This window comes from Mycolicibacterium komossense (assembly GCF_025822605.1).
In the GTDB taxonomy this organism is placed as follows: Bacteria; Actinomycetota; Actinomycetes; order Mycobacteriales; family Mycobacteriaceae; genus Mycobacterium; species Mycobacterium komossense.
In genome coordinates, this window is record NZ_JACKTY010000040.1 from 115344 (window position 1) to 162079 (window position 46736).

At 66.1% G+C, this 46736-nt stretch carries 46 protein-coding genes and 1 pseudogene (1 of these 47 only partly in view); 28 read left to right on the forward strand and 19 right to left on the reverse strand.

All coding sequences use genetic code 11. The features are described 5' to 3' along the window. Positions 1-1616, forward strand: partial view of a GAF domain-containing sensor histidine kinase gene (locus H7J73_RS25090; protein WP_435405578.1) — the 3' portion only. The gene continues 232 nt to the left of window position 1, outside the view; only the last 1616 of its 1848 coding nucleotides appear in the window; the start codon falls outside the window, past its left edge; it ends in the stop codon at positions 1614-1616. A 16-nt stretch (positions 1617-1632) separates the two neighbouring features. Here H7J73_RS25090 and H7J73_RS25095 read toward each other — a convergent pair whose 3' ends face one another. The 3 genes from H7J73_RS25095 to H7J73_RS25105 form a co-directional block, all read right to left on the reverse strand. Then, the gene (locus H7J73_RS25095; RefSeq protein WP_264070450.1) at positions 1633-2076 is read right to left on the reverse strand and encodes an STAS domain-containing protein; all 444 of its coding nucleotides are present in this window, start codon (positions 2074-2076) and stop codon (positions 1633-1635) included. A 252-nt stretch (positions 2077-2328) separates the two neighbouring features. Further along, entirely contained in the window at positions 2329-3027 is a 699-nt protein-coding gene (locus tag H7J73_RS25100; RefSeq protein ID WP_264070451.1) for a cysteine hydrolase family protein, read from the reverse strand. 62 nt (positions 3028-3089) lie between these two features. Continuing rightward, positions 3090-3746: an SGNH/GDSL hydrolase family protein gene (locus H7J73_RS25105; protein WP_264070453.1), complete on the reverse strand. Its 657-nt coding sequence runs from the start codon at positions 3744-3746 to the stop codon at positions 3090-3092. A gap of 60 nt (positions 3747-3806) precedes the next feature. Here H7J73_RS25105 and H7J73_RS25110 point away from each other — a divergent pair, with 60 nt between their 5' ends. After that, complete coding sequence (locus H7J73_RS25110; RefSeq protein WP_264070454.1) at positions 3807-4046, forward strand: hypothetical protein; 240 nt, start codon at positions 3807-3809, stop codon at positions 4044-4046. A 6-nt stretch (positions 4047-4052) separates the two neighbouring features. Here the strand turns inward: H7J73_RS25110 and H7J73_RS25115 are convergent, their stop codons facing one another. After that, positions 4053-4964, reverse strand: coding sequence for a carbohydrate kinase family protein (locus tag H7J73_RS25115; protein WP_264070455.1), 912 nt, complete (start codon positions 4962-4964; stop codon positions 4053-4055). Between the two features lie 48 nt (positions 4965-5012). On the opposite strand from H7J73_RS25115, the gene melA reads away from it, so the two are divergent. The 6 genes from melA (at position 5013) to H7J73_RS25145 (ending at position 11583) form a co-directional block, all read left to right on the forward strand. Beyond that, complete coding sequence (gene melA / locus H7J73_RS25120) at positions 5013-6323, forward strand: alpha-galactosidase (RefSeq protein WP_264070456.1); 1311 nt, start codon at positions 5013-5015, stop codon at positions 6321-6323. A gap of 70 nt (positions 6324-6393) precedes the next feature. After that, a complete protein-coding gene (locus tag H7J73_RS25125; protein ID WP_264070457.1) occupies positions 6394-7266 on the forward strand; it encodes an SIS domain-containing protein in 873 nt (290 codons plus the stop codon). 101 nt (positions 7267-7367) lie between these two features. Then, positions 7368-8654 carry an ABC transporter substrate-binding protein gene (locus H7J73_RS25130; RefSeq protein ID WP_264070458.1) on the forward strand — a complete coding sequence of 429 codons (1287 nt, stop codon included), beginning with the start codon at positions 7368-7370 and terminating at the stop codon, positions 8652-8654. 8 nt (positions 8655-8662) lie between these two features. Next, positions 8663-9565 carry a carbohydrate ABC transporter permease gene (locus H7J73_RS25135; RefSeq protein ID WP_264070459.1) on the forward strand — a complete coding sequence of 301 codons (903 nt, stop codon included), beginning with the start codon at positions 8663-8665 and terminating at the stop codon, positions 9563-9565. Next, positions 9562-10482, forward strand: a complete 921-nt coding sequence (locus H7J73_RS25140) for a carbohydrate ABC transporter permease (RefSeq protein WP_264070460.1) — start codon at positions 9562-9564, stop codon at positions 10480-10482. Before H7J73_RS25135 ends, H7J73_RS25140 begins: the two co-directional genes overlap by 4 nt. 3 nt (positions 10483-10485) lie before the next feature. Beyond that, complete coding sequence (locus H7J73_RS25145) at positions 10486-11583, forward strand: ABC transporter ATP-binding protein (protein ID WP_264070461.1); 1098 nt, start codon at positions 10486-10488, stop codon at positions 11581-11583. A 2-nt stretch (positions 11584-11585) separates the two neighbouring features. Here H7J73_RS25145 and H7J73_RS25150 read toward each other — a convergent pair whose 3' ends face one another. Further along, positions 11586-12350, reverse strand: a complete 765-nt coding sequence (locus tag H7J73_RS25150; protein ID WP_264070462.1) for a DeoR/GlpR family DNA-binding transcription regulator — start codon at positions 12348-12350, stop codon at positions 11586-11588. A gap of 71 nt (positions 12351-12421) precedes the next feature. Between H7J73_RS25150 and H7J73_RS25155 the strand changes: the two genes are divergently transcribed. The 4 genes from H7J73_RS25155 to lipE all read left to right on the forward strand — a co-directional run bounded on the left by H7J73_RS25155 (position 12422) and on the right by lipE (position 16215). After that, positions 12422-13729, forward strand: a complete 1308-nt coding sequence (locus tag H7J73_RS25155; RefSeq protein ID WP_264070463.1) for a D-tagatose-bisphosphate aldolase, class II, non-catalytic subunit — start codon at positions 12422-12424, stop codon at positions 13727-13729. After that, on the forward strand, positions 13720-14595 hold the full coding sequence (locus H7J73_RS25160) for a class II fructose-bisphosphate aldolase (RefSeq protein ID WP_264070464.1): 876 nt from the start codon (positions 13720-13722) through the stop codon (positions 14593-14595). The genes H7J73_RS25155 and H7J73_RS25160 overlap by 10 nt, the downstream gene beginning before the upstream one ends. A gap of 131 nt (positions 14596-14726) precedes the next feature. Next, complete coding sequence (locus H7J73_RS25165) at positions 14727-14951, forward strand: hypothetical protein (RefSeq protein WP_264070466.1); 225 nt, start codon at positions 14727-14729, stop codon at positions 14949-14951. 22 nt (positions 14952-14973) lie between these two features. Beyond that, entirely contained in the window at positions 14974-16215 is a 1242-nt protein-coding gene (gene lipE, locus H7J73_RS25170) for a lipase LipE (protein WP_264070467.1), read from the forward strand. 14 nt (positions 16216-16229) lie between these two features. Here lipE and H7J73_RS25175 read toward each other — a convergent pair whose 3' ends face one another. Then, positions 16230-17921 carry an HNH endonuclease signature motif containing protein gene (locus H7J73_RS25175; protein ID WP_264070468.1) on the reverse strand — a complete coding sequence of 564 codons (1692 nt, stop codon included), beginning with the start codon at positions 17919-17921 and terminating at the stop codon, positions 16230-16232. Positions 17922-18215: 294 nt separating this feature from the next. On the opposite strand from H7J73_RS25175, the gene H7J73_RS25180 reads away from it, so the two are divergent. Genes H7J73_RS25180 through H7J73_RS25195 form a run of 4 tightly spaced genes read left to right on the forward strand, consistent with a single transcriptional unit; the run spans position 18216 to position 22522 of the window. Continuing rightward, positions 18216-18698 carry a MarR family winged helix-turn-helix transcriptional regulator gene (locus H7J73_RS25180; protein WP_264070469.1) on the forward strand — a complete coding sequence of 161 codons (483 nt, stop codon included), beginning with the start codon at positions 18216-18218 and terminating at the stop codon, positions 18696-18698. A 2-nt stretch (positions 18699-18700) separates the two neighbouring features. Then, positions 18701-19141: an MmpS family transport accessory protein gene (locus tag H7J73_RS25185; RefSeq protein ID WP_264070470.1), complete on the forward strand. Its 441-nt coding sequence runs from the start codon at positions 18701-18703 to the stop codon at positions 19139-19141. Beyond that, positions 19138-22062, forward strand: a complete 2925-nt coding sequence (locus tag H7J73_RS25190; protein ID WP_264070471.1) for an MMPL/RND family transporter — start codon at positions 19138-19140, stop codon at positions 22060-22062. The genes H7J73_RS25185 and H7J73_RS25190 overlap by 4 nt, the downstream gene beginning before the upstream one ends. Before the next feature lie 28 nt (positions 22063-22090). Then, entirely contained in the window at positions 22091-22522 is a 432-nt protein-coding gene (locus H7J73_RS25195) for a type II toxin-antitoxin system Rv0910 family toxin (RefSeq protein WP_264070473.1), read from the forward strand. Positions 22523-22568: 46 nt separating this feature from the next. Here H7J73_RS25195 and H7J73_RS25200 read toward each other — a convergent pair whose 3' ends face one another. Beyond that, the gene (locus tag H7J73_RS25200) at positions 22569-22895 is read right to left on the reverse strand and encodes a hypothetical protein (protein ID WP_264070474.1); all 327 of its coding nucleotides are present in this window, start codon (positions 22893-22895) and stop codon (positions 22569-22571) included. A gap of 57 nt (positions 22896-22952) precedes the next feature. Beyond that, positions 22953-23723, reverse strand: a complete 771-nt coding sequence (map, locus tag H7J73_RS25205) for a type I methionyl aminopeptidase (protein WP_264070475.1) — start codon at positions 23721-23723, stop codon at positions 22953-22955. Between the two features lie 98 nt (positions 23724-23821). Here map and H7J73_RS25210 point away from each other — a divergent pair, with 98 nt between their 5' ends. Together H7J73_RS25210 and H7J73_RS33625 are read left to right on the forward strand one after the other, a co-directional pair. Continuing rightward, positions 23822-24088: a helix-turn-helix transcriptional regulator gene (locus H7J73_RS25210; RefSeq protein ID WP_264070476.1), complete on the forward strand. Its 267-nt coding sequence runs from the start codon at positions 23822-23824 to the stop codon at positions 24086-24088. Between the two features lie 98 nt (positions 24089-24186). After that, a pseudogene (locus tag H7J73_RS33625) lies at positions 24187-24658 on the forward strand (ClbS/DfsB family four-helix bundle protein). A 34-nt stretch (positions 24659-24692) separates the two neighbouring features. Here the strand turns inward: H7J73_RS33625 and H7J73_RS25220 are convergent. After that, positions 24693-25889 carry an acyl-CoA dehydrogenase family protein gene (locus H7J73_RS25220; RefSeq protein ID WP_264070477.1) on the reverse strand — a complete coding sequence of 399 codons (1197 nt, stop codon included), beginning with the start codon at positions 25887-25889 and terminating at the stop codon, positions 24693-24695. Between the two features lie 234 nt (positions 25890-26123). On the opposite strand from H7J73_RS25220, the gene H7J73_RS25225 reads away from it, so the two are divergent. From H7J73_RS25225 to H7J73_RS25235, 3 genes are all read left to right on the forward strand, one after another. Beyond that, on the forward strand, positions 26124-26399 hold the full coding sequence (locus H7J73_RS25225) for a long chain fatty acid-CoA synthetase (protein ID WP_264070478.1): 276 nt from the start codon (positions 26124-26126) through the stop codon (positions 26397-26399). Positions 26400-26495: 96 nt separating this feature from the next. Further along, complete coding sequence (locus H7J73_RS25230) at positions 26496-27494, forward strand: amidohydrolase family protein (RefSeq protein WP_264070479.1); 999 nt, start codon at positions 26496-26498, stop codon at positions 27492-27494. Then, positions 27495-28499, forward strand: a complete 1005-nt coding sequence (locus H7J73_RS25235) for a ketopantoate reductase family protein (protein WP_264070480.1) — start codon at positions 27495-27497, stop codon at positions 28497-28499. Here the strand turns inward: H7J73_RS25235 and H7J73_RS25240 are convergent. Together H7J73_RS25240 and H7J73_RS25245 are read right to left on the reverse strand one after the other, a co-directional pair. After that, positions 28479-29624, reverse strand: a complete 1146-nt coding sequence (locus tag H7J73_RS25240; RefSeq protein ID WP_264070481.1) for an FAD-dependent oxidoreductase — start codon at positions 29622-29624, stop codon at positions 28479-28481. The genes H7J73_RS25235 and H7J73_RS25240 overlap by 21 nt on opposite strands. After that, complete coding sequence (locus tag H7J73_RS25245) at positions 29621-30502, reverse strand: DUF1295 domain-containing protein (RefSeq protein WP_264070482.1); 882 nt, start codon at positions 30500-30502, stop codon at positions 29621-29623. Before H7J73_RS25245 ends, H7J73_RS25240 begins: the two co-directional genes overlap by 4 nt. 96 nt (positions 30503-30598) lie before the next feature. Here H7J73_RS25245 and H7J73_RS25250 point away from each other — a divergent pair, with 96 nt between their 5' ends. The 4 genes from H7J73_RS25250 to H7J73_RS25265 all read left to right on the forward strand — a co-directional run bounded on the left by H7J73_RS25250 (position 30599) and on the right by H7J73_RS25265 (position 33861). Next, positions 30599-31810, forward strand: coding sequence for an acyl-CoA dehydrogenase family protein (locus tag H7J73_RS25250; protein ID WP_264070483.1), 1212 nt, complete (start codon positions 30599-30601; stop codon positions 31808-31810). Beyond that, positions 31803-32969, forward strand: coding sequence for an acyl-CoA dehydrogenase family protein (locus H7J73_RS25255; protein WP_264070484.1), 1167 nt, complete (start codon positions 31803-31805; stop codon positions 32967-32969). Before H7J73_RS25250 ends, H7J73_RS25255 begins: the two co-directional genes overlap by 8 nt. Before the next feature lie 85 nt (positions 32970-33054). Further along, on the forward strand, positions 33055-33615 hold the full coding sequence (locus H7J73_RS25260; protein WP_264070485.1) for a CGNR zinc finger domain-containing protein: 561 nt from the start codon (positions 33055-33057) through the stop codon (positions 33613-33615). A 63-nt stretch (positions 33616-33678) separates the two neighbouring features. Beyond that, a complete protein-coding gene (locus tag H7J73_RS25265) occupies positions 33679-33861 on the forward strand; it encodes a hypothetical protein (protein ID WP_264070486.1) in 183 nt (60 codons plus the stop codon). Positions 33862-33907: 46 nt separating this feature from the next. Here H7J73_RS25265 and H7J73_RS25270 read toward each other — a convergent pair whose 3' ends face one another. The 5 genes from H7J73_RS25270 to H7J73_RS25290 are packed head-to-tail and all read right to left on the reverse strand — an operon-like array spanning position 33908 to position 38709. Beyond that, the gene (locus H7J73_RS25270) at positions 33908-34783 is read right to left on the reverse strand and encodes a polysaccharide deacetylase family protein (RefSeq protein WP_264070487.1); all 876 of its coding nucleotides are present in this window, start codon (positions 34781-34783) and stop codon (positions 33908-33910) included. After that, positions 34783-35760 (reverse strand): agmatinase, encoded by a 978-nt coding sequence (speB, locus tag H7J73_RS25275; protein ID WP_435405579.1) that lies wholly within the window; start codon positions 35758-35760, stop codon positions 34783-34785. The genes H7J73_RS25270 and speB overlap by 1 nt, the downstream gene beginning before the upstream one ends. A gap of 14 nt (positions 35761-35774) precedes the next feature. Next, positions 35775-36539 carry an SDR family NAD(P)-dependent oxidoreductase gene (locus H7J73_RS25280; RefSeq protein ID WP_264070489.1) on the reverse strand — a complete coding sequence of 255 codons (765 nt, stop codon included), beginning with the start codon at positions 36537-36539 and terminating at the stop codon, positions 35775-35777. Beyond that, complete coding sequence (locus tag H7J73_RS25285) at positions 36536-37234, reverse strand: SDR family NAD(P)-dependent oxidoreductase (RefSeq protein ID WP_264070490.1); 699 nt, start codon at positions 37232-37234, stop codon at positions 36536-36538. The genes H7J73_RS25280 and H7J73_RS25285 overlap by 4 nt, the downstream gene beginning before the upstream one ends. Then, positions 37231-38709, reverse strand: coding sequence for an APC family permease (locus H7J73_RS25290; protein ID WP_264070491.1), 1479 nt, complete (start codon positions 38707-38709; stop codon positions 37231-37233). The genes H7J73_RS25285 and H7J73_RS25290 overlap by 4 nt, the downstream gene beginning before the upstream one ends. A gap of 169 nt (positions 38710-38878) precedes the next feature. Between H7J73_RS25290 and H7J73_RS25295 the strand changes: the two genes are divergently transcribed. Further along, entirely contained in the window at positions 38879-40249 is a 1371-nt protein-coding gene (locus H7J73_RS25295; RefSeq protein WP_264070492.1) for a PucR family transcriptional regulator, read from the forward strand. A gap of 13 nt (positions 40250-40262) precedes the next feature. Here H7J73_RS25295 and H7J73_RS25300 read toward each other — a convergent pair whose 3' ends face one another. Next, positions 40263-41276 (reverse strand): alcohol dehydrogenase catalytic domain-containing protein, encoded by a 1014-nt coding sequence (locus H7J73_RS25300; RefSeq protein WP_264070493.1) that lies wholly within the window; start codon positions 41274-41276, stop codon positions 40263-40265. A 112-nt stretch (positions 41277-41388) separates the two neighbouring features. Next, the gene (locus H7J73_RS25305) at positions 41389-42198 is read right to left on the reverse strand and encodes a PIG-L family deacetylase (RefSeq protein WP_264070494.1); all 810 of its coding nucleotides are present in this window, start codon (positions 42196-42198) and stop codon (positions 41389-41391) included. A 117-nt stretch (positions 42199-42315) separates the two neighbouring features. On the opposite strand from H7J73_RS25305, the gene H7J73_RS25310 reads away from it, so the two are divergent. Together H7J73_RS25310 and H7J73_RS25315 are read left to right on the forward strand one after the other, a co-directional pair. Continuing rightward, on the forward strand, positions 42316-43230 hold the full coding sequence (locus H7J73_RS25310; RefSeq protein WP_264070495.1) for a zinc-binding dehydrogenase: 915 nt from the start codon (positions 42316-42318) through the stop codon (positions 43228-43230). A gap of 59 nt (positions 43231-43289) precedes the next feature. Beyond that, positions 43290-44354: a YihY/virulence factor BrkB family protein gene (locus tag H7J73_RS25315; RefSeq protein WP_264070496.1), complete on the forward strand. Its 1065-nt coding sequence runs from the start codon at positions 43290-43292 to the stop codon at positions 44352-44354. 258 nt (positions 44355-44612) lie between these two features. On the opposite strand, the gene H7J73_RS25320 is transcribed toward H7J73_RS25315, so the two are convergent. Continuing rightward, complete coding sequence (locus tag H7J73_RS25320; protein ID WP_264070497.1) at positions 44613-45944, reverse strand: hypothetical protein; 1332 nt, start codon at positions 45942-45944, stop codon at positions 44613-44615. Between the last annotated feature and the right edge of the window lie 792 nt (positions 45945-46736).

A 46736-nucleotide genomic window follows, 5' to 3' on the forward strand; every position in this document is an offset into this window, starting at 1 on the left:
CCGCCGTGTACGTCTATATCCATCTTGAGGGCAGTGACAGCCTGGCCCCGGCACTGTTCGTCTTCCTACCCGTCGCACTGCTGGCCAATCTTCTGGCCGGCCAGGCGCGACTGCGCGCCGAGGAGGCCGAACAGCGCCGCCGCGAAGCGGATCTGGCGGCCACCCTGGCGCGGGTGATGCTGCGCGCCGGTGACCTGCCGCGTGCGCTCGAGGATGCCGGCCGACGGATGGCACACGTACTGAACCTGTCGGTCGCCGCCCTGCGGCTCGGTGAGGTTCCCGCGGAGCCGGGCACCTCGGCCATCGCGTTGCACGACGGCGACGCCCCGATCGGAACGCTGTTGATCCCCACCGATGTGGATAGATCAACCGCCCGGCGGCTGCACCGGATGATCCCCGCACTGGAGGCGCTGTTGGCCGCGGCGTGTGAGCGCGAACAGAAACTTCGCGCCGCCCAACGCGAAGTGGAGGTCAGCCACGCCCAGGTCAGTGCGCTGGCCAGACAGCAGACCGCGTTGCGCCGGGTGGCCACGCTGGTAGCCAGGGGCGCCGACACGAAAGTGGTGTACCCGGCCGCCGTCGCAGAACTGGCCGACGGCCTTGGCGCGGAGCACGTCACGCTGGTGAGCTACCAGCCCGACGACCACTGCACGGTGTTGGCTGCCCACGAGAGTCGCGAAGGGGTGCAGCATTTTCCTGTCGGCGAGCCGTTTCCGCTCGCGGGCGACAGCCTCTCGACGCGGATATACCGGACCGCCAAACCCGCCCGTATCGACGACTACGGCGACGTCGACGGTCAGATCGCCGGACGCCTGCAGCCGCTCGGGCTGCGGTCGGGGGTCGGCGCCCCCGTCATCGTCGACGGTCAGGTCAGGGGTGCGCTGCTGATCGGTTCAGCCCTCCCGAACGCGATGCCTCCCGACACCGAGACCCGGGTCGGCGATTTCGCGGATCTGGTGGCCACCGCCATTGCGAACGCCGAGACCCGCAGCGAGCTCACGGCGTCACGGGCCCGGATCGTCGCCGCCTCCGATCAGGCCCGTCGCCGGTTCGAACGCGACCTTCATGACGGCGCACAGCAGCGGATCGTCTCGCTCGGTCTCGAACTGCGCACGCTGCAGTCGTCGGTGCCACCTGAACTCGACACATTGAGCGAGGGACTGACGCACGCCGTCGACGGGCTCGGCGGCCTGTACACCGACCTGCAGACGCTCTCGCGGGGCCTGCACCCGGCAATTCTGTCCAAGGGTGGGCTGGCCCCGGCGATCAAGACGCTCGCCCGGCGGTCGTCCGTCCCGGTGCGGCTCGACCTCGACATCGACCGGCGGCTGGCGGAATCCATCGAGGTGGCCGCCTACTACGTGGTGGCGGAAGCGCTGACGAACGCGGCCAAATATGCCGAGGCCACCGAGGTGTCGGTGCGGGTCGCGATCCGCGAATGCGAGCTGCACCTGGCGGTCAGCGATGACGGGGTCGGTGGCGCCGTGTCCGGTGGCGGCTCCGGCCTGATCGGGTTGAAGGATCGGGTAGAAGCGCTCTCGGGTCGGTTACGGATCGCCAGCCCGACCGGTGGCGGCACCACGCTCACCGCGACCATCCCGACCGGCGACGACTGAGAACTCGCTGACCCGTTTAGGCCGTCTTGGCCAACAGCGGCAACAACCTACGCCGGGTGTGCAGTTCATCGGCGAAGTGCTCCATGGCGTCCGGCACCGACGGCGTGGTGACGAACTCGTCGTCACGTAAACGTCGGGTCAGCGCTGCGCTAGGGATCAGTGCCCATTCCACGCCGGCCACCCGGCACTGCTCGTCAACCGTGCGCAAGAATGGAATGGCCAGTGCGCCACAGGAATTCACGCCGCTCATATCGAGGACGAACGGCTTCTCCGCGAGAATGAACCGGCGGGCCTGCTGACTGACGGCGTCGATGTTCGCCGAGTCGACGCGGCCGGTGAGGGTGACCACCGTCGCCAGCTGACGGCACTGTGCCCGCAATTGGGCGCCGTTGCAATCGAATACGGGGTTGCCGTACCGGAATTTGGCGCCTGAAGCTGAGGTGGTAGCGATAACGCTCATAGGTACCCTCGTTTCGATTGTGCAGCTGAAGTGGCTGGCACGTCGCTGTCAGCTCAACCTGGCACTGACGCTAATCGGCTAACTTAAGGTACTTGCGAGTCACGACTAATAACCTGTTAAGAGAAGTTTTAGCAACAATCGACCATTTTTGAGCAACGCCCCTTGCGAGACGTCACCGCAAGGCACTCATCCACGAGACGGCTCCCAGGCCGGATGTGACAGCAGCCAGAACCTGCTTTGACCAGGCCTCGATCAGCTCTTGTCTCGGATACCCGGGTTCCCCGACGGTGTGAGCGTCACACTGCCACTGCCCTCGAACCCGTCTCGAACCTCGGACGTCGTGGCTAGGTGGATACCGATCAGCTGGAGATCGCTTAATCGTTGTGCTGTCACCTGTGAGGTGGCATCGGTGACGAGAACGGCTCGGTAGTCCCGCTCAGAGGCGTCGAACAGCGTGGCGCGTGGGCAGTTGGGGAGGTTGCACCCGGCAAGAATGATCGTGGTGACCCCCCTCTCCCGTAGGTGGTCGTCGAGTTTGGTGCGGTAGAACGCCGACCAGCGTGGCTTGAACATGACAACCTCGTCCGCCCCGAGGTGCTGGGGACTCCCGGCGAGCAGCAGTTCGAAGTCCAGATCACCCTCTGCGTTCGGAAGGAGGGGTTCGGGGATGTTGGCCCCGTGGGTGTTTGGGGCAGCAACCCGGCCCCCGGCCTCAATAGCTGCGCGTCGGGGCAGGTCGACATCACTTCCCCCTGGCAGGTAGAGCCGCACGATGTGGACGATCGGCCGGCCGGCTGCACGGAAGATGGCGGCTAGCTGGGCCATGGTGTCGATGCGCTCGGCTGTCCCCTCCACCGGGGATGCTCCGTCGACGAAATCATTCTGTACGTCGATGAGCACCAACGCCGAACGATCGAATTCAGGTGCGGTGTAGTCCCTCTTGGTCGGCACAGGCCGATCCTCCCAGAACAGCGACGACTTCCCTCGGACTGCCCCGTCGGATCCGACCGGGGTCAGGCCAGTAGCCGACGAACCTGACCGGCCAGTGCCGCCCCGAGGTCACGGTTGTTCTGCTCGGAGAAGTGGATGCCGTCGGCACCGTCGGTACTGATCACCGAGCCTGCGTCGAAGAACGGCACCTTGAAGAATGCCGTCATTGCCCGGTATGTGTCAGCCAGCGCCGCGGACTTCTCGTGGCCGCCCTCGAACAGCAGCTGAAACCAGGGGTCGGGCATCTCCCCCAGTGGCGGCGGCGCCACCACCAACAGCTTCGGCGCCGGATACGTGGTGCCGATCCCACCGGCGGCCGTGAGCACCTGAACGGCCAGGATCGACATCCCGGTGGCGATGTCGAAAGGAGTGCGTCCGAAGTACGCCTTGGTGTCGTTGGTGCCGAGCATCAGGATCGCCAGGTCAAGCGGCAGGTGACTCGCCAACGCCGCTGGTAGGTAGTCGGCACCGTTGAGGCGCGGATCCGTGGGATCGTCGACGTTGGTGGTGCGAGCACTGAGCCCCTCCTCGATGACCAGGTAGTCGTCGCCGAGGTCGTCGGCCAACACGCCGGTCCACCGGATACTGCGCGGATATCGCTGGGTGGGCGAACCCGCGTCGGTCGGAATCCAGCCCCACGTGAGGGAATCGCCAAAGCACAGGACGGTCTTGGTGGCCATCTCATGATGATGCCGCAGCACACCGTTTGAGTCGGGAATGGCCTGGGTATTAAGCGGTGCATGGTCACCACGGCTCCCGCAGCTGCCCCTGCCACCACCTCGTCCAGCGGCGAAGCCGCCAGCGGCTTCGGCCTCTTCCTCAGCGTCTTGGCCGTCATTGCCCTGGCGATCAGCCTGGCCGCACTGTCATTGGGGCAGGTGGCATTCGCCGCCTTCGGCGGGTTCATCGCGGTCATCAGTTTCGCTGGCAGCATGGCGTGTTTCGTGATGGACACCCGGCGTCACGAAGCTCGCGGCTAGCGCGACTCAACCCAGGTCTGCGCGTCTGGCCTGTGCTGCTATCCCGCCCACCGATCGGGTGGACAGGCTTCCGCACCGCACGGCCCGTTCGAGACATGTTGGGCCAGAAAGACCTTCGATCATGCCGCTGATGAAACCGGCATCGAAAGAGTCGCCGGCACCGGTGGTGTCGACGACGTCGATCGACGGAGCAGCCACCCGGCTCACCGTCTGTCCGTCCCACAGCACGCCGCCGCTGGCCCCGTCCTTGAGTGCGACGCGACAGCCAAGGGCGAGGATAGTCGCGGCGGCAGCGTCGAGGTCCGCAGCGTGAGTCATCTCGAGAAGCTCTGCGGCATTGGGGAATACGACGTCGGAGTGCTCGACCAACTCCAACGCGCCCAGCCACAATCCGGCTGGATCCCAATTGGTGTCCAGCGAGGTGGTGGCACCGCCGGAGCGCGCGGCGGTGAAGATCTCGGGTAGGTGCGGCGCCAGCAGCGGCAGCAGGAACATCGACGCGCTGTGCACGTGACGGACCCGACTCAACAGATCGGTATCGACGATGTCGGCTCCGGTGCCGGCCAACGCGCCGGGCAACGTCAGGATCGCCCGGTCCCCGGCCGAGAGCACGACACTCAGCGCGGTCGCCGCCCCCGGATCGGTTCTGAGCCAGCGGGTGTCGACGCCCGCCATCGTCAGTTCCGCGCGAACGAACTCCCCGAACAGGTCATCGCCCACTACTGCGGCCAGGGCGGTCGGCACGCCGAGACGGGCCAGGCCACAGGCGGCGATGGCCGCCGATCCGCCCAGCACCAGGTCGGCGGAGTCCACCAGCTTCTCGACCTGACCGAACCGCGGGACCACATCGCCGGTCAGCAACAGATCCGGGTTGGCATCCCCGATCACCAACACGTCCGGCGGCCCCATGCTGCTCATATTTGCACACTATTGAGCGATCTGCGCAAAATGCGCAATACTTCAACGATGAAACCCACAATCGTCATCATCGGAGCCGGCAGTGCCGTGTTCACCCGCGAACTCCTCGGGGACATTTTCTCCTTCCCCGAGTTGGCGTCGGTCCGGGTGGTTCTGCACGATATCGACGCCGAACGGCTGGAAACGGCCGAGGCGATCGCTCACGCCACTGCCAGGGCCGCGGGGGCCCGCCCCGAAATCATCACCGCGACCGATCGCCGGCGGGCGCTCGACGGTGCCGATTACGTGATCAACACGATCCAGGTCGGTATGCACGACGCCACCGTGCGGGACTTCGAGATCCCCGAGCGCTTCGGGCTGCACCAGACCATCGGGGACACGATCGGCATCGGCGGCATCTTCCGCGGTCTGCGAACCTTCCCGGTACTGGCCGGGATCGCCGCGGACATGAGCCAGGTGTGTCCTGACGCGTGGCTGCTCAACTACACCAACCCGATGGCGATGAACATCAGTTACCTGCACCACGTTGCCCCGCAGCTCAAGGTGCTGGGCCTGTGCCATTCCGTGCACTGGACGATGGTCGGGTTGTGCGAGTTGATCGGGGTCCCCTTCGAGGAGGTCGTCTACTGGTCAGCGGGGGTCAACCACCAGGCCTGGGTACTTCGGTGGGAACGCGCCGGTCAGAACCTGTATCCACTGCTGGACGAGCGCATCGCCGCCGATCCGGAGCTACGTCGGCGCGTCCGCGTGGATATGTACCGGCGCATCGGCTTCTACCCGACCGAGACCAGCGAGCACTCCAGCGAGTACGTGCCGTGGTACCTGCGCCACCCCGGGGAGGTCGAGCGACTGCGGCTCAACGTCGGGGAGTATGTCGGGATCAGCGAGGAGAACCTGGCGGAGTATGCGCGGGTTCGCGCCGAGCTCACACACTCCGACACCCTCGCCATCGACGCCAGCTCCACCGAGTACGCACCTCAGGTGATCCACTCGATGGAAACCGATACCGCCCGGGTGATCTCGGCCAACGTGGTCAACGACGGCCTGATCACCAATCTGCCCGACGGAGTGGCCGTGGAAGTGCCGACGCTCGTGGACACCCTCGGCGCCCATCCGATCAAGTTCGGCGATCTGCCGCCGCAGTGCGCCGCGCTCAACCGGTCATTCCTGGGACCGGTCGACCTCGCTGTGCGGGCCGCCGTCGACGGCGATCCCCGCCTGGTACCGGCTGCGGCAATGGTCGACCCCAATACGGCGGCGACCCTGACGCTCGACGAGATCTGGCAGCTCTGCGCCGACCTGACCATCGCGCACGGAAACCTCCTCCCGGAGGCGTTACGGGCCCCGGCCCAGCTCTAAGGCGACCAAGTACGCGTTTTTACTTGCGTACTCTTGCTCATTATGCGCACTTATGCGCATAATGAGTCGCATGTCGGCGACAACCATCGAGATCCAGTCCCAGCCAGCGCTTTGGCAGCAGGTAGCCAGCAACCCAGTCCCGGCGGAACTGTCCGCCCACGGCCGGCGGATGCTGGTGATCGGCTGCGGCACATCGGCGTTCGTCGCGATGGCCTATGCCGCCCTGCGTGAGCAGGCCGGCTACGGCGAGACCGACTGGGCCTACGGCTCCGAAGTGCCGCTCACCCGCCGCTACGACACCGTGATCGCGCTGACCCGATCCGGTACCACCACCGAGATCGTCGATGCCCTCCCCCAGATCGACGCAGAGACAAAGGTCGTCTTGACTGCGGTCGGCGGCGGTCCGTTGTCGGCATTGGTCGATCACGAGGTCCTCATCGATTTCGCCGACGAGGCCAGCGTCGTACAAACACGTTTCCCCACCACCTCTCTGGCACTGCTGCGACACGGCCTGGGCGAGGACCTGACCCGGGTGGTGGCCGAGGGTGAGCGCGCGGTTACCGACGAACTGCCGGTCGAACCCACTGCCTTCGAGCACTTCGTGTACCTCGGGACGAGCTGGTCGATCGGCCTCGCCTACGAGGCGGCGCTGAAGATGCGCGAGGCCGCGCAGGCGTGGAGCGAGTCCTATCCGGCAATGGATTACCGCCACGGCCCGATCGCGGTGGCGGGGCCGAACAGCCTGGTCTGGATGTTCGGCACGCCGCCTCCCGGGCTGGTCGCGCAGGTGCAGGCCACCGGCGCGACGGTCGTCACCAGCGATATCGATCCCCTTGCGCAACTCGTCCAGGCTCAGCGCTGCGCCGTCGCGGTGGCCGATGCCCGCGGACTCGACCCCGACCAGCCCCGCGGCCTGACGCGCTCGGTCGTACTCGCCCGCTGATTGCGCGAATGCGCACTATCTGTTGCTCGTTTATGTAAATACTGTGAACATATGCGTAACGCTCCATCCGGCTCGGACCGTTCAGTAGAGGAGTACCAACAGTGACTCACACACGTCTGTGGACCGCAGCGGTAGCAGTTCTCGCCTTCATCCTCGCCGCGTGCGGTGGAGGAGGTAGCTCCTCCGAGTCCAGCGGGCCCACCAAGATCGTGGTGTGGCACGGCTACCAGGACACCGAGGGTGACGCCTTCAAGGCCTTGATCGCGCAGTACAACAAGGAGCACACCGACGTCGAGGTCTCGGAGCTGTACTCCAGCAACGATCAGGTATTACAGAAGGTGCTGACCGCTGTCCGCGGGAACAGCGCACCGGACGTGGCCTACATGTTCGGCTCGTGGTCGCCGAACATCGCCAAGATCCCGCAGGTGGTCGACATGGCCAAGGAAGTATCCGACCCCGACTGGAAATGGGACGACTTCTATCAGTCCGAGCGGACCGCGGCCACCGTGGGCGACAAGATCGTCGGCGTGCCCGCCCTGGTCGACAACCTGGCGATCGTCTACAACAAGAAGCTGTTCGCCGACGCCGGCATCGAACCGCCGACGCCAACCTGGACCTGGGACGACTTCCGCTCCGCCGCTGCCAAGCTGACCGATGCATCAAAGGGCCAGTACGGCTGGCTGATTCCCGCCGACGGCAGCGAGGACACCGTCTGGCATTACCTGCCGATGCTGTGGGAGGCCGGCGGGAGCATCCTCAACTCCGACAACACCAAGGCGGCGTTCAATTCTGAAGCAGGCATCAAGGCGCTGACCGTGCTGCAGCAGATGGCGGTCAACGACAAGTCGCTGTACCTCGACACCACGAACGAGAACGGCCCCAAGCTGATGAACAGCGGCAAGATCGGCATGCTGGTCACCGGGCCGTGGGACCTGGCGTCGCTGTCGGATATCGAGTACGGCGTGCAGATCATGCCCACCTTCGCCGGCTCGAGCGGCGCGCACCAGACGATCTCCGGGCCCGACAACTGGGTGGTGTTCGACAACGGCGACAAGAAAAAGCAAGCGGCCATCGACTTCGTGAAATGGCTGACCGCGCCTGAGCAGGTCAAGTCCTTCTCGTTGGCCACCGGCGACCTGCCCACCCGCCTCTCGGTCGGCCAGGACAAGTCGGTGCTCGACCAGCTCAACCAGAAACTGCCCGGCAGCGCCACTTTCGTCGAGAATCTGTCCAACGTGAAAACCGTCAGGCCCACCGTCGAGCAGTACCCGGACATCTCCGAAGCCCTGGGTCAGGCGATCATGTCCGTCATGCTCGGTGAGGCGCAGCCAGCGGACGCCTTGGGCAAAGCAGCGCAGGCCACCGACGACGCGCTGGCCGGAAAGTAGAGCACACTATGCCAACCCAGCCATCGTTCCTCCGCCGCTTCGGCGACTCGGAGAGCGTGACGGGGTGGGTGCTGGCCAGTCCGGCGGTAATCCTCATCGGTGTCTTCGGGCTGCTTCCGGTGCTGATGTCGCTACAGCTGTCGTTCCAGCATTCCGATCTGCTCACCCCGGAGACGCCATGGGTCGGGCTGGACAACTACCGGAAGCTCGCCGACGATCCCGTGTTCACCCAGTCGATCAAGAACACCATCATTTATACGGCGCTCTTCGTGCCAGGCACCATGATCGTCGGGTTGTTGGTTGCCGCGGCGATGAACCGCTCAGTGCGCTTCATCTCGGTGTACCGGACCGCGGCGTACATCACGATGGCCGTGTCGACAATCTCTCAGGGCATCATCTTCCTCTGGCTGACCGATCGGGATTACGGCCTGGTGAACGCCGCACTCAACTCGGTGGGCATCCCGTCGCAGCCGTTCCTGGCCTCGCCGTCACAGGCCCTGTTCGTGATCGTGGCAATGACGATCTGGGGCTGGACGGGCTTCTCGGTGATCGTCTATCTGGCTGCGCTGCAAGGCGTTCCAGCCGAGCTCCATGAGGCAGCCGCGATCGACGGCGCCAGCGCGTTCACCCGGTTTCGCACCATCACGGTGCCGCTACTCGGGCCGGCGAATCTCTTCCTGCTGGTCTGGCTGACGATCAACGCACTGCAGCTGTTCGACGAGGTCTATGTCACCACCCGTGGCGGTCCACTGCGCGCCACGACGGTGATCGTCTACTACCTGTGGGATCGAGCCTTCATCCATTTCGACGCCGGCTATGCGGCGGCGATGGCCTATGCGCTGTTCGTCGTCATTCTGATCGTCACCGCGGTCCAGTTCCGGGTCGCCCGCCGATATGTGCACTACTCATGACCACCACCGAGCTCCCTGATGCCGAGATGACCGAGCCGCAAGCACAGTCGCCGCGCGGCCGTCGACAGTTCCGGCCGCCCTTCAGGCTTCCCTTCTCCGCCTGGCATCTCGTACTCGTCCCCATCGCGTTCCTTCTGATCGTTCCACTGCTGTGGATGCTCATCACGTCGCTGGAGACCCAGGGCGAGGCGAACCACTTTCCCCCGATTCTGTTCCCCGAACACCCGAAATTCGACAACTACTCCGAGGCATGGGCCGAGGCGCCGTTCGGGCACTTCTTCATCAACAGCGCGGTCGTCACACTGGTGGTGCTGATCAGCAATCTGATCATCTGCAGCCTGGCCGGTTACGCGTTCGCCCGGATCAGATTCCTCGGCCGCGGAGCGCTTTTCGTGACATTGATGGCCACTCTGATGGTGCCGTTCCAGGTAACCATGATTCCGGTGTTCCTGATCGTGAAATGGTTCGGCGAAAACGTCTGGGCAGGGCTCGGCATCGACCACATCGGCGCGCTGATGCTGCCCAACCTGGCGACGGCCTTCGGCATCTTCTTCCTTCGGCAGTTCTTCCTCACTGTCCCCGTGGAATTGGAGGAAGCTGCCAGGGTGGACGGTACCTCCCGGATCGGCGTGCTGTTCAAGATCGTGTTGCCGCTGTCGCTGCCCGCGCTGTCGACGCTGGCGGCACTGACAGTCCTGACGTCCTGGAATGACTTCCTGTGGCCGTTGATCGTCATCACCTCGCACGATCAGATGACGATTCCGTTGGGGCTCACCTACTTCCAAGGCGCGCATTTCGTGAAGTGGCCGCTGCTGATGGCGGCCAACGTGATGAGCCTGCTGCCGATGCTGCTGGTATTCATCGGCGCGCAAAAGTATTTCGTTCAATCAGTGGCCAGCACAGGCCTGAAGGGCTGACAGATGGCGCAAGTGGAGTTCTGTGATGTCACCCGTCGCTACCCGGGTGAGGACACGGCGGCGCTCAAGAACCTCAATCTGACGGTGGCCGACGGCGAATTCCTGATTCTGGTCGGGCCGTCGGGCTGCGGTAAGAGCACCGCACTGCGGCTCCTGGCCGGTTTGGACAAGCCGACCTCGGGAGAGATCAAAATCGCCGGAACTACCGTGAATCGGCTGGGACCTGGGCAGCGGGACATCGCCATGGTCTTCCAGAACTACGCGCTCTATCCGCATATGACGGTGTACGCGAACCTGGCCTACGGGCTGCGTCAGCGTAAGACGCCGAAGCGCGAGATCGAGCAGCGTGTCCGCGACACCGCAGCCCTGCTGGAGATCACCGATCTGCTGAAACGCAAACCCGGTCAGCTCTCCGGCGGCCAGCGCCAGCGCGTCGCGATGGGGCGCGCGTTGGTGCGTAAGCCGCAGGCGTTCCTGCTCGACGAACCACTGTCCAATCTCGACGCCAAGCTACGCACACAGGTCCGCGGCGATCTGCGGCGACTGCACCGCGAGATGCCCGTCACCTCCATCTACGTCACCCATGACCAGGTCGAGGCGATGACGCTCGGGGATCGGCTCTGTGTGATGTCGAAAGGTGAAGTGCAGCAGATCGGAACAACCGACGAGATCTACAACCGGCCGGCCAACACCTTCGTGGCGTCGTTCATGGGCAGCCCGCCGATGAGCATGATGTCCGGCACCATCCGCAACGGCACGCTGCACATCGCCGGAGCCGATATCGCCGTCGTCGCCGAGCCCGACGGCCCAGTCATCGTGGGTGTTCGGCCCGAACACGTTGAGGTACAACCGCTATCAGTGGAGAGCACCGTGCCCGCGAAGATCGATTTCTGCGAGCCGCTGGGCAGCCACGTTTTGGTCAACGCACTCGTCGACACCGCCGGGGCGGCGCCGGCCCGGGTCATCGCCCAGGCATCGCCGGACACCATGCTGCCCGCGGGTAGCACCGTCGGCCTCAAGTTGCGAGCGGACCGGACCTACCTCTTCGACGCCGAGACCGGCTCGGCTCAGCGTTCGCGCGAACGGATTTCACTCACATGACGCTATCGCGGTGCTGCAGCGATGACCTCGACACCGGCGGCCTCGGCCGCCGCCTGGAACTCAGGCTCGATACCCGAGTCGGTGACCAGGGTGTCGACCAGCTCAGGTCCGCAGATGCGGGCGAAGGTCACCTTCCCGATCTTGCTGCTGTCGGCGACGACGACGGTGCGGGCCGCCTGCCGGATGAAGGCCAGGTCGGTATGCGCCTCCATCTCGTCGTGGGTGGTGCAGCCCGCGCTCACCGTGAAGCCGTCGGTACCGACGAATGCCACGTTGAGGTGGTACTGCGCGATCATCTGTTCGGCAGCGGGCCCGACGAGCTCGTACGAGGCGTGCCTGGCGTTTCCGCCCACGACCACCAGGCGAATGTTGGGCCGCGAGACCAGTTCAGCGGCGATATTGAGCGCGTTGGTGACGATCGTGAGGTCGCGCCGATCGGCCAGCGCGCGGGCCACCTCGGTGGCGGTCGTCCCGCCGGTCAGGCCGACCACCTCGCCGTCGGAGATCAGCGCGGCCGCGGCCAGGCCGATGGCCCGTTTCTGCCGCAGCTGTCGCGACGCCTTGTAGCGGATCGGCATCTCCATACCGCCCGGGTTGGGCAGCGCGCCGCCGTGCGTCCGGCGAATCAGGCCCTGCTCGTGCAGAGCCTGAAGATCTCGGCGGATCGTCGCGCCCGAGACCCCGAACTCCTGGGCCAGCCGGGGAACGTCGACACTTCCGCTCTCGACCACGCGGTCGAGAATCTCGCCAAGGCGCTCTGCTTTCACACGAGCAGTCTAGGTGCTCATTCACGTCTATATGAACAGATACGCGCATCGAGTTATGTGAGGTTGGTGGCATGACACATCCCCTGGACATCGTCGTCCACCGAGGCGGCGGGCCGCATCCCGGTGGCGTCACCTCGGTGTGCTCGGCGCACCCACTAGTCATCGAGGCAGCCCTTGAACAGGCCAAAGACGGTGAACACGCGGTCCTGATCGAGGCCACTTCCAACCAGGTGGACCAGTTCGGCGGCTATACAGGCATGCGCCCGGCGGACTTTCGCAACCTGGTCGAGCAGATTGCGCATCGTGTCGGGTTTCCCGTCGAGCGGATTGTTCTCGGCGGGGATCACCTCGGCCCGAACCGGTGGCGCGAACTGCCCGCCGAGGTGGCGATGGGCCACGTCGACGAACTGGTGCGCAGCTACGTCGCCGCCGGCTATACCAAGCTGCACCTGGATTGCAGCTACCCCTGCGCCGACGACGAGGGGCCGCTGACCGATGACCTGGTCGCGGCTCGCGCCACCCGGATGCTCGCCGTCGCGGAGGCGGAGGCGGCCCGAGTCGGCCTGACCGGCCGACTGCGCTATGTCATCGGGACGGAGGTGCCCACCCCGGGCGGCGCGGCGCACCACATCGACGAACTCGCCGCCACCACCGCCGAGCATGCGCGGGTGACGCTGGATGCGCATCGGAAGGCGTTCGGCCGCGCCGGTTTGGACCACGTGTGGCCTCAAGTGATGGCGCTGGTGGTGCAGCCCGGCGTCGAATTCGACCACTGGCGGGTGGTCGACTACCACCGCGAGGGAACCGAGGACCTGCGCACCGCGCTCGACGACGAACCGACGATGACTTTCGAAGCCCATTCCACCGACTACCAGAACCCGGCCGCGCTGGCGACGCTGGTCGCCGACGGCTGGCGGGTCCTCAAAGTTGGTCCCGGCTTGACCTTCGCGATGCGGGAGGCGTTGTTCGCGCTGGCCGCCATCGAATCGGAAATTGTTGCACCACTTGAGTGTTCGAATCTATCCGCGGTGGTGGAACGGCGGATGCTCGCGTCCCCGGAGCATTGGGAGCGCTATTACCCCGGCTCGCTACAGGATCGTGCCATCGCCCGGCGGTACAGCTACAGCGACCGGGTGCGCTATTACTGGGCCGATCGCGAGATCGACGACGCCGTCAGCGTTCTGTTGAAAAACCTAAGTGCGCAAGGCATTCCGGAGCCGATGCTGAGCGCCTATCTGCCTGAGCAGTATGAGCGGGTGCGCACCGGGTTGATCACCGCCGACCCAAGAGCGCTGGTCATCGACCGGATCGCAGGCGTCCTGCGGATATACGCGCAAGCCTGTGCGCCGCACGAAAGTCTGGTCGGCGCGTGCCGATAGCGCGGACCGGCGAGCTGGTCACGGCCGCCTACCAGGCCGGCTCCGGCATCGTCGCTTTCAACGTCATCACCCTCGAGCATGCCGAGGCGATCGCTGCCGGCGCGGAGGCGGCGGGAAGCCCGGTGATCATGCAGATCAGTGAGAACGCCGTGAAGTTCCACGGCGGACGTCCGGGGCCCATCAGCGCCGCGACGCTGGCGGTGGCCGCGCAAGCGTCGACGCCGGTGTCGGTGCATTTCGACCACGTCGAAGACGTCGCACTCCTTCATGCCGCGCCAGGCGCGGGCGTGAGCTCGGTGATGTTCGACGCCTCGCTGCTCGAGTACGCCGGCAATCTGGCCGCGACCCGTGCGGCCGCGCAGTGGGCACACGCACACGGATTGTTCCTGGAAGCCGAACTCGGCGAGGTCGGCGGCAAGGACGGTGCCCACGCCCCTGGTGTGCGGACCGACCCCGGTGCCGCGGCGGAGTTCGTCGCAGCCACCGGAGTGGATGCGCTGGCGGTGGCCGTCGGTAGCTCGCATGCCATGTCGACCCGCACCGCCACTGTGGATTTCGACCTGATCGAGCGCTTACGCGCAGTGGTCCCGGTGCCGCTGGTGTTGCACGGTTCCTCGGGCGTGACCGACGAAGACCTCCGTACCGCAGTCCGTGCCGGGATCACCAAGATCAACGTGGGCACCCTGCTCAACGTCGCGTTCACCGGCCAGGTGCGCGGCTACCTCACGGCCGACGCTGCGGTGTCTGATCCACGCCACTACCTGGGGCCGGCCCGCACAGCCGTAGCGGACGCGGTGGCCGCCACCCTCACGAGTCTGCGTCATCCGGCGGTTCCACCGGCGGCGGCAGCGGAGGCGAATTCCTGAGCCAGTCCTTGAGCCGGAACAGCTGGCTGAGGACCAGACCGACACCGAGCAAGGCCACTATGCCGACGATGACATAAGTCCACATACATTCTCCCAGCGCGAGGTGACGCAACCGACCCTATGCTGCGTGGATGCTGGTTCCTGACGGCTTCGTGGTCCCGTGTGAACTGCGCACCCAATGGTTCCGGCTCGAACCGCTCGGGCCGCACCACAACGAGTCCGACCATGCCGCGTGGATGTCGAGCATCAAGCTTCTGCAGGGCACTCCCGGTTTCGCGGGCCACGACTGGCCCCCGGACGAGGGGCTACCCATCCCGAGACCCGCCGACCCGCCCGGCGCCGGCTACGCGGGCTAGCTGAGCCCGTAGCGTGGAGGGCGTGGCCGAACTCAACAGCGACGGCAGAATCCGAGTCCCCGCCGACCTGGACGCCGTGACGTCGGTCGGCGCAGAAGATCACTCCGGGATCGACCCGAATGCCATCGAGCGGATCTGGCAGGCGACGCGGTACTGGTATCAGGCGGGCATGCACCCTGCGATCCAGGTGTGTCTGCGCCACCACGGGCGGGTGGTGCTGAACCGGGCCATCGGCCACGGCTGGGGCAATGGGCCCGACGATCCGCCCGATGCCGAGAAGATCCCGGTCACTCCCGAGACACCGTTCTGCGTGTACTCCGCGGCCAAGGCGATGACGACGACACTGGTCCACCTCTTGGTCGAGCGTGGGGTGTTCTCCCTGGACGACCGCGTGTGCGACTACCTGCCCAGCTACACCAGCCACGGCAAGGACCGCACCACCATCCGCCATGTGATGACCCATAGCGCCGGCGTGCCCTTCGCGCTCGGCCCGAAGCCCGACCTTCGGCGCATGAACGACAGCGACTATGCCCGCGAGATGCTGGGCAATCTGCGCACCGTCTACCCGCCGGGACTTGTGCACATGTACCACGCACTGACCTGGGGCCCGTTGACCCGCGAGATCGTCTCCGCTGCGACGGGCAAGAACATCCGCGACGTGCTGGCCGAGGAGATCCTGGACCCACTCGGATTCCGTTGGACGAATTACGGTGTTGCACCACAAGATGTTCCGCTCGTGGCCCCCAGCCATGCCACCGGTAAGCCTCTGCCCGCGCCGATCGCTGCCGCGTTCAAGCTGGCCGTCGGCGGCACCACCCAGCAGATCATCCCGTTCACCAACACCCCGCAGTTCCTCACCAGCGTCGTACCGTCCTCCAGCACGGTGTCGACGGCCGACGAGCTATCGCGGTTCGCCGAAATGCTGCGCCGCGGCGGCGAACTCGACGGTGTGCGAGTCATGAAGCCCGAGACCCTCTACGCGGCGACGCGGCCGGTTCGACGTCTGCGACCCGATATCGCAACCGGGCTGATGCCGATGCGCTGGGGTACCGGATACATGCTGGGGTCGAAGCGATTTGGCCCCTTCGGCCGCGGCGAGCCGGCAGCCTTCGGCCACACCGGCCTCGTCGACATCGCCGTCTGGGCCGATCCGGAACGCGGTCTCGCCGCTGGAGTGGTCAGCAGCGGCAAGCCCGGCGGTCATCGCGAAGCGAAGCGCTACCCCGAGCTACTGGACACCATCGCCCGCGAGATCCCCCACTAGGCAACACTATTGACCTAAATGGCTATCGGCGAGAATGGCGGTGGGTCGCCGGGCGCTGCGGCCGCGATCAGGGCGGCGTTGAGTGCGCGTTCGGCTCCGATGCGGTACGCGTGGCCTTGGGCTCGGGTGCGTTTTCGTTTTGTCCTCGGCGCGCCGCAGCCGGGCGGTCGTGTGGGTGGTGCGCCGCGTGGTGGCGATGCGGTGGTGGCAGTGTTCCAGCCCGGAAACAGCAGGGAGCTAACGGGTTTAGTGGTGTAGGTCGTGCCGGTGGGACTGGTGACGGTGACGGTACCGTCGGGGGATTGGTGGTCGGCCCAGTCACCGGTCCACCAAGTTTTGAGGTTGTGGTGTTTTCGGCAGTAGCACTTAACATCGCCGGGGTGGGTGGCCCCATAGGGCCAGGGCACGGTGTGGTCGATGTCGGCGCGGTCGGCGGGGAGGTCGCAGCCGGGGAACCGACAGGTCATATCGCGCATACGGACGAACTCGGCCAGTCGCGCCGAAGGCGTATAGCGGGGTTCGGGATCGACTCCGGGCTCGCGGACGACCGTTACCTGTGCTCCGTTGCGGATCAGTTCGGCCAATAGCGCGGCGGGCACGATCGGCCCGCCCAGGATGACTCCGGCACCGGGGCGGCATGGCCGGGCCGGCTTCGGTGCCGGGGTGGCGCGGGCGCGGGCGGCAGGGAGGTCAAGATCTGATGCGACCGCATGTTTGGGCAAGGGAAGCGGCGCAGACACCGGGATGGGCTTGGCGGCCGGGCGGCGCGCCTCCGCAGTGAACGCCGGCGCAGGTTCAGGCGTGGGAACCGGATCGGGTCCGAATTCGGGTGCGGGGGTGTGACCGGGGTATTCGCCGTGAATACGGGGCTCGGGTGCGGCGGTCAGCGCCGAGGGGTCGGCGACGATGTGGATGTGCACGTTCGAGGCGCGGCCGTCGTCGGGGTTGGCCGGGCATTCCACGACGCCGCAGAGGCAGTCCAGGTGATCGGAGCCGAACGCTAAGGCGCCCAGCGCGTCAGCGCGGCGTTGCCCCATCGTGCGGGGATCGTCTCCGCACACACTGTGTGCCATCAGGTTCAGCCGTTTCTTCAGCGCAGTGGCGTCGGTGGCCAGCAGCCGGCCATAGATCGCAGCGGTGCCGGTGTCATCGTCGCGGTCACCGATGACGACATCACGTCTGCGGGCGGCCTGCTGCAGTCGGCGCACCGCGTGTGGATCGTGCCGTTCGATGAGCAGGTCGATGGCCTGTTCGAGCTTCTTGCCCGAGAGTGGACCCCAACCGATGACGTCCTCAGCAAGGGCGGCGTCGAGCAGATCTAACACGTCTTCGTCGACGAGCAGGGTGCGCCACATCAGGGTGCTGACCATCGTCAACGGGATCGACCCGGCCAGGAACAGGGCGTTGATCGCCGGCAGCCGCCCTCGGAGCAGGCCCGCGAGTTTGAGCTGTGTGATCGCCCGGCCGTGCCCGATGTTCAAGGCGACGGCGACCTCAGCAGCCGCGGAGTCCGTCGGGTCGCACGCCCACAGATTGCGCTCGTCGTCGGGATCTCCGCAGCGGCGTCGGACCAACTCGTCGATCGCCGCCAACCGCCGCGCATCCGCAGCCGCGGAGGCGCGCGCCCAGCCCGCGATCGCCTCGACCAGCGCAGCATCAGAGACCGCGAACAGCTCCGCAGGCTCCGGAAACGAATCGTCGAACATGTGTTCGATACTGCCAGAACGGTGTGACGGAAATGCCCATCTACGGACTACATAACGAGATGAATATAGAGACTCCTGCGGGTGGCAGCATCGACCCCGCGGCCGAATAACGGCCATCTGGCGGGATCCGACTTGTTAGATGATCGAATAGCATTGCTACAGAGGATGTTTGACTTGTGCCACCACCGGACGGCTCGTGGTCAACCAAAAATGCCCCGCCTGTGAGGTCGCTGTGAGTTGCTTTGGGACACCGCTCGGATCGCCACTACATAGCCTCTGTGATATAGATACGTCGTGGAAAAGTCCGTCCTCGCCAGTGGCGCCAGCGACTGCGTCGGCGACCTGCTTGACCAGGCACTCGACCTCACCGCACGGTTCTTGACCGACCGAACGGACCTGGGCGCATCGGCCGCTTTCGCGATGAACCGGGTCAACCGGGAAGGTCCCATCCGGCTCACGGCTCTGGCCGCGAAAGAAGGTGTCAGCCAGCCGTCCATGACCCAGTTGATCCAGCGCCTCGAGCGCCAGGATCTGGTTGCCAGGTTCGCTGATCCCGACGATGGGCGCGCCTGCCTCATCGGGATCACCCCTCGCGGCCAGGCGTTACTCGACGACAGAAAGCGACTTCGTCGAGAACGCCTGGCGGAGTTGATGTCGACACTGAGTCCGGAAGACGCGCACACATTGTGGCTTTCGTCCCAGGTCGCATTTCCGATTTTGGATCGGCTTGTTGAAAACGCCGACGGTTCGCTGGCCGCAGCCGGCCGGGAAGAATGAGAATGAAAAGAATTCACGTGGGTCGCGGGTTGAAAAAGGTGTGGATCCCGCTGGTCCTCATCGTGGTCCTGGCCATCTCGGGCCTGGTGGTGTCCCGGCTGCACAAGATGTTCGCGTCCGAGGACCTCAACCCCAACGCCGGCAAGGGCATCGAGATTGTCCAGTTCAATCCGAAGATCCTGGTGTACGACGTGGACGGGTCACCGGGATCCACCGCTCAGATCAGTTATTTCGATCCGGACGCCAACGTCCACTACGTCACCGTTCCGCTGCCCTGGTCTGTCACCTTGTCGACGACATTGCCGACGGTCAGCGCCAGCCTGATGGCTCAAACCGATGGCGATCAGATCCACTGCAAGGTGACCGTGAACGGCGCCGTACGTGAGGAGCAATCAGCCGATGGCATCAACGCCCAGACCTACTGCCTGGTGAAGTCCGCATGACCCACGCCACGCCCCCCGACACCGAGACGGCCGCGAGCCCCGCTCGGCAGAAGCGCCCCGTCTTCCCCCACCTGCTTCGCATCCTGGCGGTGCCGATCATCTTGTTCTGGGTGGCCATCGCGGTCATCGTGAACGTGGCCGCACCCCAGCTGGAAGTGGTCGGTGAGCTGCACTCTGCGCCGATGGCGCCGGAGGATGCGCCGTCGATGCAGGCGATGAAGCTGATGGGCGCGAACTTCAAGGAGTTCAACTCCAACAGCACGATCATGATCGTCATCGAGGGCGACAAACCGCTGGGCCCCGACGCCCACGACTACTACAACGAGATCATCCGCAAGCTCCAGCAGGATCCCGAACACTTCCAGCACATCCAGGACTTCTGGGGCGACACGCTGACCGCGGCAGGCGCGCAGAGCGCCGACGGCAAGGCGTCGTACGTGATGATCAACCTGGCCGGCGAACAGGGCCAAACCCTGGCCAACGAAGGCGTCGACGCGGCTCGTAAAGCGATCGAGGCCACCAAGGCCCCGCCGGGCGTTCAGGCGTACGTCGCGGGCCCGGCCGCGCTGACCGACGATCTGCACGTCATCGGCAACGCGAGCCTGGCTGAGATCACGTTGATCACGCTCGTCGCGATCGCGGTGATGCTGCTGGTCGTCTACCGCTCGATCAGAACCACGCTGGTCCAGTTGTTCTTGACGTTCCTCGCGCTGCTGACCGCGCGTGGAGTCATCTCCGTGCTGGCCATCAACAACGTGTTCGGCCTGACGACGTTCGCCGGCAACATCCTGACGATGCTGGCGATCGCCGCCGCCACCGACTACGGCATCTTCATCTTCGGCCGCTACCGCGAAGACCGCGGTATGGGGTTGGACAAAGACGATTCCTACTACGCCACCTTCAAGTCCGTCGCCCCCGTCATCGTGGGGTCGGGCCTGACCATCGCCGGGGCGACATACTGCCTCAGCTTCGCGCGACTGCCGTACTTCAGCACCATGGGCGCTCCGGTCGCGATCGGCATGGTCGTGGTGGTGGCGATCGCGGTCACGCTCGGACCGGCCGTGCTGTACCTCGGCAGCCGCGTCGGGATGTACGAGTCCAAGCGACCACCCCAGAGCAGATTCTGGCGGAAGGTCGGCACCGCGGTAGTACGTTGGCCCGCACCGATTTTCGTGGCGAGCCTGTTCGTCGTGCTGATCGGCGTCGTGGCCATTCCCGGGTACAAGCCGGCCTACAACGACCGTTACTATCTGCCCGACGACGCCCCGGTGAACGTCGGATTCGCTGCCGCTGACCGGCATTTCAGCCAAGCCCGGATGAACCCCGACATCCTGATGGTCGAGGCCGACCACGACATGCGCAATCCGGCCGACATGCTGGTGCTCAACGCGGTGGCCCGCAACGTCATGCACACCCAGGGCATCGCGATGGTGCAGAACATCACCAGGCCGCTCGGAATCCCGATTCAGCACAGCTCAATTCCGTTCCAGACGAGCATCTCGGGCCAGACCACCAATATGAATCTGCCCTTCCAGCGCGCTCAGCTCGAAGACACCAAGAGGATGGTCGACGCGACGAATGTCTCGATCGACATCCTGGAAAAGCAGTACCAACTCTCCCTCGAACAAACGAAGCTCACGCAGGACTCGGCGGCCAAGTCACAGGCCCTGCTCGACACGACCAAACAGCTGCGCGACCACATCGCGGACTTCGATGATCAGTTCCGGCCTCTGCGTAACTACTTCTACTGGGAACCGCACTGTTTCGACATCCCCCTGTGCAACGCGGCGAAGTCTCTTTTCGATTCGCTCGACGGCATCGACGAGGTGACCGATCAGACCGAAGGGGTGCAGGGCAACACCGATCAGCTGGCGGATCTCGCCCCGAAGTTGACCGCACTCCTGCCGCAGACCATCGCGTCGATGAAGGCCAGCAGGGACCTGTCGCTGGCGTCCTACAACAACCAGAAGGCGTTGCTCGACCAGATGCAGGCGTCCAACGACACCGCGCTGGCGATGGGCACCGCGTTCGACAACGCCAAGAACGACGACCTGTTCTATCTGCCGCCGGAGGCGTTCACGAACCCCGACTTCTTGCGCGGCGTCAAGATGTTCATGTCGCCGGATGGCAAGTCGGCGCGCATGTTCATCACTCACGAGACCGACCCGGCGACGACGGAGGGTATCGCCCGGGTCGACAACGAACGGCAGGCCGCGCAAGAGGCCTTGAAGATGTCGTCGTTGTCGAACGCCAAGATCTACCTCGGCGGCGTGGCCGCCACCTACAAGGACATGGCGGACGGCGCCAAGTACGACCTGTTGATTGCCGTGGTGTCGGCGTTGACGTTGATCTTCGTGATCATGCTGATCCTCACCCGCAGCGCAGTGGCGGCGTTGACCATCGTGTTGACGGCCGGAAGCTCGATCGCGGCGTCATTCGGTATCTCAGTGCTGTTGTGGCAGGACCTCTTCGGCATCCAGGTGCACTGGCTGGTCATGTTGATGTCGGTGATCATCCTGTTGGCGGTCGGGTCTGACTACAACCTGCTGCTGGTGTCGCGGTTCAAGGACGAGATCCACGCCGGACTCAAGACCGGCATCATCCGGTCGATGGCCGGCACCGGCGGTGTCGTGACGTCCGCGGGTCTGGTGTTCGCCGCGACCATGGCGGCGATGATGTTCAGCCAGCTGACCGTGCTGGCCCAGATGGGCTCCACGATCGCAATCGGCCTGTTGGTCGATACGCTGATCGTGCGGTCGCTGCTGATGCCGTCCATCGCCACCCTGCTCGGCCGGTGGTTCTGGTGGCCGCTGGTGGTCTACCCGCGCGGCGACCACCACTTCAGCCACCTCAAGCCGAAGGCGGAGCCGGAAACCCCGTCCGAGGACACCGACGCCCTGGCCGTGCAGTCGCCGAAGTAGCTGCCATTCGGCTGATTAACATGCAGGGATGGCCAAACTCGAGCTGTCCCGCACCCTGACGATCAGCCCGGACGAGGCGTGGGAGCACGTGTCGGACCTGTCGTCGCTCGGCGACTGGCTGGAGATGCACCAAGGTTGGCGCGGTGAGGTGCCCGAGGAGTTGTCGGTCGGCACGAAGGTGGTCGGTGTGGCCGGGGCCAAAGGCCTGCGCAACCGCGTGACGTGGACGGTCAAGGAGTTCGACCCCCCGAAGCTGGTCGGGATCACCGGCGAGGGGGTCGGCGGCACCAGGTACGCGCTGAAGATGACGGTCGCACCCTCCTCGGAGGGCTGCGAATTCACCGTCAAGATCGACCTGGGTGGCCGGCCGCTGTTCGGCCCGGTCGGAATTGCCGCGGCGCGTGCGGTGAAGGGTGATATCGAGCGGTCGATCAAGAAGTTCGAGGAGCTCTACGCCTGAACACCGCTAGAGCCGCTTTTCGCCCCAGCCCCGCTCGCTGTTCCGGTCAACCCGCGATGCGGACGGCGTGTGCTGACACCTTGCCGGTGGGGTGCAGACTGACCTGCTGCCCACAGTCGGGGCAGCGGTAGCGGACGAAGCATCCCGGCGGGGCGTCCACCGTATGTCCCGATCGTGCGCAGTGCCGGTGGGTCAGCGCCCACGCAGCGTCAGCCTTGGCTTCGGCGTGCACCTTCTCTTCGTCGTCGAGATGGTCGGCAATCCAGTGACCGTCATCGCCGTAGATCAGGCCGACTCCGGCTCGCTGGTAAGCCGCCATTCGCCGGCTGTGGGTGCTCTCTTGGGTCTGCTCAACGTCAAACAAATCGGTCATCAGTCCTCCTTCCTTTTCGGTGGTACACACCGAGGCTGGAGAGCGGCTGTGGATGCTTCAGGCGGCGCGGCGGGTCAAGACGCGCGGTTCACCGTCGGTGATGGCGATCGTGTGTTCGCTATGGGCGGTCCGCGACCCGTCGGCCGAGCGGATGGTCCAGCCGTCCGGGTCGTAGACGATCCGGTCGGTGCTGCGGGCGAACCACGGCTCGAGTGCCAGCGTCAGACCGGGCCGCAGTTTGAGGCCCCGACCGGCCCGCCCTTTGTTGGACACGTGCGGATCCTCGTGCATCGTCCGGCCGAGACCGTGCCCGCCGAATTCGGTGTTCACCGGGTAGCCGTACTCGGCGGCGATCGCGCCGATGGCCGCCGAAATGTCGCCGAGCCGCCGGCCGGAGCGCGCGGCGTCGATGCCGGCGGCGAGTGCGCGTTCGGTGGCTTCGATCAGTCGCAGATCCTCAGCTCGCGGCGAGCCGACTACCAGGCTGCGCGCCGAGTCGGCCACCCAGCCGTCGATCGACACCGCGATGTCCATGCTCAGCAGGTCTCCATCGCGCAGGACGTAGTCATGCGGGAGTCCGTGCAGCACCGCATCATTGACGGACAGGCAGATGACGTTGCGGAACGGCCCGCGGCCGAACGACGGCGCATAGTCCCAGTAGCAGGACTGCGCCCCGCGCTCCTTGATCAACTGCCGGGCACGGTGTTCGAGATCGAGCAGATTCACCCCGACCTGGGCCCGCGCGTGCAGGTCATCGAGCAAATCCGCGATGAAAGCCCCGGTGGTGGCCATCGCCTCGATCTCCTGTGGCGTCTTCAACTCCAACACGCGCTCACCTTGAACTTTCTTGTCAACAATCCGGTATAGAAATACCAGACTAGAGCACGCCTCGGTATTTTCATACCGAGCATGAGTATCCTTGCGCCATGGTGCGATCCCCCCTGACGCCGCAGCAGCTCGCGGCCGGCAAGCGACTCGGTGCCTATCTGCGGCAGGCACGTGGCGACCGCAAGCCGGCCGAAGTGGCGCAGGCCGCGTCGATTTCGCCCGAGACCCTGCGCAAGATCGAGACCGGACGCCTGGCCACCCCTGCCTTCACGACCGTCGCCGCACTCGCGTCCGTGTTGAAAGTCCCGCTGGAAGACCTTGCCCAGGTCTGCATGCCCGATCTGAACCTGCCCAAGACCGGCTAGAGCACCACCGCGGCCGATTCCCGTCACGCGAATCCATCCGAAGGAGCTTCGCCCAAACGACCTCGTCCGCCCCGGTCAGCAAGCCAGAACTCCTCACCGTGATCGAGCACACCGACGCCAAGCTTGTCCGCGACCTTGAACGAGTGCCCGCGGCATGTGCTCGTGAGGCTTCCTTGCCGGGGCACAAGTCAGGCACGACGATGAGTCCCGCGGATCTCGTTGCCTACTTGGTGGGATGGAATGAGCTGGTCTTATCGTGGTTCGAACAGCGCGCTAGGGGTGAAGAGCCCGAGTTCCCGGCTCCGGGGTTTCGATGGAATCAACTCGGCGATCTCGCGCAGAAGTTCTACGGCGACTGAACTGTGTGGCGCCAACTGGTACGAGAAGTACACCGCCGGACGGATGATCCAGTTCAACACAGCCTCTCCGTACAAGAACGCTCGAAGTGGCATCCGGGCCTGGCTGAGAGAACCAGTCGACGCCGCCCTTGCAACCCACACCGTCGATGCCGTTCTGGCTGCGGTGACCGTGGACGGCGACACCCCCACACAAGAGAGCGACGCCCGGTGAGCGTGCCCGACCGCGATCGGCCATTGCACACCCCTCAGAGCGCGAACTGATCCTCGACGATGCCGAGCCACACCTGGGCAGAGTCGATGGCGACCTTCTCACTGATGAAGGCGTGCTGGGTGCCGGTGAAGATGTCGCGGAAGGCGCGCTCGAATCGACTGCCCTCCCGGATCGCGGTGGTGCCCGCGGCCAGATGCGCCCACTGCGCGCACTCCCGAGCCACGTCGGTGGCGTATACCGCGGCCACCCGCATATCGGCACGCATCGCCGGTGTCAGCTCGTCCCCCTCGGCGACGGCAGCCTCGGCCGTGCTGAAGGCATCGAGCACCAACAGCCGGGCCGCCCGCCAGGCGGCGACATGATGGGCCAGCGACCGCTGGAAGGTGGGGCGGCTGGCCAGCGAATCCCCCACGTCCGACATCCGGTATTTGGTGGCGGCCAGCTCTTCGACGTCGTCGAGCATGCTCTTGGCGACCCCGAGCGCCCAGGCCGCGTGCCCGGCTGCGGTCACGGGCATCATGCCCATCCGGCCGGCCGGTGAGGTGCCGCGCAGCGGCTCCCGGCTGAACAGGCGGAACGTACGGTAGGCGGGGACGAAGACGTCGGCGACGTTGTAGTCGAAGGAGCCGGTCCCCTTCAGGCCCTGCACATGCCAACCGTCGGTGAAAGTGACCTCGGCTCTTGGCATGATCGCCACCATCAGCTCGGGGATGCCCTCGCTGATCCAGCGCATCTCACCGTTGTCCAGCGGGATGAACCCGGCGGCGATGTACTGCGCGTGCCCTGTTCCGGAACCGAAATTCCAGGCGCCGGTCAGCCGGTAGCCCCCGTCGACCACCACGCCCTGACCGTTCGGGGCGAACTGTCCACCCATCGTCACGTGGTTTCCGTTGTCGGTGAACACCTCGGCAAAACCCTCGTCGGGCAGATAACTGGCCGCGGCGAACGACGACGGCAAGTTGGCGATGCCGGTCCAGCCGAATGAACCGTCCTGCCAAGCCATTTCGAGCCACGCTTCGATCATCTCGGCGAACGACGGGTCGGCCCCGCCGGCAATGGCAGGGTTGCAGGCCGTCATCAACCCGTTCGACCACATCTCGTCCACGATCGGCGTCGACAACGAGCGCTGCCGCTCAGATTCGGCAGCCTCAGCGCGCACCAGGTCGCGCATATCCCGCGCCCGTTGCACAACCGATTCCCGGGTCTGCGTCAATTGCCCCGTCACGGCCATCACGGCCCCTTTCGCTTCACTGCGTAGCGTAATTGGATAACGTCGATACTGACAGGCTTTGCACCCAGCCGGCAGGCGATTGCCGCAACCGTGCCGGAGGCGACCGCCGAATCTGACAAGCACCCTGTTCAGCGGCTGTTTATCGCGACGTCACGCGATTAGCTTTCCGCCGTACTGGCAAGTAATCTTGCCCGCGGTTCGACGTCGAGCGTCGGAAAAAATCTAGGACACAACATGCCAAGCCAGACCATCTGCCGCCGGGTACCCGCATCGTCATTCGGTGACCGTCGCAAGCGGACCATCCGCCCCTTCGTTCCCCGGCTGACCATCGGCCAGAGCTACGACATCGAAATCAGCCGCGAAGACGGCCGGTGGTTGATCCGGATCCCTGAGATCGACGCCACGACGTACGCCATGCGCCGGACCACGGTCGGTGCAGCGGCTCGCGAATGCATCGCCACCCGCACGGGAATTCCGATCGGCTACATCGCCGTTCGCGTGAGCAACTGATCAGTCGGGCACCTCGCTCGAATCGACGGGCATCGACACCCACTGCATCATTCGCATCCTTCGCGCGCTCCCAGTTTCCTCGCGTAGGAAGGAGACATGCGGATCATCACTGTCGAAGAACACTTCCACCATCCCGGTGCGGTGGCTCGCGTGCTCGAGCTCGCCGGCCCGGGACCTGTCGTTCCTGACGACGGTTACGGCGGCTTCCTGCAGAGCTTCATGCCGGACCAGGACAGCGCCGAACGTCTCGGCGGCAAGCGGTTGGCCCACATGGACGAGGTCGGCATCGACATCCAGGTGGTGTCCCACGGGGCGAACAGCCCGGGCAATCTCAACCATGCCGAAGCGGTCGAGCTGTGCAAGAAAGTCAATGACTCACTTGCACAGCAGATTTCGGAGCACCCCACCAGGTTTCGCGGATTCGCCACCCTGCCGCTGTACGACCCGGTGGCGGCGGCAGACGAACTGAAGCGCTGCGTCGACGAGCTCGGCTTCGTCGGCGCCCTCACGGCGGGCAACTGCGGCGGCCTGTTCCTCGACCACGAACGGTTCGAACCGGTGCTGGCCGCCGCCGAACGCGTCGACCTGCCCATCTACGTCCACCCCGGGATGCCCGAGAGCGCGGTGTCGCTGCCGTACTACTCCGGAAAGTGGCCGGCCGCAGCACATTTCCTGTTCGCTGGACCGGCGTTCGGGTGGCATGCCGAAGCGGGCATCCATATCCTGCGGCTCATCCTGTCCGGGGCGCTGGATCGGCATCCGAATCTGAAACTGCTCAGCGGCCACTGGGGTGAACTGATCGCGGGCTGGCTCGACCGGATCGACGAGGTCTTAGGCTGGGCTTCACTGGAGCTGGATCGCACACCCAGCGCCTACTACCGCGAGCAGGTCTGGGCGACGCCGTCGGGGATGTACAACCAGAACCAGCTCAACTACCTGGTCGCCGAGATCGGCGCCGAGCGGATCATCCACTCCGAGGATTTCCCGTACGTCGTGCGCGACAACGTCTCGGATTTCCTCGAGCAGGCCGACCTGACGGACGATCAGCGCCACGCCATCGGGCATGGCAATGCCGAGAAAGTGCTGAAACTGTAGATGCGCTACCTCATCATCGGCGCCGGTGCGGTCGGCGGCACGATCGGCGCGCGGCTGGCCCAGAGCGGTCACGACGTACTGCTGGTCGCCCGGGGCGAGCATCTGGCCGCGTTGACATCGAACGGGCTGCGGCTGATCACGCCGAACGGCACTCTCACGCAGGCGATCCCGGCCGTGTCCGGCCCGACCGAGGCCGGCGAGCTGCGACCGGACGACGTGCTGATCCTGACGGTGAAATCGCAGGACACCATCGCCGCGCTGACGCAGTGGGCCGCTGCCCCGGTCGCCGGCGGGGGCGAGGCCGGTGACCGGCTTCCCGTCGTCTGTGCCCAGAACGGTGTGGAGAACGAACGCGTCGCGCAGCGACTTTTCCGGACCGTGTACGGGCTGTGCGTGTGGCTGCCTGCCACGCATCTGGAGCCAGGCGTGGTCATCTCCCATACGGCCCCGCGCAGCGGCATCCTGACACTGGGGCGCTACCCGTACGGTGTCGACCCGGTGGTGACCGAGATCGGCGCCGCATTGCGCCGCAGCATGTTCGACGCGCCCGTCATCGCCGACGTGATGCGCTGGAAGTACGGCAAATTGCTGATGAACCTCGGCAACGCAGTGGACGCCGTGCTCGACAAGCGGGATCCCGCCGCCGCCGAGGTCAGCGCGGCCGTGCGGAGGGCCTGCCGGTTGGAGGCCGAACGCGTGCTGGCGGCCGCGCAGATCGCCTACAACAGCGACGATGAGCGGCGCGTACTGCAGGGCGACCGGATGGACATGCAGACCATCGAAGGCGTCGGGCGGGTCGGCGGGTCGACCTGGCAGAGCCTGGCCCGCGGCGCCGGGTCGGTCGAGGCCGACTACCTCAACGGCGAGATCGCACTGCTCGGCCGGCTGCACGGCGTGCCGACCCCGGTCAACGATCTGATGCAACGACTGGTCGCCGAATTCGCCAGGGATCGGCGGGCTCCCGGCGGGCTGTCCCCGGATCGGCTACGGGCGCTGCTCGAGTAGCGCCGCGGGGACCGAATTGTCGCGGATACCGCGGTAGATACCCCAGTGCACGATCCACGGCAGTAGCACCCGATCGATCGACCAGGCCGGGAACCGGAACGCGTGACCAGTCGGGGCGAACACCTCAAGACCACTGGGTTGGGTGCCGAGCACCGAACCCCAGCGCAGGGTGGGGGCCCGGTACGCGCGCAGTGGTTTCGCCGAGAAGTCGGCCAAAACATTGCGGGCCACCAGGCGATCCCCCTGGTTACGCGCGGACGTCCGTAACGGATCGGTGGAGGCCACGTCGCCGACAGCGAACACCCGTGGATAGCCGGGCACCCGCAGTTCCGGGGTGACGCGGACAAAGCCGTCGGCATCGAGCACGTCGTCGGGCAGCCAGGCCGTGTTGGGCCGGACGCGTCCGACCGCCCAGAGCACCGCGTCCGCCGACGCCGCGGGCTGACCGGTGCTCCACTGCACCGGCTCGCCGATGATCTCATCGAAGGCGAACCCGTCGGGCACGATCGCGCGGTGTCCCGGATGCAGCACCACACCGGCTTCGGTCAATCGGCGTTGCACCCGGCCCCAGATTCTGGGGTGATGCGTGACCAGTGCGCGGTCACCGGGAAAGTACAGATCGACGCGCTTACCCGGCCACGTGGTCGCCAGGTTGGCCGCGCTGGAAACGGCCGCGGCACCGCCACCCACCACAATGATCGACTCGGCGGCCGCCAGCCGCTCATGGGCGCTGCGCAAGTCGGCGCTGATCTGCGCGGCCGACTGGAACGTCGGTTGCCGCCAGAAGCCGTTGGTGACGCCGGTCGAGATGATCAGCGCATCGTAGTCCTCGGTCTGCGTCGAGCCGTCGTTGTTGCCCACGAACACTTTTCGCGCATCGAGATCGACACCGGTGAGGGTGCCATGGACCGCGCGCACCCGGTCCAGCCCGCGGAACCTGTCGAACGGGACCCAGTGTTCGCGCGCCCACGTACCCGGCCGGGCCAGCCGCTCCCCGAGTTCCTGCCCGCTGACCAGCCCGGGCTTCGCCGAAATGCCGACGACATCGGCGTGTTTCGCCAATCGGATCGCGGTGAGGACACCGCTGTCGCCAAGGCCGGCGATCACCACCCGTTTACGGCTCATCGCACTGCCTTTCGCGGGGGCCGTGGTACGAAGCGCGGAACCCGGTCGATGACGTCCCGGTACTGCGGTCTGCGCTCCACGCTGCGCTCCTCCATCATCGGGATGCTGGCCCCAAGGAACATCGCCAGGATCAACACCGCCCCGATGATCAGCCACCACCAATCCGACGGCGCGGCCGCGATACCGAACAGGGCCAGCGCCAACCAGAAGCTGAACTCGCCGAAATAGTTCGGGTGCCGCGACCAGCCCCACAGGCCGCGGTCCATCGCCGCACCGGGCTGACGGTCCCGGACGAACCGGTGCATCTGGGTGTCGGCGACGAGTTCCAGTGCGACCGCCGCCAATCCGATGACGAAGGCCAGCCACATCAGCCAGGTGACGCCACTCTCGGGTCGGGTCACCGCCACGTACACCGGGATCATGCCGATGAACACCTGGATGGTCGGGATGAGGTGGATAGCCCCCAGATCGGCGAAGAATTCCCACCGGCCCGCGCGTTCCTTGAACATCGGATAACGCCAGTCTTCGTGGTGCAGGCCCGGGAATCCGTAAATCCAGTTCGCGGTCAGGCGGATCGCCCACAGCACCACCACGATCGCGACCAGCCAGCAGCGCAGCTGATCGATGGCCGGGGCGCTGACGCTCCACCAGTAGATGAGCAGCAGCGGCGGGATCACACTCCAGTACGCGTCGTAGAAGCTGGAGTTCCGATAGATCCGGCTGAAGACAAAGATGACCAGGGTGGCCAGGATGTCGGCGAGGAAGGTGTCCAGCAAGAGCCACCCGGTCGACGGGCCGGCGTAAAGCCACCCGGCGCCGACCCCGATAGCCACCACATATGCGGCTGTGACCAGCCACAACGACTTCGACTTACTCATCGTCTCCTCCTGGCCCGATTGGCAAAAATGTAACATGTTCTAGTTTGTTCAGGACCCCAGTATCAGTTGACAGGTGTCGACTTCTATCGTGGCTGGATGAGCAACGGTGCTGATGCAGACCGGGTCGCGGAACTCGCGCGAGAGGTCGTCGCAGACCATGACCCCAAATCGGTCCCCATCCAGGAATTCCTCGGCGCCTGCTACGACGCCGGACTGTCCTGGGTGCACTTTCCCGAAGGCCTCGGCGGGCTCGGCGTATCCCGCGGACTACAGGCCGTCGCAGACCGGATCCTGCAGGGCGCGGGTAGTCCCGTTCCACTCGGGCTGAACCCGATGGGTTACGGCATGGCGGCGCCGACGATCCGTGAACACGCGCAGAGCGATGACGTCAAGAAATCCTGGCTGCGCCCACTGGCCAGCACCGAGGACATCTGGTGCCAGCTGTTCTCCGAACCAGGTGCGGGTTCGGACCTGGCCGGCCTGGCCACCTCTGCGGTGCCTGACGGAGACGAGTGGGTGATCAACGGGCAGAAGGTCTGGACCAGCCTGGCGCACCGCGCCCGCTGGGGCCTGCTGCTCGCCAGGTCCAATCCCGATGTGCCCAAACACAAAGGCCTGACATACTTCGTCATCGACATGCGCGGGCCGGGCGTGGAGACTCGACCGCTGCGACAGCTGACCGGTCAGGCCGAATTCAACGAGGTGTACTTCACCGACGCCCGCATCCCCGATGCGCACCGACTCGGCGCGGTCGGCAACGGCTGGGGCGTCGCGATGACGACGCTGATGAACGAACGCAGCGCCCTCGGCGGCAGCGGCAGCAGGCGCGGTGCGGGGACGATCGCCGAAGCCGTCTCGCTGTGGGCATCGCGGCCCGAGCAGCAGACCCCGGTACTGCGCGACCGCCTGACCCAGCTGTGGTTGCGGGCCGAAGCGCAACGGCTCACCTCCGAGCGGTCCAGAGCCTCGGCAGGAGTCGGCGGTCCTGGCCCGGAGGGCTCGATCGGCAAGATGGTCGGCGCCGAGCTCAACCAGCACATCTACCAGTTCTGCATCGATTTCCTTGGGCCAGAAGGAGTTCTGTACCACGGCTACGGCACGGGTAGGAGCGAGGACGACCAGGAAGAGGGAGCCGACACCGACTGGCGAGGTCCGATCCAACAACGTTTCCTGCGCAGTCGCGCGAACACCATCGAAGGCGGCACCTCAGACGTGATGCGCAACATCCTCGGCGAGCGCATCCTCGGCCTGCCCGGCGATTTGCGCGCCGACGCGGGCATGCCGTGGAAGGAGATCCCTCGTGGCTGAATTCACGTTTACCGAAGAGCAGGCTCAATTGCGAGCGGCGGTCCGTAAGTTCAGTGCCGCCAACTTCGACGAGCAGACCGTCCGACGGCTGATGGAATCCGATCCGCCGTTCGATCCCTCGGTCTGGTCCCGGCTCGGCGCCGAGCTGGGGGTGCTCGGGATGTCCGTACCCGAGGCCGACGGCGGCGTCGGCGGTTCGCTGGTCGACCAGGCCGTCGCCGTCGAAGAACTGGGTGCGGCGCTGGCCTGCGGTCCACTGTTCGGCACCGTCTATCTGGCGATCCCCGCCCTGGTCGCGGCGTCGGCGGGACCGGCCCGCGACGAGCTGCTCGCCGAGTTGGTGGAAGGCCGTCGCACTGCCGCATTCGCCGTCGGCGACCGGGCCGGTGGGTTCGACCCCGCTCTGGTGACGGTGCGCGCCAACGGAGCCGGTGACCAGGTCACCCTGACCGGCACCGTCGCGCGGGTGGTCGACGGCAGCGTCGCCGACGATCTCCTGGTCGCCGCGGCCGGCCCCGACGGCGTGGCGCTCTACACCGCCGACGCCGCGGGTCCCGGCGTGGACCGCACGACGCTGGTCACGATGGATCAGACCCGGCCGCAGGCCACCATCACGTTCACCGACGCTCCGGCCCGGGTGGTGGCCGACACCGACGAGGCTGTGCGCGTCATCGAGCACGCGCTGCAGGTCGGTTCGGTGTTGCTGGCCGCCGAGCAGGTCGGCGCGGCCCAGCATCTGCTGGATCTCGCCGTCGAATACGCGAAGTCACGGCTGCAGTTCGGCAGGCCGATCGGCTCATTCCAAGCGGTCAAGCACCGGTTGGCGGATCTGCTCGTCGACATCGAGCACGCGAGATCGACGGCCTACCATGCGGCTTGGGCACTCACTGACGCTTCGGACGAGCCGGCCCTAGCCGCGAGCATCGCGCAGGCCATCTGTTCGGCGGCGTTCGCGAAGGTCGCCACCGACACCATCCAGACCCTCGGTGGCATCGGGTTCACCTGGGAACACCAGGCGCACCTGTACTTCAAGCGGGCGACCACCGACGCGGCACTTCTCGGCAGCGCCGAACAACACCGTTCCCGAGTGGCCGACCTGGTGCTGGACACCGCGTCGGCGGACAAGACACCCCGGGTCGCCGACGGGACGCCTGCCTAGGACTCAGCAGCCTGCGCCAGCTCATGTAAGGAGTAAACTCCGAGTTTGGTCATGACTAGCGTCGAGCGAAAGGGAGGTACCGTCGATGATCTTCAGCCACGACACCGAAGTCACCCTGCGCTCCGCCGTCGACCTCGTCAACAGTGACCGCGTCGACGGCGACCAACTCGCCACCGGTGAGGCGTTGAACCGATTCCTCGACGACTACGGCACGACGGGCCGACGTGACAACGACGCCGCCGAACTTGCTGCGGTGCATCAACTCCGCCAGCGGCTGGGCCGGGTCTGGACGGTGGCTGACGACGAGGCCCGCGCGGTCGGTCAGGTCAACGCGCTGCTCAGTGACACCCGGGCGGCCCCGTGGCTGACCCGTCATCCCGAGATGCCCGAATGGCATCTGCATCTGGCCTCGATCCACGACCCGGTGGCACAACGGCTCGGTGCCGAGATAGCGATGGCACTGGCCGATCTGATCCGCGCCGGGGAACTGCGCCGGCTCAAGGTGTGCAACGCACCGGACTGCGATGCGGTGCTGTTCGACATGTCCCGCAACAGGTCCCGAATGTTCTGCGACACCGGCAACTGCGGTAATCGGCAACACGTCGCGGCCTACCGGGAGCGCCGGGCCACCGCCGACGAACAGTGAGCTCCGCGCGTCCCGCGGCGGCGCGGACTAGCCTGGGCACGGACAGCACGACTGGAGGTTGACATGACAAGCCCACTGGAGCGCGGTATCGATGTGGCGCACGAGGCGGTTCAGGCGACCGCGGTGCACGCCGGCCGCATCGCCGGCATCGTGCTGACGGCGGTCGGCCAACTCCGCACCGAGGTCGGTGACCTGGTGTGGGACTTCCGTGACCTCGCCGGTGATCTGAAGCAACCCAAGGACTGACCCCAGGAGCACCCCAGGGGTGGGCTCACCCGGCCCCCGGTATAGCTCAGCGCGGTACGTCGGGCGGGGTGATGGACCGTGGCGAAAGCTCCAGTGTCCGAACGTGTTCGGCGATGGCAGCCAGATTCGTCACCCACACGTCGTCATGGTCGAGGACGTATCGCATCAGGTCGTCGAGTTCGGCGGCGCGGGATGGGCGCCCCGTCAGGAACGGGTGATTGGTCAACACCCAGCAGCCGCCGACACGGCGCAGGCCGTCGAATTCCAGCTGCCACAGTTCGCGCGCCTTACGCGGGCTTTCGATCAGTCCACTGCCGGAGATGTCGGGCAGGTAGCAGTACTGCTCCCAGTCGTCGAGTGCCCATTGGATCGGGATCTCGACCAACGATCGGTCCGCGCCGGGGGCGATCGCCAGTTCGTAGGGATGATCGGAGTCCATCAGACTCGAGTCGTAGAGGAACCCGCGCTCGGCCAGCAGCGCCGGGGTACGCCACGACAGATCCCACATCGGTGCCCGGTAGCCCGACGGCCGTACTCCGGCGACGTCGGCCAACGCCGCCAGTCCCCGGTCCAACACGTCGATCTCCTGCTCAAGGGTCAACGCGGTGGGCTGCTCGTGCAGGTAGCCGTGGTGGGCGATCTCGTGCCCGGCCGCCACGATGCTGCGGATCGCCTCGGGGTAGCGGTCTGCGGTATGGCCGGGAACGAAGAAGGTCGAGGCAATCTGATGCCGCTCCAACAGGTCCAGGATGCGTGGAATGCCGACCAGCGGGCCGTACGCCTGATGGCTCATCACGCTCATCCGGGCCCCGACCGATTCCAGGGTGCCCGGGCCTCCCCACAGCACGGCCGACTCGGCATCCACGTCGAAGGTGAACGCCGCCGCGGCGGCTTTGCCTTCTGGCCAACGAATTTCACTCATCAGCCGACCATAAGCGAGATGAGCTCGTAGGCGAGGTTGGCGCCGGCGACGGCGGTGACTTCGGCCTGGTCGTAGGCCGGTGCGACCTCGACCACGTCGGCGCCGACGATGTTGAGGCTGCGCATCGCCCGCAGCACCGCCACCAGCTCACGGCTAGTCATCCCGCCGATCTCAGGGGTGCCGGTACCGGGCGCGAACGCCGGGTCGAGCACGTCGATGTCGATGGACACGTACACCGGATACTGGCCCACCCGGGCCAGCACCTGTTCGATCACCCCGTCGATACCGATGCGGTCGATATCGCGGCAGTGCACCGCGGTGAAGCCGAGCTCGGCGTCCTCCAACAGGTCGGCCCGGTCGTAGAGCGAACCGCGAATACCGACGTGCGCGGAGTGGTCTTTGACCAGCAGACCCTGTTCGGAGGCACGACGAAACGGTGTGCCGTGGGTGCAGGGTGCCCCGAAGTAGGTGTCCCAGGTGTCGAGGTGCGCGTCGAAATGCACCAGGGCGACCGGTCCGTGCACTTCGTTGACCGCCTGCAAGGCCGGCAGCGCGATGGTGTGATCACCACCGAGCAGCACCACCTTGTGTCCGGGCCTGCTCAGGAGTCCACGGATGCCGACGCGGATCTCGTCGACCGCGGCGTCGATGTTGAACGGGTTCGCGGCGATATCGCCGGCGTCGACCACCTGTGCCGTGGCGAACGGAGTGACGTCCAGTGCAGGGTGATAGGGCTTGAGCAGGCGTGAGGCCTGGCGGATCGCGGCCGGTCCGAACCGGGCGCCGGGGCGGTAGGTCACTCCGCTGTCGAAAGGCACCCCCACGACGGCGATGTCGTAGTCGTCGACCTCGTGGCGCTGTGGCAGCCGCGCGAAGGTTCCGATCCCCGCGTACCGCGGTATGGCCTGCGCGTCGACTTGACCCAGCACTCCGGTGGCCGTCTCAACGTAGGGATGGCTGTACTTGTCCTGGCCCATATCCGTCTCTCTTGTCATGCTCTCGACCGCGTCGAGCCGCCGTTGCACGAAATCACCTGTCCGACGATCGCTTCCACGGCGAAATCGGTGAGTAGTTCGACTGCGGCTGAAATCTCTTCCGGAAAACCGATGCGGCCCAACGGGATCGACGACGCATAATAGCGGTGGATCGCGTCGAGGTCGACGTTGGCAGCCTCGGCGTCCACCTGCAGCTGCGGGGTGTCGGTGACTCCGGGTGCCACCGCATTGACGATGATGTGTTCGGCGGCCAGCTCGCGCCCCAATGTCTTGACCAACGAGATCAGTCCCGATTTGGCGGCCGCATAGGCAGTCGCCTCCGGCCACCCGGTGATGCCCCACTCGCTGGCGATCACCACGATGCGCCCGGCGCCCCTGTCGCGCATGTACGGAAGCGCCGCCTGCACCAGGAAGAACGTGCCACCGAGGTTGGTGTCGACAACCTTCCACCAATCGGCGTCGTCGTGGTCGAGCAGCGGCGCCATCGTCATATACGCGTGGTTGGCCACCAGGATGTCGAGACTCCCGGCAGCGCGTGTCACGTCCGCGGCGATGCGGACGCATTCGCCCGGGTCGCAGACGTCCCCGGCCGCGGTCAGCCCGCCGATCTCGTCGGCGAGCGCGGTGAGCTCGGCGCTATCTCGAATATCGTTGACTGCCACCGTCGCTCCCGCGGCCGCCAGGCGTCGGGCATGCGCGGCGCCCATCCCCTGGGCCGCGCCGGTCACCAGGGCGACTCGGCCATGTAGATCAGTGCTCATATGACCGCTCCGGAGTTGACATTGACGACGTCACCGACGCTGAATGTCGCATCGCAGACCAGGTATTCGACGCAGCGGGCCACCTCAGGCGGGGTGGCCAACCGCCGCAGCGGCAGAGTCATCAGGTAATCGCTTGCCCGCCAGGGTGAATCAAGTGCCAGCAATGGGGTATCGGTTGGGCCGGGGGCCACGCAGTTGATTCGCACGCCCCGGCCGGCCACCTCAGCAGCCAGGCTGCGGACGAAACCGAGGATCGCACCCTTGGCCGCGGCGTAGTGCACGTCGCCGTCACCACCGCCGACGGCCAGTTCACTGGCCACCGCCACGAGTGCTCCGCGCCGCTCGATCAAGTCCGGCAGTGTCGCGCGGGCCACGTTCACCAGCCCCCCGAGATGAACGCGCAGCATCCGCCGCCAGGCGTCTGCGCTGATCTCGGCGACAGGTGCCATTTCGTAGTAGCCCGCCGAGGTGACGACTGCCCCGATGGGACCGAGCGCCGCACGGATCTGCGCGACCGCGCCGGCGACGGCGTCCGGATCCGAAACATCAACGGCAACAGCGTAGTCAGCACCGGGAGCCGATCCGCTGAGATCGAGACAGCCGACGGTGAAGCCGCGCCGGGTCAGTGCCTCGACGACGGCGGCGCCGATACCGCTCGCACCCCCGGTGACCAGCGCCACCGCCGACTCGCTCACGGCCGGACCGTCCGCTCATCGGCCTGTTCGTCGGTGGCTTCGACCTCGTCGATGACCGACGCGCCCACAATCCGAGACCGGACGCGGGCCAGCAGGACGGCGCCGATAACTCCGAGTACCACCACCCCGATCCACACCGACCAGTCGAGGTAGCGCTGATCGAAAGCCGCACGTGGCCAAGCGATATTGATGAATTGCAACAGCGCCCAGACCGCCGCGACAAAAGCGATCGGCAGCGCCGCGCGGCCCAGCGAGAACCTCGCTGGGGTCCAGGCGCCACGCACCAGTACCACCAGGAAGCCGAGCAGAGGGAACAGGAATGCCAGGTAGAAGCCGCCCGCGGTGAAGTTCACCATCAGGGTGTAGACGTCGCTGGCGACGATGCTCAACAGGAACAGGCCGGCACCGATCGCCGTGGTGACCAGAATCGCCGTCACCGGGATACGGGCCTGGCCGCGCAGGCGACCCAGTGCGCCGGCAGCAGGCAGGGCGCCGTCGCGGGCGTAGGCCCAGATCACCCGTGATGCCGAGGTCTGCAGGGCAAGAAAGCTGGCCAGGAAGCCGATCACGAACAGCACCTCGACGGGCTTGGCCACCCCGGCACCGAGTGCGGTGGTCAACGTGTCGTACACCGGGTCGGTCACCGTGCCGTCGGCCACCGCGCCGAGATCCGGGATGGCCAGGATGATCGCCAGGCTGGAGTAGGCCACCACCACCGCGATGAACACCAGCGAGAACAGCACCGCCTTCGGCAGGTCGCGGCGCGGTTCGTGTACCTCCTCAGCGATGGAACCGGCGCTCTCGAAGCCGACGAAGGACCAGCCGATGAACGCGACGGCCATCAGGAACGGGCCGCTGAGGTAGGTCCAGCTGTCCACGTCCGGGCCACCGCCCTGAAACAGCACCGACAGCGAGTTGTGTCGGTGGAACAGCAGAAGCCAGGTGCCCAACCCGATCGAGCCGATGACCTCGGCGATGATGCTGCCGACCATGAAGATCTTCAGCGCGCGACGCCCGACCAGGTTGACCGCGGTGCCGGCCAGCAGGATCACCAGCGCGATCACCGCGAGAGTTCCGCCCGAGGGCTCCGTCACGCCGGCGATGTTCGCGATGAAACCCGCCGCCCCGATGGCCACGGTGGCCATCGCGATCACGAGTGTCCACATGTAGACCCAGCCGGCGAACCAGCCGTACGTCGTGCCGAGGAGTCGGCGTGACCACTGGTAGATCGACCCTTCCAACGGCCAGCGCGACACCAGAGAGGCGAACACCAGCGCCACGAGGAACTGCCCGGCGAACACCAGCAGGAAGCCCCACCAGAAGCTCGGGCCGGCCGCCGAGAGCGCAAGTCCGAAGATGCCGTACAGCGCGACGATCGGCGAGATGAACGCGAAGGCGAAGGCGAAGGCGGACCACAACGAGAACTCTCTGCGGAGCACCTGCGGCTGCTCCGCCGGGGCGATGGATGACGACATGTCCTGCTCCCACTACTCGACACTGGTTGGCAGGAACTATCAACCGCGGTCAGCGCGGGCGCCAGTCGTTGGGCCGAAGACGCAGAGAACGCACCTCCGCGGTGCCACGCATTGGAGGATCGCACAACGCCGACCCCTGTCGATGTGACGGCGGCGTTACGCTCGTCCAATGACTGCGCCCGTGGCAGGCACCCCGACGCTGCGCGACCTGCTCAGCGCACCGGGTGTCGGGCTCGTCGTCCCCGACGGTCCACCCCAGGACCTCGATCGGGCGATCAGCTGGGCGCACACCACCGAGATGCGGGATCCGGCGCGCTATCTGCACGGCGGGGAGTTGGTCTGCACGGTGGGCCTGAGCCTGCAGACACCGCAGGACTGCCAGACATTCGCCGATGCCTTGGCCGGGGCGGGCGCGTCGGGAGTGTGCTTCGGCATCGGCGACGGCCACGACACCGTGCCGGCCGCACTGCTGACCCGATGCCGCTATCACGGGCTGCCGGTGCTGATCGCCTCACCGAGCGTGCCGTTCAGCAGGGTGAGCCGCTTCGTCGCCGAATACGAGCTCGGCGCCGAGATCGCCACCGCCCGGGCCACCACGGCGCTGGTGCCCGAGCTGCTCTCGGCCCTGCGCCGTCACGCCTCGACACGCGAGCTGCTGGACACCGCCGGTCAGCTCCTGGACTGCTACTTCCTGCTCGACCCGGCCGACACCGTGGACGAAGGGGAGAGCGGGTCGCCGGTGGTCGTCGTCGAGGTGCCAGGGCTGGGCAGCCTGGGCTGGGTCGGTCGCGGCGACCACCCGGAACCGGCGCTGCTCGACGTCATCGCCCGATTCGTGCGAGCGACCCAGCTCCAACTCGACGTCGAGACCGCTCTGGCCCGTGAGCGGGTAGGTCAGCTGCTGTCGCTGGTCGAGCGCCGGATGCTGCTGCCCGATGCGCTGAGCCAATTACTTTCGTGGCCCGGCTTCACCGCAGCGGAGCTGACGTGTTCGGCATGGCCGGCCGGCGCCGGCGCCTTGTTGTCGATGGCGATCCCCGGCGCGCTGGTCGGCGACGCCCCGGACCTGTGCTTGATGCTGACCGCGGAGTCCCTGGAGACGGCCGACGACCTGGCTCTGCCGGCCGGGCACTCGGCGCCCGTGCCGCTCAAGGAGATCGGCGCAGCCATCGGTCAGGCGCGCATCGCGCTGGATCTCGCGCAGCGCCGCGGTCGCCGCGTCGGCCCCGACCAGTTGAGCACCCTGGAGAGCCTTCTCGAGCAACTCCCCCTCGTCCAGCTCGCGCCCTTCAAGCAGCAGCTGATCGACCCACTGGCCGAGATGGACCGGTTGCGCGGCACCCAGCACATCCGCACGCTGCGCGCGTTCCTGACCCTCAACGGGTCACTGGGCGACACCGCCCGGGAGTTGTATCTACATACCAACACCGTGCGGCACCGGTTGACCCGAATTCACGAGCTCACCGGTCGAGACCCGTTGAACCACAACGACCAAGCGGCCTTCACGATCGGTCTGCGCGCACTCGACCGCCGAGACTGACGGGCAACGAGAGTCAGACGGTCAGCACCATCCGGAATCGCGCCCGGCCTTCGTCCATCGCGGCGTAGGCCTCGGCGGCCTGGGCCAGCGGCAACTCCTGGATCCGGGCCCGTACCCCCGACTGCACGGCGAACTTCATCGTCTCCTCGACGTCGCGGGCGGTGCCGGATGGATGGCCGGTGACGGTCAAGCCGTCAGTGATCAACTGCAGGGGGCTGATCGGGAGCGGGTCCGCGGTGACACCGATGGTGATGAGTTCTCCGCGCGGTAGCAGTCCTGCAACGGTGTCGCCCATCGCCTTCGAACTCGCGGCGGTGGCCAGCACGACGATGACACCGCCGAGGGCCTGCAGCGCTTCGCCGACGTCGCCGGCAGTGGAGTCGATGTAGTGGTGGGCGCCGAAGTCCTTGGCGTCCTTGGCTTTATCCGATCCGCGGGCGATGGCGACGGTCTCGAAGCCCATCGCGCGGGCGAACTGCACACCCAGATGCCCGAGACCGCCGACGCCGAGGACGGCCACCCGGTCACCCGGCTTGGCGCGGGACTGCCGCAGCGCATGGAACACGGTCACCCCGGCGCAGGCCATCGGCGCGGCTTCGGCGAACGACAGCTCGTCGGGTATCCGGGCCAGCGCGTTGGCCGGCACGGTGACAGACTCCGCGTACCCACCGGGGTAGTGCAAGCTCGGGATCTGCAGCTTCCGACAGTGGATGAAGTCACCCTGCAGACACGGCACGCACTCGTTGCAGTGTCCGCCGAACCAGCCGACGGCAACCCGGTCGCCGACAGCGAAATTGTCCACGCCGTCGCCGAGTTCGGCGATGGTTCCGGCGATCTCGTGCCCGGGGGTCAGCGGCCACGTGATACCTGGGAACTGACCGTTGACGAACGCGTGGTCGGTGCCGCACACACCGGCAGCGTCGACGGCCAGCCGGACATGGTCACGCGCAGGAGAGGTCGTGTCGACATCGACCAGGGTCAGCGCCTCGCCGGGCCCCTGGACGTGTACAGCCTGATGAGTTGACATGGCATCCCTCGGATCTGCTGGCCTATCGGTGGGTAAGCGATGGGTAATTGAGATGGGTAGATGAGACGGGTAAGTACTCCATCGTTCCTACCACCGCAGTCAACCGTCAGCGTCAGGACGACGGATCGAACAACGTGACTTCCAGGACGTCCGACGCGGCGGGAGCCGGATAGACCCGGACGTATTCCTCGACCCGCTCGACGGGAGCGCTCGAATCGTCTGCCGCCGCGAACATCTGCAGCAGCGCCTGCGCGTCGGGCTGGCTGGCATGCGCTCCCAGCGCACGCAGTTTGTCGGCCCAGAACGGCGTGACATCGATCCTCGCGGAGATCACCGCATCGTCGACGGCCATCTCATCCGGAGGCAGCCACGCCTCGCCGCCGAACACCGCGCGAGCGCGGGTCTGCATGGTGCGCATACTCGTCGCTGATATTGCGATGTAGTAGAGCTTCGGCGCCCGGCCCGGCTCGGCGTTGGCCGCGATGTTGCCGTGCGCGGCGATCACGATGTCGTGGGTACGGATGTGATCGGGATGTCCGGACAGGCCGTTGGGCGGGTAGGTGACCAGGACGTCGGGGGCGAACATCCGAATCAGCCGAACCAACTGCTGCACCATCGGCGCCATCGGGCGTCGGCTGAACGAATCCGCCGCCACATCGGCGGCATCGCCGGGCAGCCCGGAGTCCGGGTAGCCGAGTTTCACCACATCGCCGACGCCCAGCGCCTCGGCCGCCAGGTCCAGCTCCCCTGACCGCCGCGCCGGCACCAGGGCGGGATCCAGTCCGATGGCATCCCCGTGGCGACCGTCGGTGCACGTGACCAGGACGGTGCGATAACCCTCGGCCGCATAGCGGGCCAATGTGCCGCCGGTCTGGCTGGACTCGTCGTCGGGGTGCGCGTGCACGACCATCAGGACCGGCATCCCGCTTCTGCTGCGCACACCAGGCCCAAGGCGGCCCACCGACAAGAAATTCCCGTTACGTCCGTATTCGGCCGGCAAATCGGGAATAGCCGCCGATCCGCCCGAGTTGGCGCCAAGATGCGAGCCGTCGTCTACGACCCCCGTGCCCGGGCGAATCTGCGACTCGACGAGGTCGAGGAGCCGACCGTCGGCAGATCCGAGGCCCTTGTCGATGTCGAAGCCATCGCGCTGAACTTCGGCGAGATCCATTTCATCGACCAGATGCGCAAGCCGGGCGAGGTGCCCGGCTGGGATGCCGCGGGTGTGGTGACGCAGGCGGCGGCGGACGGCTCCGGGCCGCCGGTGGGCGCTCGCGTCGTCAGTTTCAACGGGCAGGGCGGCTGGGCGCAGCGCCGAGCTGTACACACTGAAAACCTCGCTGAGCTGCCTCAATGGGTCGACGTCGAGGAAGCCGCGGCGCTGCCGGTGGCCGGCGTGACCGCGCTGCAGGCGTTGCGTGCCCTTGGCCCCGTGGTGGGCCGCAGGGTGCTGATCACCGGGGCCTCGGGCGGCGTCGGCCGGTTCGCGGTACAGCTGGCCGCCCGCGCCGGGGCGCATGTGATCGCCGCAGTCGGCAGCCCGGCCCGCGGCGACGGCCTGAGCGAACTCGGCGCCGACGACGTCGTGGTCGGACTCGCCGGTCTGACCGAGCCCGTGTTCGGTGTCCTCGACAATGTCGGTGGAAAGCTGCTCACTGAGGCCTTCAGCCTGGTCGGCGACGGCGGTTCGGTGCAGTCGATCGGGATGGCCTCCAACGAACCGACCACCATCGACTTCGAACGGGAACGCCGGACCGGCAACCGAAAGCGCTTGGAGCCCTTCACTGTTCGCACACCGTTCCGCGCCGACCTGGAGTACCTGCTCACCCTGCTGGCCGACGGCGAGCTCGACCCGCAGATCGGACTGCGCGATTCGTGGGACAACGTGTCGGCCGCCGCGGAGGCATTGCTTGGTCGCACGGTCGCCGGTAAGGCTGTCCTGCAGGTTGGGTGATCGGCCACATTTGGCCACGTCAGGCGATTGCCGAGCGGCCAAATGGGTATCAACACCCAGTGGTGAGATGGCTTGATCGTCTGCAACAACGAAGCCGAGCGGTCGGCTTCGTCATTGCGGTCATCTATAAGTACGTTGACGATCAGGGCGGCTACCTGGCCGCACTGATCACGTACTACGCCTTCGTCTCCCTGTTTCCGCTGCTCCTGCTGGGCACGACCATTCTGGGTGTCGTGCTGGTCGGCCATCCCGAGCTCCAGCACCAGGTGGTGCACTCCGCGCTGAGTCAGCTCCCCGTCATCGGCGACCAATTGCAGCAGCCGAACAAGCTCAGCGGCGGGGTAACCGGCGTCGTCGTCGGCATCGCGGGCGCCCTCTACGGTGGCCTCGGCGTCGGGGTGGCCGTGCAGAACGCGATGGACACCGTCTGGGCGGTACCGCGGAACCTCCGGCCTGACCCGATCCGCTCGCGGGTGCGCAGCCTGGTACTGCTCATCGTCCTCGGTTCGGCCGCAGTGGCCTCGACGGTGCTGTCGGCGCTGGGGCGCGCCACCCACATCCTGGGTCCGGTCAGCACCGTCGGGGTCGTCATCGCCGCAGTGCTCACCAACGCGGTGATCTGTCTCGTCGCCTTCCGGGTCACGACGGCGCGCGACGTGACCTGGGCCGAAGTTCTGCCGGGGGCGATCGGCGCGGCCGTCATCTGGCAGTTACTGCAGTGGTTCGGCGCCGGCTATGTGGCTCATATCGTCGGCTCGGCAAGCAACACCAACAGCGTGTTCGCCCTGGTGCTGGGATTGTTGGCGTTCCTGTTCCTCATCTCGGTGAGCCTGGTGATGTGCGCCGAGGTCAATGTGGTGCGCGTCGACCGGCTGCATCCACGGGCGCTGCTGACCCCGTTCACCGACGACGTCGAACTGACCCCCGCCGACCGGCGCACCTACGCCGGCAAGGCTAAAGCCGAGCGCGCCAAGGGTTTTCAGCACGTCGAGGTCAGCTTCGACGCAGTCCCGCGCAGTGGTCGCCGGGCTCTGCCCCAGGATGAACAGGATGTCGCCAGGCGCGTCGCGTCGGGCGACGAGGATCTTGACAGCCGCGGCACCGAGCGGGATCCGCAGCGGTAGGTACGACGTCTCAGCCGCGTCGGTCGACCGCGGCAGTTCGATTTGGGGTCAGGTGTGACCATCGGTATCAACCAGAGCAATCTGTGCCAGTTGTCGTCATCCAACCCGGCCACCACACTGGCAGCCAAGGGCGTGTACTTCGACACGGTCGCCGCCTTGGTGTAGCGCGCTCCGAGGGGACCAACAGCTTTGGCCTTCGGGGGAATCGGGGCCCCTCCTTCTGATCGAAGGAGGGGCCCACGAGTTCAGCCGGTGTGGTTACTCGTTGCCGCCGCCGGTGTCGCTGCCGGTGCTGCTGCTCGAGTGGGAGCCGGAGGCACTGCGGTTACCGCCGACGGTCTTCTTGATCCCGCCGCCGAAGTTCTTGGCCGCGGTCCCGACCTGATCGCCGCGGGCCTTGAGACCGGCTTGGGTCTGATCGCCGGACCTGTTGTTGGCCCCGGCCCTGGCCCCGGGCAGCACCTTGTTGCCGTCCTTGGTGTCGACTGGCGTGACAGTGGTGTCGGTCCCCTTCGTGTCGACACCAGCGTCAGTGCTAGTGGTATTACCCTCGGCCGGTGCCGTCGTGTCCGCCGGCGCCTCGGGCCCAGCGGGTGTGCTGGGTTCCGGCGCGACCTCGGGGCCGGTCACCGTGGCGGGCGTGTCCACGGTCGCCTCGACGACCGTGGGCGACGAGGTCTCCAAAGAGACCAGCGTCGCGGCCGGGGCGGGCAGCGAGGCAACCTCGGCCAGCGGCGCCCGCGAGGCCGGCGCCGGAGGTGCGATCGCTGCCGCAATCGCCTGCGGTAGACCCACGAACAGCGTGGTGAGCAGGCCGGGGACGCTGCCATCGGCGCCGGAGGTGATGAGCCCCGGCATTGTGCTGAAGCCATTGTCGTAACCGTTGATCAGGGCGTTGAGGACATTGGCCGGTGTGCCGATGGCCTCGCTCACGGCCCCCACGAGGTCGCCGACACGGATCGCGTCGAAGATCGCCTGGGCGCTGTCACCGATCTGGGTGGTGACGCCCAGAGTGTTCTGCAGGAAGCCCAGACCGAGGTACATCACCTGCGTGTTGACCGCCTCGAGTGCCGCGGTGATGTTCTTCGAAATGCTGACCGGGATTTCCAATAGACCCATCAAGCTGATGGGGCCACCCAGGAACATCATGATGAAAGACGTGTTGAGCGCTTGGACCGCGCCTTCGATATTGCCCGTTTTGAGCTCGTCGGCAGCCTCTCTCAACCCGTTCGGCAGAGACCCGTATCCGTCCCCGGTGGCCCACTCCGCCATCCCCTTGACGAATCCCACCATGGAGTTTGCGTACAGCTCGGCGTACCCGAATTGGTTACTGAGAATCTGCCGCAGCGCCGGCGCGGGGTCGGACAGCCACGCGGTGCCGAGCTCCCCCGCGTTTCCGATCGTGTTCTGGACGAGGTTCGCCCACGGTTGGATGGGATTCGCCATCGCCGAGAGCTGCACCGCGGAACTGGAGGCCATAGTGCGGGCCGCCTGGGTTTCGGGCAGGGGGGTGATGGGGGTAACAGCGATGACGCTGGCACCGACCAGCGCGATTCCTGCCGTGACGTAGGGGCGAACCGTGAGTTGCACGCAGTCTCCTAGATTTGATGACCGTCGATATTGACGGGCGTGACACTACCTGTGAATCACCTGAATACTGATGAATTTATAGAACTTGTTCCATTTCTCTCGTAGCAGCATCGCCTCGGTCGATTCCCTGGCGGGGAAATAGCTGTCCGGTGGTATCGACGCGACTCCGAGCGCAGGGAACAGATCCGATCGACCCGGAAGTCTCCGCGGACTATCACAGCAGAATCGGGCTGACCACTTCATATGATCCGTGCTACCGTGCCTCACTAGCGCGGATTTGCCTGCTTGAAGCGATGTAATGACGACACGTTAGATAGCGGATGGCTCATCGACGCAACTGCTGATCGATCGCTTGGCGATGACTGAGCCACGCTGCCCACCGTCGCCCACCGAGCGTTGTCGCGGCCTACGCGTTGTCGCGTGGATTTGCCACTGACCCACCGGACTCGTCCGCAGTTGTCCAGCGAGGTCCAGAAACTGCAACATGTTCCTGATGCTGTATCGCCGTAACAAATGTTATGCGGTCGGTGATTCTTCACGTCGGACGCGACATCGGCCGAGGTGGCCGCGGCACGCGACAGCCGGACCGCGCCGTATCGGGCGGCTCGGCTTCGGGTGGATACCTCCGGGAGATGGCGGCCACGTCGAACGTCAGGGGTCGTCGTTCTTTTCTTGGGCCCCATGGTTGCTCTGACTGAGGAGTCGGTCGGGGTGGTGGTAGGCGTTGGTGGTGTGTTGGCCGGTGTCGAGGTGGGGTGGGGGTAGCCATTCGGTGGTGCACTTCGGTGTGGT

What these genes read in the sequence shown, in the direction of transcription:
- H7J73_RS25135 (WP_264070459.1), top strand. Translation starts at nt 8,663, where the DNA reads ATGCCAACCCAGCCATCGTTCCTCCGCCGCTTCGGCGACTCGGAGAGC.
- H7J73_RS25245 (WP_264070482.1), bottom strand. Translation starts at nt 30,502, where the DNA reads ATGAGTAAGTCGAAGTCGTTGTGGCTGGTCACAGCCGCATATGTGGTG.
- H7J73_RS25250 (WP_264070483.1), top strand. Translation starts at nt 30,599, where the DNA reads ATGAGCAACGGTGCTGATGCAGACCGGGTCGCGGAACTCGCGCGAGAG.
- H7J73_RS25105 (WP_264070453.1), bottom strand. Translation starts at nt 3,746, where the DNA reads ATGGCCACCAAGACCGTCCTGTGCTTTGGCGATTCCCTCACGTGGGGC.
- H7J73_RS25175 (WP_264070468.1), bottom strand. Translation starts at nt 17,921, where the DNA reads ATGTTCGACGATTCGTTTCCGGAGCCTGCGGAGCTGTTCGCGGTCTCT.
- H7J73_RS25290 (WP_264070491.1), bottom strand. Translation starts at nt 38,709, where the DNA reads ATGTCGTCATCCATCGCCCCGGCGGAGCAGCCGCAGGTGCTCCGCAGA.
- melA (WP_264070456.1), top strand. Translation starts at nt 5,013, where the DNA reads ATGAAACCCACAATCGTCATCATCGGAGCCGGCAGTGCCGTGTTCACC.
- H7J73_RS25200 (WP_264070474.1), bottom strand. Translation starts at nt 22,895, where the DNA reads ATGACCGATTTGTTTGACGTTGAGCAGACCCAAGAGAGCACCCACAGC.
- H7J73_RS25305 (WP_264070494.1), bottom strand. Translation starts at nt 42,198, where the DNA reads ATGCCGGTCCTGATGGTCGTGCACGCGCACCCCGACGACGAGTCCAGC.
- H7J73_RS25225 (WP_264070478.1), top strand. Translation starts at nt 26,124, where the DNA reads ATGCCAAGCCAGACCATCTGCCGCCGGGTACCCGCATCGTCATTCGGT.
- H7J73_RS25110 (WP_264070454.1), top strand. Translation starts at nt 3,807, where the DNA reads ATGGTCACCACGGCTCCCGCAGCTGCCCCTGCCACCACCTCGTCCAGC.
- H7J73_RS25125 (WP_264070457.1), top strand. Translation starts at nt 6,394, where the DNA reads ATGTCGGCGACAACCATCGAGATCCAGTCCCAGCCAGCGCTTTGGCAG.
- H7J73_RS25115 (WP_264070455.1), bottom strand. Translation starts at nt 4,964, where the DNA reads ATGAGCAGCATGGGGCCGCCGGACGTGTTGGTGATCGGGGATGCCAAC.
- H7J73_RS25280 (WP_264070489.1), bottom strand. Translation starts at nt 36,539, where the DNA reads ATGAGCACTGATCTACATGGCCGAGTCGCCCTGGTGACCGGCGCGGCC.
- H7J73_RS25310 (WP_264070495.1), top strand. Translation starts at nt 42,316, where the DNA reads ATGCGAGCCGTCGTCTACGACCCCCGTGCCCGGGCGAATCTGCGACTC.
- H7J73_RS25235 (WP_264070480.1), top strand. Translation starts at nt 27,495, where the DNA reads ATGCGCTACCTCATCATCGGCGCCGGTGCGGTCGGCGGCACGATCGGC.
- H7J73_RS25230 (WP_264070479.1), top strand. Translation starts at nt 26,496, where the DNA reads ATGCGGATCATCACTGTCGAAGAACACTTCCACCATCCCGGTGCGGTG.
- H7J73_RS25140 (WP_264070460.1), top strand. Translation starts at nt 9,562, where the DNA reads ATGACCACCACCGAGCTCCCTGATGCCGAGATGACCGAGCCGCAAGCA.
- H7J73_RS25155 (WP_264070463.1), top strand. Translation starts at nt 12,422, where the DNA reads ATGACACATCCCCTGGACATCGTCGTCCACCGAGGCGGCGGGCCGCAT.
- H7J73_RS25240 (WP_264070481.1), bottom strand. Translation starts at nt 29,624, where the DNA reads ATGAGCCGTAAACGGGTGGTGATCGCCGGCCTTGGCGACAGCGGTGTC.
- H7J73_RS25165 (WP_264070466.1), top strand. Translation starts at nt 14,727, where the DNA reads ATGCTGGTTCCTGACGGCTTCGTGGTCCCGTGTGAACTGCGCACCCAA.
- H7J73_RS25195 (WP_264070473.1), top strand. Translation starts at nt 22,091, where the DNA reads ATGGCCAAACTCGAGCTGTCCCGCACCCTGACGATCAGCCCGGACGAG.
- H7J73_RS25210 (WP_264070476.1), top strand. Translation starts at nt 23,822, where the DNA reads ATGGTGCGATCCCCCCTGACGCCGCAGCAGCTCGCGGCCGGCAAGCGA.
- speB (WP_435405579.1), bottom strand. Translation starts at nt 35,760, where the DNA reads ATGGGCCAGGACAAGTACAGCCATCCCTACGTTGAGACGGCCACCGGA.
- H7J73_RS25190 (WP_264070471.1), top strand. Translation starts at nt 19,138, where the DNA reads ATGACCCACGCCACGCCCCCCGACACCGAGACGGCCGCGAGCCCCGCT.
- H7J73_RS25300 (WP_264070493.1), bottom strand. Translation starts at nt 41,276, where the DNA reads ATGTCAACTCATCAGGCTGTACACGTCCAGGGGCCCGGCGAGGCGCTG.
- H7J73_RS25145 (WP_264070461.1), top strand. Translation starts at nt 10,486, where the DNA reads ATGGCGCAAGTGGAGTTCTGTGATGTCACCCGTCGCTACCCGGGTGAG.
- H7J73_RS25095 (WP_264070450.1), bottom strand. Translation starts at nt 2,076, where the DNA reads ATGAGCGTTATCGCTACCACCTCAGCTTCAGGCGCCAAATTCCGGTAC.
- H7J73_RS25185 (WP_264070470.1), top strand. Translation starts at nt 18,701, where the DNA reads ATGAAAAGAATTCACGTGGGTCGCGGGTTGAAAAAGGTGTGGATCCCG.
- H7J73_RS25220 (WP_264070477.1), bottom strand. Translation starts at nt 25,889, where the DNA reads ATGGCCGTGACGGGGCAATTGACGCAGACCCGGGAATCGGTTGTGCAA.
- H7J73_RS25270 (WP_264070487.1), bottom strand. Translation starts at nt 34,783, where the DNA reads ATGAGTGAAATTCGTTGGCCAGAAGGCAAAGCCGCCGCGGCGGCGTTC.
- H7J73_RS25265 (WP_264070486.1), top strand. Translation starts at nt 33,679, where the DNA reads ATGACAAGCCCACTGGAGCGCGGTATCGATGTGGCGCACGAGGCGGTT.
- H7J73_RS25295 (WP_264070492.1), top strand. Translation starts at nt 38,879, where the DNA reads ATGACTGCGCCCGTGGCAGGCACCCCGACGCTGCGCGACCTGCTCAGC.
- H7J73_RS25260 (WP_264070485.1), top strand. Translation starts at nt 33,055, where the DNA reads ATGATCTTCAGCCACGACACCGAAGTCACCCTGCGCTCCGCCGTCGAC.